The organism is Methylobacterium sp. AC832 (assembly GCF_979256025.1).
In genome coordinates this window covers 1-55,105 of sequence record NZ_CEEDMV010000009.1, presented here as the reverse complement: position 1 = coordinate 55,105, position 55,105 = coordinate 1, and the positions used below count along the sequence as shown (strand labels likewise).

Below are 55,105 nucleotides of genomic sequence, written 5' to 3'. Positions count from 1 at the left end.
GCGGAGCTCCTTGCGGGCCGCGCGCGATGATGCCGTATCGACGGGTTCGTGAACCAAAGCGGTTCGAGCCTGTTGACACGGGACGCAGTTCGGACATGGTGTCCGCAACCGGATTGCCGGAGCGATTGGTGGCCAGGTCTAGCCCTCGGGGCGATGTCCGCAGGCTGCCGTTTCGTCGTTCACGAGGAGATTGAAGCCATTCGTAGACCAATGAGAGCCATGCCGGCCCCGCAGAAGGACGGGCCGCGCGCCAACAGGGACATCCGTGGCGTCCGCGAAGTGCAGCTCATCGATGATACCGGGCAGAACCGCGGTGTCGTCGCCTTCTTCGACGCGTTGGCCCTCGCCGAAGAGGCGGGCCTCGATCTCGTGGAGATCGCGCCGAACTCCGTTCCTCCCGTCTGTAAGCTGCTCGATTACGGCCGCTTCCGCTTCAACGAACAGAAGAAGCAGAACGAGGCCCGTAAGAAGCAGAAGACGGTCGAGGTCAAGGAGATCAAGCTCCGCCCCGGCATCGACAAGCACGATTACGACACCAAGATGAAGGCCGTCATCCGGTTCTTCGAGGAAGGCGACAAGGTGAAGGTCACCCTGCGCTTCCGCGGCCGTGAGATGGCTCACCAGGATATCGGCCTGCGCCTGCTGGAGCGGGTGAAGAACGAGACCCAGGAAATCGCCAAGGTGGAAAGCGAGCCGATGCTCGAAGGCCGCCAGATGATCATGATCCTGGCGCCGCGCTGAGACGCTTTCCGTCCCTTCACTGGACTTGAGAACATTGAAAGCCGCTTCCCGATCCGGGAAGCGGCTTTTTTATCGCCTCGTGGCCACTCACGGTATCCCGTGATTCGGCACGGCTTTGCATCCGCGGAGAGGGGAGGGGCGGCGTGTGAACCGCCCCCGAGGGTTACTTCACCACCGACACCTGCGCGTCGCCGACACGCCTGAGCACGTTGACCGTGACATCGCTTCCGTAGCGCTGGACACGCAGGTCGATCCGCGATTCGCCCAGCTTGAGGTTGAAGATCGAGACGCCTTCGAGGAAGTCCGGCAGGGTGGGGTTGCGGAGCCGGATGCGGTTGCGGTCGTGCTGGATCTCCAGGCCGATACAGGCGGAGAGGAAGGCGAACGGTGCCGCCGCCGCCCAGGCCTGCGGCGAACAGGCGACCGGATAGGAGACCGGTCCGCGCTGGTTGCGCCGCATGAAGCCGCAGAACAGCTCCGGCAGGCGCTTCTGGTCCTGGTAGAGCGCAGTATCGAACATGCCCTGGAAGATGCGCGACGCTTCGGGCTTCAAGTCGTAGCGAGCGAGGCCCATCGCCACCATGGCGTTGTCGTGCGGCCAGATCGAGCCGTTATGATACGACATCGGATTATAGCGGGCCTCGCCACGCGCGATGGTCCGCACGCCCCAACCGTTGAACCCGTCCTTCGACAGGAGATTGGCAGCGACGCTCGCGGCCCGCTCCGGCAGGGCGATGCCGGTGAAGAGGGCGTGGCCGGCATTGGACGAGCGCACGGCGCATTGCTTCTTCGCCCCGTCGAGGGCCAGCGCGTAGGTGCCGATCTCCTCGCACCAGAATGCTTTGTCGAAATTCTCACGCAGGTGCCGGGCCTCGTCTCCGAGGCGGGTGGCGAGAGCGTCATGGCCGAGCAAGGTCGCGAGTTTGGCCATGCCGTTCTTGGCGGCATAGACGTAACCCTGGACCTCACACAGAGCGATCGGCCCCTTTGCGAGCTGTCCGTCGGTGTGGAAGATCGAATCGTGGCTGTCTTTCCAGCCCTGGTTCTCCAGGCCCTTGTCGGTGTCGCGGGCGTATTCGACGAAACCGTCGCCGTCCCGGTCGCCGTACTTGTTCATCCATTCGACGGCGAGTTCGAGGGCCGGCCAGATCCGCGCAATGGTCTCCCGGTCGCCGGTGACGGCATAATACTCATAGGCCAGCATGACGAAGAGCGGCGTGCCGTCGATCGTGCCGTAATAGTGGCGGAACGGCACTTCGCCGAGCATCGCCATCTCGCCGCGCCGGGTCTCGTGTAGCACCTTGCCCGGCTGGGCATCGGCGGCGGGGTCCACGGCCTTCGCCTGGGTCGAAGCCAAGTAGCGCAGGACGCCCTTGGCGAAATTCGGGTCGATCCAGAGGGCCATCATCGCGGTGATGATGCCGTCGCGGCCGAACACGGTGGAGTACCAGGGGATGCCGGCGAAGGGGTAGATGCCCTCGGGCGTGCGGCTCGCCAGCATGTAGAGGTCGGCGGTGGCGCGGCAGGCCGCTTCGTTGAACTGGTCGTTCGACGAGATGATGGTGGTGATCCCGGCGGTGAGTTGGCGCAAGTCCCGGCGCGCGTCGCGATAGGCGCGGGCGAAGATCACGCCTTCGCCGAGGCCCTTCGGGTGACGTGCTCCGGCCCCGCTGCCCGCCGCCTGCGACAGACCGGCGGCTGCATCCTCGCCCACCTTTTCGGCGGCCGGGGCACTGGTGAAGGCGCGGTGCGATTCGCAGACCACGCGGATGAACAGCGACGTCCGGCCGCCAGGGGGCAGCGAGACTTCGAACTCGGCCCGGCCCGGCTCGATATGTTTCGGCTTCGGCCCGAAATGCAGGCTCGTGGTGCGGACCACCTCGTCGAGACCGACATAGCGGAACTGGACCTCGGTCTCGCTCGCCACCTGGACGCTACGCTTGCCCCGAATGGGACGGTCCATTCCGCGCACCTCGAACAGGTCACGGTAATCGGCGTCGAAGGTGATGCCGATCTTCAGCTTCCAATGCCGAGAATCGTAATTGCGCAGGCCGATCCGGTCGTAGCAGGCCCCCTTGAACAGGAACTTGGTACGCTCGATCGCGATCAATTCGCGCGGAATCGTGGTCTCGTCGTGAGCGTCGATGCGGATGTCGGGCGTCGTCATGTCGACGCTCAGCGCACCGTTATCATCCTGCATCACCGAGGACAGGAGCAGCGGCCGCTGCTCCTCGATGGTGAAACCGAGGCGCGAGAGGTAGCGCGTATCCTGGAAATACAGGCCTTCCGGCCCAGGCAGCACGCCGATATCGCCGTAACTGTCGAGGACGGCGAAGGCCTCACCGTACTTCAGCGAGCGCAAGGGACGCTCCACCAGCGAGGTCTGCGCCTCGATATGATATTGCGGCAGCACCGCGTCGGCATCCTGGAAGCCTTGCCCCAGGCCATTCGCGCTGGAACCGTCCTGTGTCGTCGCCGTGGAAGTGTTCGCCGCCATGCCTGAACGTCTCCGGGAAGTGGGCTGCCGGACCTGCAGCATCGAGGCGAAGCCATACCCGGCCCGATGCCGCAGATCATTGTTTAAGTTCGGACTCGCATGAAACGCGGCCATGCGTTTCGGCCCGATGCGCTCGATCGTAGCCCGCGAATCAAAAGGCCGCCGATCGCGACCAGGCGACTCGGCGGCCTTCTGGAACCGGTCTCGGCGTATCCGCTCGAAGCGGCACCGATACGCGGAAGGTTAGCAAGGCTGATGCCCGATGGCATCAGCCTTTCGCTAGAGATTTTCAGGCGGGCATCGCCGCGGCTGAGAGCGAGGGGCGGGCCGAACCGTTCAAGTCGCCATAATGCGGGGTGAAGGCGCCCGCATGCGGCATCGTGATCACGTTGGGCTGACCCGCGATCAACTGCTCGTAGACCGCCACGTACTTCCTCACCATGCACTCGGCGGTGAACTGGGTCTCGAAGTGGCGACGGACACCGGCGCGGCTCATGGTCTTCACCTTGTGCACGGCCGCGATGGCATCATCCATCGTGTCGCAAAGGACACCGCTGACGCCGTCGGCGATGACTTCGGGCACCGAGCCGTTGCGGAACGCGATGACCGGAGTGCCGGCCGACATCGCCTCGATCATGACGAGGCCGAAAGGCTCCGGCCAGTCGATCGGGAAGGCCAGCGCCAGCGCGTTGCCGAGGAAGTCCTTCTTCTGTTCTTCGTTGATCTCGCCGATGAACTCGACGAGCGGGTGATGGATCATCGGCTCGATGACCTCATCCCAGTAATCCTGGTCTGCCTTATCGACTTTCGCGGCGATCTTGAGCTTCACGCCGGACTGGATCGCCATCTGTATCGCGCGGTCGGGGCGCTTTTCCGGAGAGATGCGACCGAGGAAGGCGAGATAGCCACCTTTGGCGTCCGGGTAATACGGGCAGTTCTCGGCCGGCAGGCCGTGATGGATCGTCGACTGCCAGTTCGAGTTGGAGGGCATCGGTTCACGCTGATTGTCGGAAATCGACACCAGCGGCATGCCCGTGAAGGTACGGTAGACCGGCATGAAATCAGGCACGTCGAGGCGACCATGCATGGTCGTCACGCACTTATGGTAAAGATCTTCGAACATCGGATACTGAAGCAGATCGATGTGAAAGTGCAGCACGTCGAATTCGTGGGCCCGCTTGTGCACGTTGTGCAGCATGGCGAGATGGCTTGCGGTATGGTCCCGATAGCCGAGAAGGCGAAGGCCCTCCGGAGTGCAGGCCGCCAGCTTGGCCGACGTCTCGGAATCACCGCTGGCGAACAGCGTGACGTCATGGCCCTGGCGGACGAGTTCTTCCGTGATCCACGATACGACGCGCTCGGTGCCGCCATAGAACTTGGGAGGCACGGCCTCCGAGAGCGGAGCAATCTGGGCAATGCGCACGAAACGTCTCCTGTAAGGTCGAATGTTGCGACGACCTAACGCCAACCGGCCTGAGTGGGACATGAACGGAACTCACGGCCAAGGTTATGGTTCCGAGCGCTTGCCGAGCGCCATGTTTACCTTTGCGTTAACCTTGGATGTCCCCGGTATCCTCGTTTCCACCCGGCCCATCGTCCCGGTCCGGCGAGGCGCGGTGACATGCAGGAAGCCGGCCAGAATTGCCGGTCAGTGGGCCCGGTGAGGCCCATCTTGGAGGGGCCTGCGCGGATCGGTCGTGTTGAAGGATGCGATCCTTGGCATACCTCCGTGTCATGCCTGGATTTGTGCGACGCAGGACGCCCTTGTTTCGCTCAAGGGGGTCGTCTAAGCCTCGCGCCTGCGCAGTCTGGCATTGGAGCAATTCCATACCATCCCGGCGCTCGCGAGGCGTTTCGCTCGCCACGAACACGAGAGGTGTCGCATGACAGGCCTGTTGGCGGATTATCTGCCCCTCATCGTCTTCATCGGCGTGTCGCTCTTCATTGCGGTGGCGTTGCTCGTGGCTCCCTTTCTCGTGGCCTATAACAGCCCTGATCCGGAGAAGCTTTCGGCCTACGAGTGTGGCTTCAATGCCTTCGATGACGCCCGCATGAAGTTCGACGTGCGGTTCTACCTCGTTGCTATTCTTTTCATCATCTTCGACCTGGAAGTGGCATTCTTGTTCCCCTGGGCGATCACCTTCGGTGAGCTCGGCTGGTTCGGGATGTGGTCGATGATGGCCTTCCTCGGCGTGCTCACGGTCGGGTTCGTCTACGAGTGGCGCAAGGGCGCCCTCGAATGGGACTAACTATCCCGTCGACCTGACAATCGCATTGCCCGAAGCCTGATCCCGAGAAACCGATGGCCTTCAGCCCCGATATCACCCGGATCCCCGCCGTTGCACCGGCACCGAAAGGGATCATCGACCCGAATACCGGTCGCCCTATCGGCGCCGACGATCCGACCTTCCTGTCGATCAACAGCGAACTCGCCGACAGGGGTTTCCTGATCACCTCGACGGACGACCTCATCAATTGGGCCCGCACCGGGTCGCTGATGTGGATGACATTCGGCCTCGCCTGTTGCGCCGTCGAGATGATGCAGATGTCGATGCCGCGCTATGATTGTGAGCGCTTCGGCTTCGCTCCGCGCGGTTCGCCCCGGCAATCCGACGTGATGATCGTCGCCGGCACGCTGACCAACAAGATGGCTCCGGCCCTGCGCAAGGTCTACGACCAGATGCCCGAGCCGCGCTACGTGATCTCCATGGGCTCCTGCGCCAATGGCGGCGGCTACTATCACTATTCCTACTCGGTGGTGCGCGGCTGCGACCGGGTGGTGCCAGTGGACATCTACGTGCCGGGCTGCCCGCCCACGGCGGAGGCGCTGCTCTACGGCGTGCTTCTGCTCCAGAAGAAGATTCGCCGTACCGGCACGATCGAGCGCTGAGGATTCGCGATGAGCAACGGCATCTCGATCCTCGCGCATACGGCCGCCCCCGCCGACGGTTCGCTCCAGGCGCTCAGCGACCATGTGGGCGCGGCCCTCGGGCCGGCCATCGTCTCGCGCGCCATCGCCTTCGGTGAGCTGACGTTGAACGTTCAGGCGAGCGATATCGTCTATGCGCTCACCTATCTGCGCGATGACCCGACCTGCGCGTTCCGCTGCTTCATCGATATCTGCGGCGTTGATTATCCCAACCGGGCCAAGCGCTTCGACGTGGTCTACCACCTGCTCTCACTGCGCCATAACAGCCGCATCCGGGTGAAGGTGCAGACCGACGACCAGACCGCCGTACCCTCCGTCATCGAGGTGTTCCCGGCGGCGAACTGGTTCGAGCGCGAAGCCTACGACCTGTATGGAATCCTGTTTTCGGGGCACCCGGATCTGCGCCGGTTGCTCACCGATTACGGTTTCGAGGGCCACCCCCTGCGCAAGGACTTCCCGCTCACCGGCTTCGTCGAGGTTCGATACGACCAGGACGAGGCCCGTGTCGTGTACGAGCCGGTGAAGCTGACACAGGAATTCCGGAACTTCGACTTCCTCTCGCCGTGGGAGGGCACCGAATACGTGCTCCCGGGCGATGAGAAAAAGTCGGCTTGAGCAGCGGAGCGAGGCCATGACCGAGCACAATATCCGCAATTTCGCGATCAATTTCGGGCCGCAGCACCCGGCGGCACACGGCGTTCTGCGTCTCGTGCTGGAACTCGACGGCGAAATCGTCGAACGCGTCGACCCGCATATCGGCCTGCTCCATCGCGGCACCGAGAAGCTGATCGAGCACAAGACCTACCTGCAGGCGACGCCGTATTTCGACCGGCTCGACTACGTCTCGCCGATGAACCAGGAGCATGCCTTCTGTCTCGGCATTGAGAAGTTGCTCGGGCTCCAGGTGCCGCGCCGGGCTCAGCTGATCCGCACGCTGTTCTGCGAGATCGGCCGCATCCTGTCTCATCTCCTCAACGTCACCACGCAGGCCATGGATGTGGGCGCGCTGACGCCTCCGCTCTGGGGCTTCGAGGAGCGTGAGAAGCTGATGATCTTCTATGAGCGCGCGTCGGGCGCTCGTCTCCATGCCAATTACTTCCGGCCCGGAGGCGTGCACCAGGACCTGCCGCCCGCGCTCATCGACGATATCGAAGCCTTCATCGACCCGTTCCTGCAGGTGGTCGACGATCTCGACGACCTCGTCATGTCGAACCGCATCTTCAAGCAGCGCAACGTCGATATCGGCATCGTCACCGTGGACGAGGCCATGGCCTGGGGTTTCTCGGGCGTGATGGTGCGCGGCTCCGGCATCCCGTGGGACCTGCGCAAGTCGCAACCCTATGAATGCTACGAGGAGATGGAATTCGACGTCCCCGTGGGAAGGAACGGCGACACCTACGATCGGCAGGTCATCCGCATGGAAGAAATGCGCGAATCGGCCAAGATCATGCGCCAGTGCTGCATCAAGCTGCGCGAGCCGGCGGGAATGGGGGCGATCGCCGCCACGGACGGCAAATTCGCACCGCCGCCGCGCCGGGAAATGAAGCGCTCGATGGAAGCGCTGATTCATCATTTCAAGCTCTACACCGAGGGCTTCCACGTGCCGGCCGGCGAAGTCTACGCCGCCGTCGAAGCGCCCAAGGGCGAGTTCGGCGTCTATCTCGTGGCCGACGGCACCAACAAGCCCTACCGCTGCAAGATCCGCGCTCCGGGTTTCGCCCATCTCCAGGCCATGGACTGGATGTGCCGCGGCCACATGCTGGCCGACGTGTCCTGCGTGCTCGGCACGCTCGACATCGTGTTCGGCGAGGTGGACCGGTGACGGTATTCGAGGTTTCGCACTGATGGCCAATCGCAGACTCGCCCCCGCTTCCGAGCAGCCGGCCAGCTTCGCTTTCTCGCCTGAGAACGCCGAATGGGCCAAAGGGCAGATCGAGAAGTATCCCGAAGGCCGTCAGGCCTCCGCGGTGATCCCGCTGCTGTGGAAGGCGCAGGAGCAGAATGGCGGCTGGCTTCCGCAGAAGGCCATCGAGGCGGTGGCCGCCGAACTTGGCATGCCGCATATCCGCGTGCTCGAAGTTGCGACCTTCTACACCATGTTCGCCCTTGAGCCGGTGGGCCGGTTCTGGATCCAGCTCTGCGGCACGGTGCCGTGCGATTCCTGCGGTGCGCGCGAATTGAAGGGCTATCTGCAGGAGCGCCTCGGCGCACCCGGCCACGTCAGCGCAGACGGGAATTTCTCCTGGCTCGAAGTCGAGTGTCTCGGCGCCTGCTGCAACGCGCCCATGGCCCAGATCAATCAGGATTACTACGAAGACCTGACGCCCGAGCTCCTCGGCAAACTGATGGACGACCTCGCGGCTGGACGCCCGGTCAAGATCGGTTCGCAGGTCGGGCGCACGTCATCCGAGCCGATGGGCGGGGCCGACACGCTGAGCGACGAGACCTTGTTCGACGGGTCGCGCGTGGGCGCATGGCGGAAGCGGTTCGAAGATCAGGCCGCGAAATCCGACGATGCAGTTGGCAAGTCCGAAGCTGTCTCGTCCGAGCAGCGCGCGGCGTCGGACCCGAAGCCGGCCAAGCCCGATTCGGGCCGCGCCGTGGAGGAGCCGCCGACGGACGCCCCAGCTCAGCGTAACGCATCCGGCGAGACGCCGGTGAAGCCGGGCGACAAGGCCGATGCGGCCGACCCGAAGGAATCGACGGCCCAGCCGAACAAGCCGGCTCCGTCCGCGCCCGAGACGATCGCCGAGGCCGAGGCCGCTGGAGCCGAGGCGGGGACGCAATCCGATCTGCCACGCGATGAACCGCCGCCGCAGCCGGTCGCCTCCGGCGCGAGCGCGGACGAATCGTCACCGAAACCGACCGAACCGAAGACGCCGTCCGCCAACGCGAAGGAGATCTGACATGCTCTCCGATCAGGATCGCATCTTCACCAATCTGTACGGTCTGCATTCGCCCGGTCTGGAAGAGGCCAGGAAGCGCGGCGCGTGGGACGGCACCAAGTTCCTGCTGGAAATGGGCCGCGACTGGATCATCGACGAGATGAAGGCGTCCGGGCTGCGCGGGCGCGGCGGTGCCGGCTTCCCGACGGGCCTGAAATGGTCCTTCATGCCCAAGAAGTCGGATGGGCGTCCGCACTACCTCGTGGTCAATGCCGACGAATCCGAGCCGGGGACCTGCAAGGACCGGGAGATCATGCGGCACGATCCGCATCTCCTGATCGAGGGCTGCATGCTGGCCTCGTTCTCGATGGCCGCCCATGCCTGCTACATCTACATCCGTGGCGAGTACGTTGCCGAGAAGCACGCCTTGCAGAAGGCGGTCGACGAAGCTTACGCGGCTCGTCTCGTCGGCAAGGACAATGTCCACGGCTACCCGTTCGACATCTACGTCCATCACGGTGCCGGCGCCTACATTTGCGGCGAGGAAACCGCCCTGCTGGAAAGCCTCGAAGGCAAGAAGGGCATGCCGCGGCTGAAGCCGCCTTTCCCCGCCAATATGGGCCTCTACGGCTGTCCCACCACGGTGAACAACGTCGAGTCGATCGCGGTGGCGGGGACTATCCTGCGCCGTGGCGGGGCTTGGTTCGCCGGTCTCGGCGGTAAGAACAACACCGGCACCAAGCTGTTCTGCGTATCGGGCCACGTCAACAAGCCGTGCAACGTCGAGGAAGAACTCGGCATCACCTTCCGCGATCTGATTGACAAGCATTGCGGTGGCATGCGCGGCGGCTGGGACAACCTGCTCTGCTCCATCCCCGGCGGCTCTTCAGTGCCCCTGGTGCCGGCTGAGCAGATCATCGACGCCAAGATGGACTTCGACACCCTGAAGAATCTCGGCTCCGGTCTCGGCACGGCGGCGGTCATCGTCCTCGACCGTTCCACCGACATCGTGTCGGCGATTGCCCGCATCGCCTATTTCTACAAGCACGAATCCTGCGGCCAGTGCACGCCTTGCCGCGAGGGCACGGGCTGGATGTGGCGTGTGATGCTGCGCATGGCCGAAGGCCGCGCCCAGCGCCGCGAGATCGACATGCTCCTCGACGTGACGAAGCAGATCGAGGGGCACACGATCTGCGCGCTCGGCGACGCGGCGGCCTGGCCGATCCAGGGCCTCATCCGCCATTTTCGTCCCGAGATCGAGAAGCGCATCGACCGCTACAGCGCCAACCCGCACAGCGATCCTGTGCGGATCGCCGCGGAGTGATCGCCATGTCGTTCGGACCGAAATTCGTTACCGAGAAGCACGCATGACAAAGCTCATCGTCGACGGCACCGAGGTCGATGTTCCGGCCGAGTACACCCTCCTGCAAGCTTGCGAAGTCGCGGGCGCGGAGATCCCGCGCTTCTGCTTCCACGAACGGCTGTCCATCGCGGGCAATTGCCGGATGTGTCTCGTCGAGCTGAAGGGGGCGCCTAAGCCCGTCGCCTCATGCGCCTATGCGGTGAAGGACTGCCGCCCCGGACCCAATGGTGAGCCGCCGGAGATCCTGACGCGGTCCGGAACCACGAAAAAGGCCCGAGAGGGGGTGATGGAGTTTCTACTCATCAATCACCCGCTCGATTGTCCGATCTGCGACCAGGGCGGCCATTGTGACCTGCAGGATCAGGCGATGGCCTACGGCGTGGATTCGACCCGTTACGGCGAGAACAAGCGCGCCGTCGAAGAGAAATATATCGGCCCGCTGGTGCGGACCGCCATGAACCGCTGCATCCATTGCACCCGCTGCGTCCGCTTTCTCGCGGAAGTGGCCGGCGTGCCGGATCTCGGCGCCATCGGCCGCGGCGAGGACATGGAGATCACGAGCTATCTCGAGAGTGCCATGGGCTCCGAGCTTCAGGGCAACGTCGCCGATCTCTGCCCCGTGGGCGCCCTCGTCCACAAGCCACAGAGCTACGAGGTGCGGCCCTGGGAGCTGTCGAAGACCGAATCCATCGACGTGATGGACGCAGTCGGCTGCGCCATCCGTGTGGACGCCCGTGGCCGTGAGGTCATGCAGATCGAGCCTCGGGTGAACGAAGACATCAACGAGGAGTGGATCTCCGACAAGACCCGCCATGCGGTGGACGGGCTTCGGGCGCAGCGTCTCGACCGGCCGTACCTGCGTGAGAACGGCCGCCTGCGCCCCGCCTCCTGGGGCGAGGCGTTCGCCGCCATCGCCGCCCGGATGAAGAGCGCCGACCCGAAGCGAGTTGGCGCCATCGTCGGTGACCTTGCCGCCGTCGAGGAGATCTACGCCCTAAAGACCCTGATGGGGTCGCTCGGCGTGACCAATCTCGATTGCCGTCAGGCCGGCGAGGCGATCGACCCGGCTTGGGGGCGCGCCGCCTACACGTTCAATCCCACCATTCCGGGTATTGAGGAGGCGGATGCGATCCTGCTCGTCGGGACGAACCCGCGCCTGGAAGCCTCGCTTCTCAACGTTCGTATCCGCAAGCGCTGGCGCATGGCGCCTCTCGCTGTGGGCCTGATCGGCGAGGCGGCGGATCTTACCTATCCCCATACCTATCTCGGCGCCGGCTCCGAAACCCTGGCCGATATCGCCGCCGGAAAGCATAGCTTCGCCGAGGTGCTGAAAAGCGCCAGTCGACCCCTCGTGATCGTGGGAACCGGCGCGCTGACCCGGCCCGACGGCGCTGCCATCCTCTCGTCGGTGGCGGCGCTCGCCAAGGATATCGGTGCGGTCACCGCCGAGTGGAACGGCTTTGCCGTGCTCCAGACCGCTGCAGCCCGCGTCGGCGCGCTCGATCTCGGCTTCGTGCCGGGGGAGGGGAGCCTCGGATTCGGGCGGATGGCGGAGCCGGGCGCCCTCGATGTGCTGTTCAACCTCGGTGCCGACGAGGTCGAGATCGGCGCAGGCGCGTTCGTGATCTACCAGGGCACCCATGGCGATCGCGGCGCGACCCGCGCGGACGTGATCCTGCCGGGCGCGGCCTATACCGAGAAGAACGCCACTTTCGTCAATCTCGAAGGCCGTGTTCAGACGACCAACCGCGCCGGTTTCCCGCCGGGTGACGCTCGCGAGGATTGGGCGATCCTGCGGGCGCTCTCTGATGTCCTCGGAAAGCGCCTTCCCTTCGATTCGCTCGGGGCTCTGCGTCGCGACCTCTATGCGGCGTACCCGCATTTCGCTGCCCTCGACGCGATAGCCACGAGCGACGTGGCCGCCACCGTCGACACGCTTGCGGGGCTCGGAGGCGAGCCGGGCCGTCCGGCCTTTGTGTCCGCGGTTCCGGATTTCTACCTCACCAACGCTATCGCCCGCGCTTCGCGGGTCTTGGCCGAATGTTCGAGCCTCGCGCAGACGCGCGGTCTCGAAGCGGCGGAATAAGGGCTGCCGACCATGCTGGAAATCGTCGGCACCGTCCTACTGCTGATCCTGAAGAGCTTCGTGCTCCTCGCCTTGCTGCTGGTGTTCATTGCCTATGCGCTGCTGGCCGATCGTAAGATCTGGGCGGCGGTGCAGCTGCGGCGCGGCCCCAACGTCGTCGGGCCATGGGGCCTGTTCCAGTCCTTCGCCGATCTGCTGAAGTTCGTGCTGAAAGAGCCGGTGATTCCGGCAGGCGCCAATAAGGGCCTGTTCTTGCTGGCACCGCTTGTCTTCGCCACCTTGGCTCTCGCCGCCTGGGCGGTGATCCCTCTGGCGGAAGGCTGGGCCATCGCCGACCTCAATGTCGGCATCACCTACATTTTCGCGATCTCGTCGCTCGGCGTCTACGGCGTGCTGATGGGCGGCTGGGCCTCGAACTCGAAATACGCCTTCCTCGGCGCGCTCCGCTCTGCAGCGCAGATGATCTCGTACGAGGTCTCCCTCGGATTCGTCATCATTTGCGTCCTCCTTTGCGCCGGGTCGCTCAACCTCTCGCGCATCGTGATGGCGCAGGACACCTCGCTGGGCATCCTCGGCTGGTACTGGCTCTGGCTGTTTCCGATGTTCGTGGTGTTCTTCGTCTCGGCGCTCGCCGAGACCAACCGCCCGCCCTTCGATCTGCCGGAGGCCGAATCGGAGCTCGTGGCGGGCTACATGGTCGAGTATTCCTCGACGCCCTACCTGCTGTTCATGCTCGGCGAGTACGTGGCGATCATGACCATGTGCGCGTTGGGAACGGTGCTGTTCCTCGGCGGCTGGCTCTCGCCCATTCCGTTCGCGCCGTTCACCTGGGTGCCGGGCCTGATCTGGTTCGCTTTGAAGGCGAGCTTCCTCTTCTTCATGATCGCCATGGTGAAGGCCATGGTGCCACGCTACCGCTACGACCAGCTCATGCGGCTGGGCTGGAAGGTGTTCCTTCCGCTTTCCCTCGTCTCGGTCGTGGTCGTCGCCTTCGTCCTCAAGCTGACCGGCCTTGCGCCGGGCGTCTGACAACCCCTCACGGAGATCCGAGCCATGAAGCTCGATCAGGTCGCAAAGGGTCTGCTGCTGAAGGAGTTCGTGTCGGGGTTCGCCCTCGCCATGCGCTACTTCTTCAAGCCCAAGGCCACGATCAACTACCCCTTCGAGATGGGGCATCGCGGGCCGCGCTTTCGCGGCGAGCACGCGCTGCGCCGCTATCCGAACGGTGAGGAACGCTGCATCGCCTGCAAGCTGTGCGAGGCGATCTGTCCCGCGCAGGCCATCACCATCGAGGCTGGCCCGCGCCGCAACGACGGCACGCGCCGCACCACACGCTACGACCTCGACATGGTGAAATGCATCTATTGCGGCATGTGCCAGGAGGCCTGTCCGGTGGATGCCATCGTGGAGGGGCCGAACTTCGAGTTCTCCGTGGAGACCCGCGAGGAGCTTCTCTACGACAAGGAGAAGCTTCTCCTGAATGGTGACCGCTGGGAGCGTGAGATCGCGCGCAATCTCGCAGTGGACGCACCATACCGGTGATGACACGGCGCTCCGGCGGTTGTGCGCCGCAGGGGTGGGTTCTATAGACGGGCGGCCTGCACGGGCTGGTTTGAATTTAGGCAGAAGGGGCCGTCCTCGGGACGGCTGATCTCCATAATCGCATGAGTGCAGCCGCAGCCTTCTTCTACCTGTTCGCCGGTGTCGCGATCGCGTCCGCGTTCATGGTCATCACCTCGCGCAACCCTGTCGCGTCGGTGCTCTTCCTCATCCTCGCCTTCGTCAACGCGGCCGGCTTGTTCGTGCTGATGGGGGCCGAGTTCCTGGCGATGATCCTGGTGGTCGTCTATGTCGGCGCCGTCGCCGTGCTGTTCCTCTTCGTCGTGATGATGCTCGACGTCGATTTCGCGCAGCTGCGCCAGGGCTTCCAGCAGTACCTGCCGATTGGCGCGCTAATCGGCGCGATCTTCCTCATCGAGCTCCTGCTGGTGGTCGGCTCCTGGACGATCGATCCCGGCCTGATGCAGGCGCCGCTCGGTCCTCTCGCCAGTGTCGAGGGTGTCACCAACACCCAAATGCTTGGGCGCGTGCTGTACACCGATTACGTTTTCTTCTTCCAGCTGGCCGGTCTGATTCTGCTGGTGGCGATGATCGGGGCCATCGTGCTCACTTTGCGTGACCGGCCCGGCGTGAAGCGCCAGAACATCGCCGTGCAGAATGCGCGGACGCAAGGGATGGCGGTGGAAACCCGCAAGGTGCCGTCTCGCCAGGGCGTCGAGGTCTGATGTCGGCTCAACACAAGGATCAGCGCTCATGATCGGCTTGAGCCATTACCTGACGGTGGCGGCGATCCTGTTCACGCTCGGCGTGCTCGGCATCTTCGTGAACCGAAAGAACATCATCGTCATCCTGATGTCGGTCGAGCTCATCCTACTTGCGGTGAACATCAACCTCGTCGCGTTCTCCACCCATCTGAACGACATCACTGGCCAGATCTTCGCCCTGTTCGTGCTCACGGTGGCGGCGGCGGAGGCAGCTATCGGGCTCGCCATCCTCGTCGTGTTCTTCCGAAACCGCGGCTCCATCGCGGTGGAGGACGTGAACATGATGAAGGGCTGAGCTTCACCCAAGCCGAGCCGCGCGGCTTCCCGCGCGATCCCATTGACGAGAATGGAGCGAGGCCGGGTATCCGGCACGCTTCCGGAGGCCGGGCCAGCCAGCGATGTATCACGCGATCGTCTTCTTCCCGCTCATCGGCGCCCTGCTCGCCGGCCTGTTCGGCCGGCAGCTCGGCCCTCGCGTGTGCGAGTACATCACCACTGGCTTCCTGGCCTTCTCAGCGCTCCTGTCCTGGGGCGCGTTCTTCGAGGTTCCGGGCTCCGATCATGCCACCCGCGTGCAGGTAGCGACTTGGTTCACCGCCGGTGACCTCGTGGTCGATTGGGCCTTCCGCATCGACACGCTGACCGTTGTGATGCTGGTGGTGGTGACGACGATCTCAACTCTCGTCCACCTCTACTCCGTGGGCTACATGGCGGAGGATCCGCACCGGCCGCGCTTCTTCGCCTATCTGTCGCTGTTCACCTTCGCCATGCTGATGCTGGTGACGTCGGACAACCTCGTTCAGATGTTCTTCGGTTGGGAGGGCGTCGGTCTCGCCTCCTACCTGCTGATCGGGTTCTGGTATGAGAAGCCTTCAGCCAATGCGGCGGCGATGAAGGCCTTCATCGTCAACCGGGTCGGCGATTTCGGCTTTTCGCTCGGCATCTTCCTCGTCTTCGTCCTGTTCGGTTCGGTGGCCTTCGACGGCATCCTGCCGCGCGCCGCGGAGCTCAAGGACGCCACGTTCCACTTCCTCGGCTATGACTGGAACGCCATGACCCTGGCGTGCCTGCTCCTGTTCATGGGCGCCATGGGCAAGTCGGCGCAGTTCCTGCTCCATACCTGGCTGCCGGATGCCATGGAGGGACCGACACCGGTCTCCGCCCTGATCCACGCCGCCACCATGGTGACGGCGGGCGTCTTCATGGTGGCGCGCCTGTCGCCTTTGTTCGAAGTGGCGCCAAACGCTCTCATCGTCGTGACGATCATCGGCGGTATCACCGCGTTCTTCGCGGCCACGATCGGCATGGTGCAGAACGACATCAAGCGGGTCATCGCCTACTCGACCTGCTCGCAGCTCGGCTACATGTTCGTGGCGCTGGGCGTCGGCGCCTATTCGGCCGCCGTGTTCCACCTCTTCACCCACGCTTTCTTCAAGGCGCTTCTGTTCCTCGGCGCCGGCTCGGTCATCCACGCGATGCATCACGAGCAGGACATGCGGAACATGGGGGCACTCCGCCGCTACATCCCCTTCACCTCCGCGATGATGACCATTGGCACCCTGGCGCTGATCGGCTTCCCCTTCACTGCCGGCTTCTATTCGAAGGACGCGATCATCGAAGCGGCCTATGCCTCGACGCGGCCCGGCCACACGCTCGCCTTCCTGTGCACGGTCGTCGCTGCATTGATGACCTCGTTCTATTCCTGGCGCCTGTTCTTCATGACGTTCGAGGGGCCGGCCCGCTGGGCGGGCCACGGCGCCGCGCACCATGACGATCATCACGCTGCACCTGCTTTGGCTCACGCCGCCTCTGCTGCCGCCGACGGCGCACCGGGACACCACGAGGGTGTCGCGCACGACGACAAGGGCCATGACGTTGAGCCGGCGTCTCATAGCGCCATCGAGCATCACGACCATGCGCACACGCCGCATGAGAGCCCGCTGGTGATGACAATTCCCCTGGCGATCTTGGCCTTTGGCGCTTTGTTCGCCGGTCTGCTGTTCAAGAACCGCTTCATCGGCGAGGGCATGGAATCGTTCTGGGGGCACGCCCTCGGTCATGGCCCCGACAACCACATCATGCACGACATCCATTCGGTGCCGGCTCTTGTGGCCTACTCGCCCTTCATCATGCTGGTGATCGGCTTCCTGTTGGCCTTCTGGATGTATATCCGTCGGCCCGAACTGCCGGGCCGGCTCGCCGCCCAGCAACCGAGCCTGTACCAGTTCCTGCTCAACAAGTGGTATTTCGACGAACTCTACGACCGGATCTTCGTGCGCCCGGCCAAGAACTTCGGCAAGTTCCTCTGGAAGGAGGGCGACGGCCGGGTCATCGACGGACTAGGCCCCGACGGCATCGCCACCCGCGTGCTCGACGTCACCCGCGGGGTCGTCCGACTGCAGACCGGTTACGTCTATCACTACGCCTTCGTCATGCTCATCGGCGTCGCTGCCATCGTCAGCTGGTACATGCTCACCGGCCTACCCAAGGTCGGGCACTGATGTCGCGCGCAATGACGGCCGCCAACCCGTATCGGAGTGCCCGCTAGATGTTCGGCCTCGGCATTCTCTCCGGCCTGCTGATCGTGCCGCTATGCGGCGCGGCCTTCATCCTGACCCTCGGCAACGAATCCCAGAGCGTGAAGCGCAACGCCCGCTGGGCGGCGCTCGCGACCACCATCGTCACCTTCCTCCTCAGCCTCGTCGCCTGGGGCCGGTTCGACCCATCGACATCGAGCTTCCAGCTTGTCGAGACCCATGGCTGGCTCGCCGAGACGATCAAATTCAAACTCGGTGTCGACGGATTCTCGATGCCGCTGATCCTGCTCACCACGTTCCTGATGCCGTTCTGCATCGGTGCGTCGTGGCTCTCGGTGAACACGCGCGTGAAGGAGTATTTCGTCGCGTTCCTCGTCCTCGAGACGACGATGATCGGCGTGTTCTGCTCTCTCGACCTCGTGCTGTTCTACCTGTTCTTCGAAGCTGGCCTGATCCCGATGTTCCTCATCATCGGTATCTGGGGCGGCAAGCGCCGGATCTACGCGAGCTTCAAGTTCTTCCTCTACACCCTGCTCGGCTCGGTGCTGATGCTCCTCGCCATCATGGCGATGTACTGGCACGCCGGCACCACCGACATCCCGACCCTGCTGCAAACCCGCTTCCCCGTCGGCATGCAATACTGGTTGTGGCTCGCCTTCTTCGCCTCCTTCGCGGTGAAGATGCCGATGTGGCCGGTCCATACCTGGCTGCCCGACGCCCACGTGGAAGCGCCCACCGCCGGCTCGGTGATCCTCGCCGGCATCCTGCTCAAGATGGGCGGCTACGGCTTCATCCGGATCTCGCTGCCGATGTTCCCGGATGCCAGCGCCTATTTCGCGCCGATGGTCTTCGCCCTATCGGTCATCGCGATCATCTTCACGTCGCTGATCGCGCTGATGCAGACCGACATCAAGAAGCTCATCGCCTATTCGTCTGTGGCGCATATGGGCTTCGTGACGCTGGGCCTGTTCACCCTCAATGAGCAGGGCATCCAGGGCGCCCTGTTCCTGATGATCTCGCACGGCATCGTCTCGGGCGCGCTCTTCGTCTGCGTCGGCGTGGTCTACGACCGGATGCACACCCGCGAGATCGCGGCCTATGGCGGCCTTGTGAAGCGGATGCCGCTCTATGCTGCAGCGATGATGGTGTTCACCATGGCCAATGTCGGCCTGCCCGGCACGTCGGGCTTCGTCGGCGAGTTCCTGGCCATGATGGGGGCCTTCAAGGCCAACCCGACGGTCGCGTTCTTCTCGGTCTTCGGCATCATTCTTTCGGCCGGCTATGCCCTCTGGCTCTATTCCAGGGTGATCTATGGCAAGCTCGAGAAGCCCAACCTGCAGGGCATCCTCGATCTCGACCTGCGGGAGAAGCTCATCCTCGCGCCTCTCGTCGCCCTGACGATCTATTACGGCGTGCATCCCGCGCCCATCCTCGACACCTTCGCCCCCTCCACGGAGGCGCTGATGCAGAGCATGAAATCCGCGCTCTCGAACACGCAGACCGCGGCGGTTCTTCCGCCCGTGGCGCGCTGAAGGTCGACGTAAGATGACCGCTATCCAGGCCGTCCTGCCCTCGCTCTCGCCGGTGATGCCCGAGCTGATCCTCGCGATCGGCGTGCTAGGACTGATCCTCTACGGCGCCTTCCGGGGCGAGCGCTCGGTCGAGACCATCAATGTCGGCGCGCTCATCCTGTTGATTCTCGCCTTCTTCGTGGTCGTGTCGCAGTCGGGTGCCAAGGTCACGACCCTCAACGGGTCGTTCATCATCGACAACTTCTCGAAGGTGATGAAGGCGCTGATCCTGCTCGGCTCGGCCGCCACGATCCTACTCTCGCGCGACTATTTCCAGCGCGAACGCATCGACCGGTTCGAGTTCCCGATCCTGATCGTGCTCTGCACCATCGGCATGATGGTGATGGCCTCCGCCAACGATTTGATCGCCCTCTATCTCGGCCTCGAATTGCAGTCGCTTGCTGCTTACGTGATCGCCGCCTTCCACCGGGACAACCTGAAATCCACCGAGGCCGGGCTGAAGTATTTCGTCCTCGGAGCCTTGTCTTCCGGCATGCTGCTCTATGGCTCGTCACTGGTCTACGGCTTCACCGGCACCGTCTCCTTCCCCGGCATCGTCTCGGCACTGAACGACAATGCCGGTTTCGGCATCGTGCTGGGCATCGTGTTCGTCGCTGCGGGCGTCGCCTTCAAGATGTCTGCCGTGCCGTTCCACATGTGGACACCGGACGTCTATGAAGGGTCGCCCACACCGGTGACGGCGTTCTTCGCCTCGGCGCCGAAGATGGCCGCCGTCGCCATGACCGTGCGGGTTTTCATCGGCGCCTTCCCGGACGTGACCGCGATCTGGCAGCAGATCATCGTCTTCGTCGCCATCGCTTCGATGACGCTCGGTTCTTTTGCGGCCATCGGCCAGCGCTCGATCAAGCGTCTGATGGCCTATTCCTCCATCGGCAATATCGGTTACGCCCTCATCGGTCTCGCCGCTGCCTCGGAGGAGGGGATCCGAGGCGTGGTGATCTACATGATCATCTATCTCGCCATGACGCTCGGCGCCTTCGCCGTGCTTCTCTCGCTGCGTCGCGGCGGCCAGATGTACGAGACGGTCGACGATCTTTCCGGTCTTTCCCGGACACATCCGGTCATGGCCTTCTGCCTCGCCGCGATGATGTTCTCACTCGCCGGTATTCCGCCGCTCGCCGGCTTCTTCGGCAAGTTCTATGTCTTCGCCGCCGCCATCAAGGCCGATCTCGTGGGCCTCGCGGTGATCGGTGTCGTGACCTCGGTGGTCGGCGCGTTCTATTACCTGCGTCTGGTCAAGGTGATGTATTTTGACGAGCCGCAAGCTCCCTACGAAGTGATGCCGCCCGGCCTGCGCATCGTGCTCGGTCTCTCGAGCGCCGTCGTGGTCCTGTTCTTCCTTGTGCCCTCTCCCCTTGTCAGCGCGGCAGGTGCCGCGGCCAAGTCGCTGTTCTAGGATTTTGTCTCTCGAAAGGCCGGATTATCGGCTCGGCCCGGCTGCGAGAGCGGCCGGGCATCGGCTTCACGTTTACGAGAGCCTCGGCTCCACCAACACTCGGGCGATGGAGCTGTCACACGAGGGTGAAAGGGGCCCCCTGTGGGTTGTCGCGCTCCGGCAGGAAGCGGGGCGTGGCCGCAGGGGGAGCGCATGGACGTCGTTGCCGGGCAACCTCAGTGCCAGCTTGCTCTGGCCGGTTTCGGACGTCGATCCGGAACAGGTTCCGAGCTTGGGCTTCGTAGCGGGCGTCGCGTTGATTTCCGCCTTGAAGAGAACGATCGGGCCACGCCACCTCGAGGCGGCCGGCATGGCGCCTCAGGATGGGATCGAGGATCGGAAGTCCGGTCGGGCAAGCCCCTTCCGCCTCAAATGGCCCAATGACGTGCTGGCATCGGGTGCCAAGCTCGCGGGCCTTCTCCTGGAGGCGGAAACTCATCCGGGCGGGCGTCGCTCCGCGGTGATCGGGTTCGGCGTCAACGTCGCCGCGTCACCGCAGGACTTGCCTTATCCCGCGACAAGCCTCAGTCAGATAAAGCACGAACCGCGCGCCGAGGATCTGTTCGACCATCTGTCGGATGAGATCGTCGTTGCAGCGCGACGCTGGAATCGAGGCCGCGGGTTTTCATCGATCCGTGAGCTTTGGCTCGATGACGCCGCCGGGATCGGCGCACCGGTCTCGGTGCGAACGGGCGGCGAGATCGTGCAAGGAATTTTCGAGACGATCGACGAGGCGGGGCGGCTCGTCGTCCGATCGGATGATGGGACGCGACGGACCGTGACGGCGGGCGAGGTGCATTTGGGTTCGGCCGCGACGGCGGCTTGAGGTTTGACAGTGATGACGACAGGGCAAGACGAACTCGTCTTCGTGCCGCTCGGCGGCGTGGGCGAGATCGGCATGAATGCGGCACTCTACGGCTTCGGGCCGGAAAAGCGCCGGAAATGGATCATGGTCGATTGCGGAATGGGCTTTGCCGGGGAAGAGGGCTTCCCGGGCATCGACTTGATGTTTCCCGATCTCAGCTTCATCGAGGAGCGCAAGGACGATCTCCTCGCCATCTTCATCACCCATGCGCACGAGGATCATATCGGCGCGATCGGTGAATTGTGGCCCAAGCTTAAGGCTCCGGTCTACGCCACCCGCTTCGCCAAGAACCTGCTCGAGGCACGCCGCCTGAGTGAGCCGGGCGCCCCGAAGGTGATCCTGCGCGAGATCGCGGCGCACAAGCCGGTAACGGTCGGACCGTTCGAGATCGAATACGTTCCGGTTTCGCATTCGATCCCGGAATCGAACGCTGTCGCGATCCGCACCGCCCATGGCCTCGTCCTGCATACGGGCGACTGGAAGCTCGACGCCACGCCGATCCTCGGTGACGTCACCTCGGAAGCCTCGTTCCGCAAGCTGGGCGACGAGGGCATCATCGCCATGATCAGCGATTCGACCAACGTCGTGCGCGAGGGCCGCAGCCCGAGCGAGGCCGAGGTCGCCGCCACCCTGCGTGAGCTCATCGCAGAAGCGCCTCACCGGGTCGCCGTCACCACCTTCGCCTCCAACGTCGCCCGCATGCGGGCGGTGGCGGAAGCCGCGCGTGATTGCGGCCGCGAGGTCGTCGCCGTCGGCAGGGCCATGGACCGGGTGATCGGTGTCGCCCGCGAATGCGGCTTCCTCGACGGCCTGCCGGATTTCCGCTCGGCCGACAGCTACGGCTACCTGCCGCGCGACAAGGTGGTCTGCCTGCTCACCGGGTCGCAGGGCGAGGAGCGCGCTGCGCTCGCCCGCGTCTCCCGCGACGACCATCCCGACGTGACGCTGGCCGCCGGCGACCGCGTGATCTTCTCGTCTCGCGCCATTCCGGGCAACGAGCGGGCGGTGGGCGCAATCATCAACGATCTGGTCAATGCCGGCATCGAGGTGGTGACCGACCGGACGAAGCTCGTCCACGTCTCGGGCCATCCCCGCCGCGACGAAATGGCCGAGATGTATGCGTGGACCCGGCCGAGGACGGCGATTCCCGTCCACGGCGAGGCGCTCCATCTCGACGAGCATGCCCGCTTCGCCCTGGCCCAGGGTGTCGGCAACGTGGTCAAGGCCCGCAACGGCAGCGTCGTGCGCCTCGCCCCCGGCACGCCGGAGATCACCGACCACGTGAAGGCCGGGCGTCTGTTCAAGGATGGCAACATCCTGATCGATGCGAAGGATCGCGCGATCCCCGAGCGGCGCAAGCTGTCTCAGGCCGGTGTCGTCTCGGTCGCCATCGCCATCGACGTCCAGGGTGAAGTCCTCGGTGAGCCGGCCATCGACATCATGGGCCTGCCCAATCGCGGCAAGAACGGCCAGCCGATGCTCGACGTCGCCGCCGAAGCCGTGTCGCGGACCCTCAGCGGCCTGTCGAAGCAGAAGCGTAAGGATGCCGAAGCGGTCGAGAAGGCTGTCGATCGTGCGATCCGCTCGGCCGTGAACGAAGCCTGGGGCAAGAAGCCCGCCTGCCACGTGCAGGTCGTGGAGGTGTGATGCTGCCTCCCTCCCCCTTGTGGGGAGGGAATGAGGGTGGGGGGGTTCAGGACAGGGCGCAACCTCTTCGGAGCCACCCCCACCCCTAACCCCACCCCGCAAGGGGGAGGGGAATGCGCGCGCAGATGACGCAGAGAAGGGAGCAGACCATGATCGGACGCCTGAACCACGTGGCCATCGCCGTGCGCGACCTCGACGCGGCCTGTGCCATCTATCGTGACACCCTCGGCGCCATGCTCACCGAGCCCCTGCCGCAGCCGGAGCACGGCGTCACGGTGGTTTTCGTGAACCTGCCCAACAGCAAGGTCGAGTTGATGTCGCCGTTGGGCGAGGGTTCGCCCATCGAGAGCTTCGTGGAACGCAACCCCAATGGCGGCGTGCACCATGTCTGCTACGAGGTCGACGACATCATCGCCGCCCGTGACAAACTGAAGGCTCAGGGCGCTCGCGTCCTCGGTACCGGCGAACCGAAGATCGGCGCTCACGGCAAGCCGGTGCTGTTCCTCCACCCAAAGGATTTCCTCGGCACCCTGGTTGAACTGGAGCAGGTGTGAGCGGCGTGAGCGCCCTCGTTCAGACCGTCTCGGCCACGATCTGGCGGACGCTGGCCACCATGATCGTCATCGTCTCGGCGGTGGCGATCCTGTCCGTCGTGTTGTTCAAGCTGACGGTGTTCGGAGCCTTTGCCCTCTATTTCGTGGTCTGGTGGACGCTGCTCTTCGTCATTCTGCCCATCCGCAATCAGGTCGAGACGGACCCGTCGCTGATCGTGCCGGGACAGGACCCAGGTGCGCCCGCGGCGCCGCGGCTGCGCGAGAAGGCGATTTGGACGACGCTCCTCGCCAGCGTCGTGTTTCTCGTCGTCATCCCGATCTTCGAGTTGTCGGGGCTCTAGCGCCGCGATCCGGCAAGGTGTCGGATCGTCCTGCGCCCACATCCGGAGAGCCACGTCGGCCATAAAAAAAGCAAGGCTCGCGCCTTGCTTTTTGAGACGACAGATGACGTGTCAGCCTATTTTATCTCACGCATTTCTGACGGCGTGGCGGCTGAAATTTCCTCCCGAGACTCGGACCTCGCGCTGCCTCTCCGGGCGTCGCGACCATCACGGTGGCGCTTATAGGAACTGGATTGCGCATTGTCACGTCTCCGGAGATGGTTCCTGGCGTTTTTTTGCAAGAGTTGAGCGTTTTTCGCTCTCGTTTCGCGGAATGCCCGAGTTTCGGACCACCCGGCGTTTTTCTCGACGCCGCAGGACGCTTGTATTTTCCCAACGCAATGTGTTGTGTGCCCCGCAACGATGCGCGGTACGATCGCGCTCCAAAACGATCCAGGGCCCCCGATGCGTCTCTCCCGCTATTTCCTGCCGACCCTGCGCGAGACGCCCAAGGAGGCGGAGATCGTCTCCCACCGCCTGATGCTGCGGGCCGGCCTGATCCGTCAGGAAGCGGCGGGCATCTATGCCTGGCTGCCCTTGGGGCTGCGCGTGCTCAACAGGGTCTGCGCGGTGGTCCGCGAGGAGCAGGATCGGTCCGGCGCCATCGAACTGCTGATGCCGTCGATCCAGTCGGCGGAGTTGTGGAAGGAATCCGGCCGTTACGAAGCCTACGGCAAGGAGATGCTGCGCATTTCCGACCGACATGACCGCGAGATGCTGTTTGGCCCTACGGCCGAGGAGGTCATCACCGAGATCTTCCGCGGCAGCGTTCGCTCCTACAAGGACCTGCCGAAGAACCTCTACCAGATCTCGTGGAAGTTCCGGGACGAAGTACGCCCGCGCTTCGGCACCATGCGCTCGCGCGAATTCCTTATGAAGGACGCCTATTCGTTCGATGTCGATCAGGCCAACGCCCGGCACGCCTACAACAAGATGTTCGTCGCCTACCTGCGCACTTTCGCCGGCCTGGGCCTCAAGGCGATCCCCATGCGCGCCGATACCGGACCGATCGGCGGCGATCTCAGCCACGAATTCATCATCCTGGCCCAGACCGGCGAGAGCGAGGTGTTCTGCGACCGGCAGTATCTCGATTTCGACGTTCCGCCGGTGACCACGGATTTCGATGATGTCGCCGGCCTCCAGGGCACTGTCGACCGCTGGACCTCGCTCTACGCCGCCACCTCCGAGATGCATGAGCCGGCGGCCTTCGCCGAGGTCAGCGAGGACAAGCAGATGGCCGCGCGCGGCATCGAGGTCGGGCACATCTTCTATTTCGGCACCAAGTATTCCGAGGCCATGGGCGCGAAGGTGACCGGACCGGACGGAGTCGATCGCCCCGTTCATATGGGTTCCTACGGCATCGGCCCGAGCCGGCTGGTGGCTGCGATCATCGAAGCCTCGCATGACGAGGCCGGCATCATCTGGCCGGATTCCGTGGCGCCCTTCGACGTCGCTCTCATCAATCTGAAATCCGGAGACGCGGCGACCGATGCCGCTTGCGCCGAAATCCAGACCAACCTCGAGGCCAGCGGCCTGACGGTGCTCTATGACGACCGTGACGAGCGTCCGGGCGCGAAATTCGCCACCGCCGATCTGATCGGCCTGCCCTGGCAGGTCGTGGTGGGCCCGCGCGGCCTTGCCGAGGGCAAGGTCGAGATCAAGCGCCGCGCCGGGGGCGAGCGTGAGAGCGTGGCACCGATCGACCTGATTTCGCGCCTGAAGCGGAACTGAGGCCGGCATGGCTCTGGCAGAGACGGTGAAGGAACGGCTGGCGGGTCTCTCCGGCCTGTTCAAGCGCGGCAGCACGCCGCCCTTCGCGGCCTTCGAATGGATCATTGCCGGGCGCTACATGCGGGCCCGGCGGCGCGGCGGCGGCGTCTCCGTCGTGGCCTTCTTCTCGGTCCTGGGCATTGCCCTCGGCGTCGCCACCCTCATCATCGTCCTCTCGGTGATGAATGGGTTCCGCACCGAACTGCTCTCCAAGATCGTCGGTATCAACGGCCACGTCTTCGTCACGCCCATCGACAAGCTGTTCACCGATTACGTCGACCTTTCCGACAGGCTCTCCAAGGTGGCCGGCGTCCGCTCTGCGATCCCGCTGGTGGAAGGGCAGGCCTTCGCGTCCTCGCCTTATGGCGGCAGTGGCGTGCTGGTCCGGGGTATCCGCGGCGAGGACATCGGGTCCATCGGGTCCATCGCCAAGACCATCCGGGGCGGCACCCTCGACGGATTCGACGACGGAACCGGGGTCGCCATCGGCCGAAGGCTCGCCGAGTCCCTCGGCGTCCAGGCCGGCGACCAGATCACCCTATCCACCCCGAAGGGGGCGACGACACCGTTCGGCACCGCGCCGCGCACCAAGGCCTATACGGTGAAGGCGATCTTCGAGATCGGCATGACCGAGTTCGACGCCACCTTCGTGTTCATGCCGCTGGCCGAATCCCAGGCCTTCTTCAACCGTGACAGCGATGTCAGCCTCATCGAGGTCTATCTCGACAACGCCGATGCGGTGGCGCAATTGCGGCCCGACCTCGAAATGGCGGCCGAGCGGCCCGTGCTTCTCACCGACTGGCGCCAACGCAACCGAACCTTCTTCGGGGCGCTGGAGGTGGAGCGGAACGTGATGTTCCTCATCCTCAGCCTGATCGTTGTGGTGGCGACCCTCAACATCGTCTCCGGCCTGATCCTGCTGGTGCGTGACAAGTCCAGCGATATCGCGATCCTGCGGACGATGGGCGCCACGCCCGGCACGGTGATGCGGGTCTTCCTCATCAACGGGGCGCTGATCGGCGTCGTCGGGACGCTGAGCGGCCTCGCACTCGGTGTCCTCATCACCATCAACATCAAGCCGATCCAGCGGGTCCTGTTTCCCTCCGCCTGGGATCCGACCGTGCGGTTCCTCGCGGAGATTCCGGCCGAGATGAATTCCAGTGAGATCACCGTGGTGGTCCTCACCTCCATCGCCCTGTCGCTCGTGGCGACGCTCTATCCCTCCTGGCGCGCCGCCCGGCTCGATCCGGTCCAGGCCCTGCGTTACGGCTGAGGGGAGATTCAACCATCATGACCACCTCTGCCGACGAGGCCGGCGCGCCGCCGGTCCCGGCCCTGTTCTTCGCCAAAGTCGAACGCCGCTACGCGCAAGGAACGGGAGCCCTCGACATCCTGCGGGGGGCCGATCTCGCGATCTGGCCGGGCGAACTCGTGGCTCTGGTGGCACCCTCAGGGGCCGGAAAATCGACGCTTCTGCATCTCGCGGGCCTGCTGGAGCGACCCGATGGCGGCGAGGTCTATATCGGCGGCCAGCCCACGGCGGCGATGCCCGATGCCGAGCGCACGCGGTTCCGCCGCGAAGAGATGGGCTTCATCTATCAGTTCCACCATCTCCTGCCGGAATTCTCGGCCCTGGAGAACGTGGTGATGCCCCAGCTCATCCGTGGCCTCGGCGCCAAGGAGGCCAAGGCGCGCGCCACCGAACTTCTGAGCTTCCTCGGCCTGAAGGAGCGCCTTGTTCACCGCCCGGCCGAATTATCGGGCGGCGAGCAGCAGCGCGTCGCCATCGCTCGTGCGGTCGCCAACGGCCCGCGGCTGCTGTTGGCCGATGAGCCCACCGGTAATCTCGACCCGCACACGGCGGCGCATGTGTTCGGCATTCTTGTCTCGCTGGTGCGTGCCTCCGGCCTCGCGGCCCTCGTCGCCACCCACAACATGGAACTCGCCGCCCGCATGGACCGGCGCGTCACCATCCGCGATGGCATGATCGAGCAGTTGGCCTGAAGCCCAATCTGCAGCTGCATTTGTATAATGGAGCTGCCGCTTCAGCGACGGCGGGGCGCCATTTGTTCGATCGCGTCGCAGGCGACCGACACGCCGTCCTGCCCGTTGAAGCGCAACCTCAGCTCCTGGCAGGCCTGGGCCACCTCTGGCGATGCGAGGAGGCGGCGGAGCCGGCGCGCGCCGCGCCCGGGCGTGAAACGCCGCCGGCTGAGGCTCGTGCCGGCACGAAGGTGTTTCACCCGCGCCGCCTCGTCGAAATGGTCGAACGCCACCGGGACGATCATCTGCGGCGTTCCGGCGGCCAAAGCCTGCGCCACGGTGCCGATGCCGCCATGATGGATCAGCGCCGCCGCGTGCGGCAGCAAAGCGCTGAGCGGCGCGTAGGGGACATGGATCACGGTTTCCGGGAGGATCTCGGGCACCTGTCCCTGTTCCGGTGCGAGGAACACCCCGCGCCGTCCCAGGCGCTGGCAGATCGCGAGGGCAATGCGGAAGAAGGCGGTCGCCTGGCGCATCGCCGATCCATAGGTGAAGACGAGCGGGGGATCACCCGCCTTCAAGAACCGTGAGAGATGGAGCCCGAGGCGATCCGTGTCGCCGAACCGGTCCGCGATGGGAAAGCCCACATGCACGGCCTGCTGCGGCCAATCCGGCTGAGCACGGGCGAACCAATCGGGAAACAGGAGCAGGATACGGGAGGGGCTATTCCACCAGTATCGCAGCCGTCGCACCGGGTTGAGGCCCAGTTCCTGCCGGAACGCGTTGATGTAGGGCAAAGCGGCCGGGCCGATCACGTATCTGTCTGCGCCCCGGCCGATCCAGTGCCGAAGCCGGGATGGCGCCCAAGAGGGGAGCGGTACGCCCGGTAGGATCGGGGAGGCGTAGCGGCTCTCCATCAACATGGGCATCGCGTGGATCGTGATGACGGGGAGGCGCAGCTTCTCCTGTGCTACCCGCGCCCCGAAGGCCAGTGTCGATGCGACGACGATCGAACGGCCCTTGCGCGCATTCTCGGCGATCCAGCGATAGGTCTGCTCCGTCGCTGCCGCCATGCTGCCGAACAACGCGGCCGCCCCCTGCCTCGGATGCCAGAGCCGGGGATCGGATACAATCCGACGGTAATCGTCAGAATCGCCAAGGGAGTGGAACGGCAGACCGATGCGCGTTGCGTGGTCGGCAAAGGGGGCAGGGGCCGCGAGGATGACATCGTGCCCGCGACGCAGGCATTCGGCGCCGATGGCGAGAAACGGAAGAACGTCGCCATAAGAACCAAGGGCGATGAGATGTATTCGCATCCGGCCATTCACATTTGACAGAAAAATCAGCCGAAGATGAAGTAGTGCCAGAGATTTTTCGCGCTGATTGTTCTGTCAATTGCTTCGCCGGCCACGGAGTTGCCGTGCGATCGCTCTTGGTAAGATTTCGGACAGACCCGGAATCGTTCGCCAAGACTGCGCGGTCGAAACGATATCGGCGTCTGAGAGCGTGGTTCGACGACGCCGTTGGCCGAGCGAATCGCGTTAGGGAAGACGTCCGAGCTTTGTTAAGGGTCCGGTAACCCTGTTTCGAACCGCCTTGAATGCCCGCTTTACACAGAACAAAACAAGAACAAAGATCGTCGCGTCAACGAGAGGCGATCACAATGCTCAAGCGGATGATCCTGACCGGCGCGGTGGAATTCATGGCCTTCGGGTTGCTCTCCGGCGCATTCGTCGTGTGGGCAGTGGCGCTGGCACCTCTGCGGTAGGGGCCCTGCCTTAACGTTCGGTGAGCTTCAGCTCGATGCGGCGGTTGCGGGCGTAGACATCGTCGCTGGTGCCGGCCTCGATGGGTTGGAATTCACCGAAGGCGGCGGCAAGCAGACGTTGGGGCGGAATGCCCTTGCCGGCCATGTACTGCACCACCGCGATGGCGCGCGCCGCCGAGAGCGACCAGTTCGATGGGAATTGCGAACTGGCGATGGGACGGGCATCGGTATGCCCGTCGATACGCAGGACCCAGGGAATGTCCGCCGGGATCTGCTTCGACAGATCGAGGATGGCCGTGGCGATCCGGTCGAGTTCGGGCGCCGCCTCGGGCTTCAGGCTCGCCGAGCCCGCCGGGAACAGCACCTCCGATTGCAGGACGAAACGGTCGCCGACCACGCGGATATCGCTGCGGTTGCCGAGAATCTGGCGCAGGCGGCCGAAGAAGTCCGAGCGATAGCGTGCGAGTTCCTGCACCTTCTGGGCGAGCGCCACGTTCAGCCGGCTGCCGAGATCGGCGATGCGGGCCTGGCTCTCGCGGTCGCGGCTCTCGCTCGCGGCGAGCGCGTCCTCGAGGGCGGCGAGCTGGCGGCGCATGGCGCCGATCTGTTCGTTGAGGAGATCGATCTGCGATGCGGCGCGTGCATTGGTGGCACGTTCGGCCACCAGCTGCTTGTCGACTTCGCCCTGGCGGCCGTCACTGCTCGCAGCAGCGCCCGCCTGTTCCTTCAGCTTGTCGCGCTCGGCCTCGGTGCCGAGAAGCGTCGTGCGCAGGTTCGAGGCCTTCTCCTCCTGCGCCCGCCGATTGGAGCGTTCCAGGGCGAGAAGATCGGTGAGATCCGCGATCTGCCGGTTGAGCCGGTTCAGCACCGAATCGCGGCCGGTGATCTCCTGGGACAGGAAGAACTGTCCGACCACGAAGATCGTCAGCAGGAAGACGACGGCGAGCAGCAGCGTCGCCAGGGCGTCGACATAGCCCGGCCAGACGTTGAGGCTCCGGTCCCGGCGCGTGCGCAGCGAAGCCATCAAGCCTTCTCGCGGCCGAGCCGGTCGAGCACCTGCTTGAGTTCACGTTCCCGCGTCGCCTGCGCCTCGACCCAGTCGCGGATCATCTGCTGCTCGGCCCGCATGTGCTGGACGAGACCCTGGATACCCTCGGCGAGGTTGGTCATCGCCTGAGTCGCCACGCGGCCGTTGGCGCCCTCCGAGATGATGGCCGACAGCCTGTCCACAGCCTCGGTCAGTTCGCGGGCCGAGGCCGGCTCTTGCGCTGTCACGGGACGCGCCACCGCGGCCTGCTCCTCGCCGGAGACCAGCCAATCCTCCAGCTCGTTGTGGAAGCGGGCATGGGCCTGGCCTGCCTGTAGGTCGAGGAAGCCGGTGATGAGCGAGCTCGCGAGACCGAACAGCGAGGCCGAAAAGGCGAGGCCGATGCCGGAAAGCGGTTTGGCGAGGCCGCTCTTCAATTCGTCGAACATCGCGCTGGCTTCGCCGCCGCCGCGCATGCTCTGGATCACGCCGCCCACCGCGCCCAGCGTGTCGATGAGCCCCCAGAATGTGCCGAGCAGTCCGAGTAGGATGAGAAGCCCGGCGACGTAGCGCAGGATCTCGCGCCCCTCGTCGAGGCGGGCGGCCACGGTGTCGAGATAGGAGCGGACGCCGGCCTGAGTCGTCCCCTCACGGCGCGCCAGGATCGCCGGGGAGAGCGGCGCCAGCAGCGAGGGCGGCTTGGCCGATCCCTCACCGGCTGCGACCGCGTTGACGTAGGCGACCTCGCGGAAGAGGCGGATCACCTGGCCGAAGGCGAGCAGAATGGCGATGAGGAGGACGCCGAGGATCAGCCCGTTCAACCCGGCATTGGCCAGGAAAGCCGGCGTGATCTGCCGGAACAAGACGAAGGCGAGGAACCCGACAAGGGTCAGGAAGACCAGCATCCGGACCAAGTAGATGCCCGGGCGGCTCAGGGGGGCAGTCGCGGAGCGGGTCGCCATGGGTTGTCTGGGACTCTGAGGACGCCGGTCTCAGACCATGCGTCGAGCTGCGGAAACGGAAAGCACTGCGCGTACGCTCGAGCTGAAGTGGACACACATTCGATGCATAGCCGTCCGCGATCAAGCGGCACGACTTCCTCGGATCGATCAAACGGCGTCTATGCACGGAATAGCGTGTGCGGCACGCGGGGGCGATCATTGCGGATCGCGACAGGCGTCCCATGGCCCATACCGATTGGAAGGCCGGCTGCTACGCACACCGAATCGGTACCTCAATGATGCGGTACGGGGTCGAATCCCAGGGTCGTTTTTGGACGAGGCGGACAGTCGTGTCCCCGGGCTGCTCCAGGCGAACGCGAAAGACCTTGTCTCGCGTAGCCCCGACTCCTTCAGCCGCCGGACCCAGGGCCTCGCTCACGATCGTGGCGGCTTGGTGTGCGACCTCGGCATACCAGAGGAACCCCCCGATTCCTTCGCCCGGAGCGGATACCTCGATCGTCTCGCCAGAACAGGCCTTTATGGGGCCGCGACGCTCAAGCTCCATTGAGGTTCACTCCAGTACGATCCTTTATCGCGTACCGGCGCGCCCACAGACAAGTCCTTCGGTCGAGCCGGAGGCCTCATCCCCCGGTCTTCATGCTGAGACTTTCGAACGGCGCCGAGGGGGTGTCGATGCCAGAATGTCAGTTTTGAGAAGAGCAATCTCCGGATCATAGAATAGCACTTCGGAATCGATGCCGCATTCACCAAAACCAATACGGAAGAATCCCTGTTCGCCCCAGCCAGTTCCCCAGCTGTTCTTCGCGATCCAGCATTGGTGAATGTCATCGTAGCCGATGATGCAGACGGCATGCCATCCGAGGAAGTCGCCGGTGACATGGGTATAGATGCCGCTGCGATAGGTGTAGAAATCCTGGTAGACGCGGAAACCTCCGATGACAGGTCCCTTCTGCAGCGCTTGCTTGCGAGCGATCTGAGATGCCGCTGTCTGATAGCGCGGCACGGTCACAACGGGTCGAATGTTGCGGCACGGCTGGTCGCCCGCCACGTAGGGAAAATCGACTTCCAGACCGATCCCGGGCTTCTTCGCGAAGGCGAGGGCCTTGGTGTAGAACCATCCCACGCCACAGGAGTTCGGCGCGCCGCAATAGAACAAGTGTGCTTCGGACAGATCAATGGCACCGTCGGGACGACCGGTTCCAATCAGCATTCGGCTCTCGACGGAGGCGCATGTCGCGAAGGCGACGCAGGAGCCGCAGTGCGACTGGTCCCTAATGGGCGTGACGTAATTCTTCCCGCTTACGTTCCGCCAGTCGAGATGCGCCGGGGGAGGGGCGACAACTTTGAACAGCGCCGATTCGGCATTTCTCGTTTCGAGGACGTCTTGCTTCGCGCGCTCTGGATCGAAGGACAGGCCGAACCGTTCGGTCGCCGGGCCACTTGCGTCGTAGTACTCGCTGAGAGCTGTGGGACCCGAATCCCACTGGGCACCTGCCCGCTGGATCGCTGCATTGATGCGGAAAAAATCGGGTTCGGCCAAGTCTACAACCTCCAGGGGAGATCCGACGAATCTCTCCTTTAGGTTGTGTTTGGGGATGAGGTGATAGTCAAGGTTGTCTTTCAGGCGCAGGCCCTATCAGCGGGGCCGAGTTGCGCCTGCGCGCGTGGCTTAATCCCAGGCGCGAGGCCAGGTTTCTTCCAGATGAGGGCCCAGGCGTACTGCCGAGACCATGGTGGCGAGCCCCGTGGCATTGTCGGTCTCGACGGCGATCCCGCTTAATGTGCCCTTACCCTGCGCCGCTTCCAGGCGCGCGCCGGGGGTCTTCTGCAGGAAGCGCCGCAGGGGCTCATCCTTCTGCATGCCGAGGATCGAATCGTAATCGCCGCACATGCCCGCATCGGACAGGTAGGCGGTGCCGCCGGGGAGAATGCGGTGGTCGGCGGTGGGCGTGTGCGTATGGGTGCCGACGACGAGGCTGGCGCGGCCATCGAGGAAGTGGCCGAAAGCCTGCTTCTCGCTGGTGGCCTCGGCATGGACATCGACGATGACGGCGTCCGCCACCTCGCCGAGGGGGCAGGCCGAGAGTTCTCGCTCGGCGGAGGCGAAGGGATCGTCCAGCGCATCCATGTAGATGCGGCCCATGACGTTGAGAACGAGGACGCGGGCGCCGCCCCGCGTCTCCACCACGGTAGCGCCGCGTCCCGGCGTGCCAGGCGGATAGTTCGCCGGGCGGACGAGGCGCGTCTGCCGCTGGATGAAGACGAGGGCTTCGCGCTGGTCGAAGGAATGGTTGCCCAGCGTCACCGCATCGGCGCCCGCCTGGAGGAGTTCGTCGCAGATCGCCTCGGTGATGCCGAAGCCGCCGGCCGCGTTCTCGCCGTTGATGACCACACAATCGAGGCGCCAGCGCTCACGCAGCTTCGGCAGCCGGTCCATCACCGCATTGCGGCCGGGGCGGCCCACCACATCGCCGAGGAAGAGAAGTCGCATGCGTCGCTGTCAGTCCCGGACGAGCGGGACCGGTCCCGCTTCCGTAATGAGGTGGTCGAGGGGTTGATCGTGCGGCTCGGAGGGCACGGTCTCCACCTCCTGCACGGAAAAGGCGATGCCGATCGTCAGGACGGGGCCGTTGCGGGAGAGCCGATCGATGGCCTGATCGTAATAGCCGCGTCCGTAGCCGATGCGGTGCCCGCGCCGGTCGAAGGCGGCGAGCGGAACGATGAGGGCGGTAGGATCGAGGGGGGGCAGGTCGTCGCGCGGTTCGCTGAGACCGAAGGAACCCGGAACCAGCGCCTCACCGGCGCGCCATTCGCGGAAGACGAGGCCCTCCGGCGTCACCTTCGGCAGGGCGACTCGCTGGCCGCGCGCGAACAGCATCCCGATGAGAGGTAGGGGATCGACTTCGCTGCGGATCGCCCAGAAGGCACCGACGATGGGAGCCTGGGCGAGGGGCTCGACCTGCATCACACTCTCGGCGATCCGTAATCCGCCGACCCGGCGGGTCTCGGGGGCGAGGCCATCGCGGCGGGCGAGGGCATCCTTGCGAAGGGCGGCCTTCAGGGCGGGGAAATCAGAGTGCGGAGCCACGTGAGCCGTTGGAGTTGCGATCCCGGGAAACCTACAGTGTAGGTGGGCGCCGTGTTGGCCAAGTCCAGGGACAGGGCCAGGGACAGCTCCCTGGGGAGTCGATAAGGCCCCGGGGAAAAGTACTCCTGACGAACCCCGCAGCACCGCATCACTCATGTAGCGTCGGCCGGCCGTGGGCGCCAGGGGGGAGCGCGCGCAATCATGCGCCAGAGGCCCTCATCCCGCCGCCAGCGCGTGAGCCAGACGCTCGATCCGGTCCGCCGCACGGCCGAGCCCGTCCGCGATACGGGCCTCTTCTTCGGCACGGAGGGAATCCGCACTCTCGACGCGGTCTCGGAGGGCCGCCGTCTCTGTCTCGAGGTCTGCGAGACGGCGCTTCAGTTCCGCCAATTCGTCCGCCTGAGTCAGGGCGGCCATGACGTGAAGACGCATGTCGCCGATCTCGCCGAAGGATTTCCGCATCCCGGTCACGCGGGTGTCGAGTTCCGCGGCCAGCGCCGAGAGATGCGCCTCTTCGCCTTCGGCGCAGGCCATCCGGTAGCTCTTGCCGTCGATGGTGACGCTGATCTGAGGCATGTCCGATAGGGTTGGTGTGAGAGAGGCGGGTTTAACGCGCGGCGCGGGGATGGGCCAGTACGCCCTCCACCGCTTCGATCGCCCGGCCGAGGCGGTGGCCGACATCGCTGGTCGTCGCCTCCACCGTGGCGAGGCGGGCGCTGGCAGCGTCGAGCTCCGCCGCGAGGCGCGCCCGGTCCTCCGCCATGATCGCGAGTTCCGTCTCCAGGTCGCCGGGCTCGCGCTCGGCTTCGAGGCGGTGGGTCACCGACGCTTCCAGCCGGGTCAGGGCCGTCTCCAGCCGGGCGAGGGCGTGGTCGACGTTCGGCCGCTCGGGCGTCGGGATCATCGTTGTACCTTCCGCCGGGTCATGGATCTGCCCGTCCACTTGTTTCGGAAAATCGGATTTGTAGCCAAATCGCTACCGATACGCGCGCGAAATCGCTGCTTTGCCATCATATGCGGGGAAGGAGAACGAATCGATCAGGCAAAACCTTTGCCAGCGGTTTCCCTCATGTTAGAGACCGCGCGCTCCTCGAACCGACCGTCAGATTGGGAATTCGAGCCCGTGACCCGTTCAATACTCGTTCCCGCATCGGTCCATTCATGGGCGCATGAGGGGGCGAGGACGGGCGATGCGGTTCATCTGACGTTCAACGGTGCACATGACACAGCGACGCCGAATGGCGGCTCCGCCCCTCCGGCCCGCTGTCTCGCTCTTGCTGCTTACGGGTTCCGCGAGGTCGGCGCCCGGTACATAGAAGGATTCACGCCGTGTCGGTGAAGGTTGCCATCAACGGGTTCGGACGCATCGGCCGCAACATCCTGCGCGCCATCCACGAGGCCGGCCGCAAGGATATCGAAGTCGTCGCGATCAACGATCTCGGCCCCGTCGAGACCAATGCCCACCTGCTGCGCTTCGACTCCATCCACGGCCGTTTCAACGCCAAGGTCGAAGTGGATGGCGAGTTCATCGTCGTCGACGGTCAGCGCATCAAGGTCACGGCCGTGCGCAACCCGGCCGAGCTGCCGCACCGCGAGCTCGGCGTCGACATCGCGCTGGAATGCACCGGCATCTTCACCTCGAAGGACAAGGCCAAGGCCCATCTCGATGCCGGCGCCAAGCGCGTCATCGTCTCGGCCCCCGCCGACGGTGCCGACCTGACCGTGGTCTACGGCGTCAACCACGACAAGCTGACAGCCGACCACCTCGTCATCTCGAACGCCTCCTGCACCACCAACTGCCTCGTGCCGGTGGCGAAGGTGCTCAACGATCTCGTCGGGATCGAGCGCGGCTTCATGACGACGATCCATTCCTACACCAACGATCAGCCCTCCCTCGACCAGATGCACAAGGACCTGTACCGGGCCCGTGCCGCCGCGCTGTCGATGATCCCGACCTCCACGGGGGCCGCCAAGGCGGTCGGCCTCGTCCTGCCGGAGCTGAAGGGCAAGCTCGACGGAACCTCGATCCGCGTGCCGACCCCCAACGTCTCGGCCGTCGACCTCGTGTTCACGGCCAAGCGCCAGACCACGGTCGAAGAGATCAACAACGCGATCCGCGCCGCAGCCGATGGTCCGTTGAAGGGCGTGCTGGCCTATACCGACCAGCCCAACGTCTCCATCGACTTCAACCACGATCCTCACTCGTCCACCTTCCACCTCGACCAGACCAAGGTGATGGACGGCACGTTCGTGCGTATCCTGTCCTGGTACGACAACGAGTGGGGCTTCTCGAACCGCATGGCCGACACGGCCGTGGCGATGGGCAAGCTGCTCTGAGAGCGGTGCTCCGGGGCGGCCTTCGGGCCGCCCGACAAGCCTCGCCAACGATATCCTGTGATCGACCAGCAACGGTGCGTCTGAAATGACCGAGCCTTCGCCGACCCCGTCCACCGGAAACACCTTCATCCCGGGCGCCAAGCCGCCCGAGAATAATCCGCCCCCGTCGACGGCTGTCGTGCCCGAGACCCAGGCCATCGCCAACCAGAAGGCGACGCCGCCCGCCATCGTCGGCAACGCCGAGCCTGTGTCCTCCTCGCCCGGCAGCGATCAACTCGCGCGGATCGAGGACAAGTGCGCGCGGATCGAAGACAAGTATGCCCGCTCGGAGGCTCTGCTCTCCCGCGTGGAGGAGAAGATCGAAGGTGCGACCACTCGCATGAGCGAGGCGGCGCGCCAATCCGATTTGGCCGCCCTGCGAAGCGAAGTCCGCGCCGTCGCCGACAGGACCCGCCGGCTGCCCGGTTCCGGCGCGCTGGTGCTGACTGCGGTCATCACGGCCGTGCTCACCGTGGCGTTGACCATCGCCGCACAGCGCTTCCATCTCGACGGGCTTCTCCCTCCGCGCTGATAGTTTCCTCAACGACATTGAAGGCCAGGATGACCGCTTTCCGCACCCTCGACGATGCCGGCTCTCTTCAGGGCAAGCGCGTACTGCTCCGCGTCGACCTGAACGTGCCGATGGAGGGGGAGCGCGTCACCGACGCGACCCGCATCGAAAGGATCGTCCCGACGATCCGGGAGATCGCCGATGGCGGCGGGCGCGTGGTGCTCCTGGCGCATTTCGGTCGCCCCAAGGGCAAGCCGGTGGTGGCCGATTCGCTGAAGCAGGTGGTCTCCGCGCTATCCCAGCATCTCGGCCGCCCGGTCGCCTTCGCGGAGGATTGCATCGGGGAGACAGCGTCGTCGGCCGTGTCGGCACTGAAGGATGGCGACGTCCTCCTCCTGGAGAACACCCGCTTCCACACCGGCGAAGAGAAGAACGAGGACGGTTTCGTGGCGGCGCTCGCTGCCAACGGCGACGTCTTCGTCAACGAGGCCTTCTCGGCCGCGCATCGCGCCCATGCCTCGACCGAGGGCCTCGCCCATGTACTGCCGGCCTATGCCGGCCGGCTGATGCAGGCGGAGCTCGACGCCCTGACCAAGGGGCTCGAGTCGCCGACACGGCCGGTCATCGCTCTGGTCGGCGGCGCCAAGGTGTCGTCGAAGATCGATCTCCTGCAGAACCTCGTCGCCAAGGTGGACATGCTCGTCATCGGTGGCGGCATGGCCAACACCTTCCTGCACGCCCAAGGGAAAGCCGTCGGCAAGTCCTTGTGTGAAAAGGATCTCGCCGAGACGGCGCTCCGCATCCTCGACGCCGCTGCGGCCGCCAAGTGCCGCATCATCCTGCCCGTCGACGCGGTGGTCGCGACCGAGTTCAAAGCCAACGCGGCGCATGAGACCGTGGGTGTCGACGCCGTGTCGGAGACCGGCATGATCCTCGATGCCGGCCCGGCCTCGGTCGCCGAGATCGACGCCGCCATCGACGAGGCTGCGACCCTGGTCTGGAACGGCCCTCTCGGCGCCTTCGAACTGACGCCCTTCGACGCCGCGACGGTGGCGGCGGCGCGCCACGCGGCCGAACGCACCAAGGCCGGCAAACTCGTCTCGGTGGCGGGCGGCGGCGACACGGTGGCCGCCCTCAACCATGCCGGCGTCGCCGACGATTTCTCCTACGTATCCACCGCCGGTGGCGCGTTCCTCGAATGGCTGGAAGGCAAGGTCCTGCCTGGCGTCGAGGCACTGCGCGTCAAGGGGTGATCGGTTCCATCTCAGGTCCCATCACCTCGCGCTGAGGCGCCCGCGGCATCGGGCTTCGAAGGAGGGCTCCGGCATCCTCCGGGCGAACCAGAGGGTTACTTCGAGGCCTGCGCTCCGCTTCGGCACCTGAGGATGAGGTGTTTAGGGTGCGAATTTGGGATGACGACACAGCGCTCTGTCGCCGAAGGCTTCGGGATGGAGTTGCGACGGACCCGGTAAGGTCCGACAAGGCAGACATATTTCAGTGGATGGCGGCCCATTGCGTCGGCCCCATCGTTTGAGGAGACACCAATGGCACGCATCACCCTGAGGCAGCTCCTGGATCACGCCGCCGAATACGAATACGGCGTGCCGGCCTTCAATTTGAACAACATGGAGCAGGGGCTGGCCATCATGGCGGCAGCCGATGCCACCGATTCGCCGGTGATCCTGCAGGCGAGCAGGGGCGCGCGCGCCTATGCCAACGACGTGGTTCTCGCCAAGCTCATCGACGGCCTCGTGGAGATCTATCCCCACATCCCCGTCTGCATGCATCTCGACCACGGCAACAACGAAGCCACCTGCGCCACCGCCATCCAGTACGGCTTCACCTCGGTGATGATGGACGGCTCCCTGAAGGCCGACGGCAAGACCCCCGCCGACTACGCCTACAATGTCGAGATCACCGGCAACGTCACCCGCATGGCCCATTGGGCCGGCGTCTCGGTGGAGGGCGAGCTCGGCGTGCTAGGTTCGCTGGAGAGCGGCCAGGGCGAGGCCGAGGACGGCCACGGCGCCGAGGGCGTGCTGAGCCACGACCAGCTCCTCACCGACCCGGAAGAGGCGGTGAAGTTCGTCTCCGCCACCAAGGTCGACGCGCTCGCCGTCGCCATGGGCACGAGCCACGGTGCCTACAAGTTCACCCGCCAGCCCGATGGCGACGTGCTGGCCATGAACGTGATCGAGGAGATCCACCGCCGCCTGCCGACGACCCACCTCGTCATGCACGGCTCTTCCTCGGTGCCGCAGGACCTGCAGGACATCATCAATTCCTACGGCGGCCAGATGAAGCCGACCTGGGGCGTGCCGGTGGCCGAGATCCAGCGCGGCATCAAGCACGGCGTGCGCAAGATCAACATCGACACCGATAACCGCATGGCCATGACCGGCCAGATCCGGAAAGTGCTCACCGAGAACCCGGCCGAGTTCGACCCGCGCAAGTATCTGAAGCCCGCCATGGACGCGATGACGAAGCTCTGCCGCCAGCGTTTCGAGGAGTTCGGCACCGCCGGCCAGGGCTCGAAGATCCGCCCGATCTCGGTCTCCGAGATGGCCAAGCGTTATGCCAACGGCTCGCTCGACCCGAAGATCGGCGCCGCCTGAGTCCCTGTTTCATGCTTTCGGATCGCATCCGGAACCATGCCGTGACGCGGTGATCTCGCATCGCCTGTACCCGAGACGCGGAGCCCGCGTCTCGGGATGATGCTGTTAGGACGAGAAGAATGGCCGAACCCCGCACCCGCCTCGCCCTGCTGTCTCCCCATCGGGTGGATTCCGACCGGGCCGATGCCCTCGCCGAAGCGCTGACCGCCGCCTGTGCGGCCGGAGACGTGGCGGCGGTGCTCCTGCGGCTCGCCCCGGCCGACGAGCGCAGCCTCGTGAACCTCGTCAAGCGGCTCGCTCCGGCGGCGCAGTCGACTGGCGCCGCCCTGGTCATCACGGTCTCCGACTTCGCCGGCGATGTCGTCAGCGTGGCCGCGCGGGGCGGGGCGGACGGCGTTCACCTCGACAAGGCGCGGGATGGTGCCCTGCAGGATCTGCGCGAACGCCTCAGCGACGGTCGCATCCTCGGGGCCGGCGGGCATGAGCAGAAGCATGCGGCCATGGAGGCTGGCGAGGCCGGTGTCGATTACGTGATGTTCGGGGGGATCTACTCGGACGGGATCGCGCCCGATGCCGATACCGTGCGTGAGCGCGCGCAATGGTGGGTCGAGATCTTCGAGACACCGTGCATCGCCGTTGCCCATGACCTCGCACAGGTGGAGGGGCTGCTGGCGACGGGAGCGGAATTCCTCGGGCTCGAGAGCCATCTGTGGATGGGAGAAGGGACCGATATCCGTGCCATACAGGCACAGGTCGCAGCTTCGGAGGCCGATACGTGAGGGCGCTTCGCAAGCTCGCCCTCGCTCTCACCCTGGCCGAGGCTTGGTCGTCCGCCGCCTTGGCAGAAGCGCCGAAGGTGATGCCGACCGATCCGGCCGTGCCGCAATCCCTGACGTCTCGTCCCAAGGAAACTCTGAAGGGGCAGCTGCGGGACCTCCCGACCCCGTATTCCATCGGCGCGGCTGGCGCCGTGCCACCCCGCTCGAAGACGGAGCCGGATATCGCGTTCGGCGCTTACCAGCGCGGGCAATATACCACCGCCTTCCGCGAGGCGACGAAGCGGATCGCCGCCGACAATAAGGACGCCGCGGCGATGACGCTGCTCGGCGAGCTCTACAACCAGGGCCTCGGTGTGAAGCAGGACCCGGTGAAGGCGGCGGAATGGTATCGCCTCGCCGCCAACCAGGGCGACACCCACGCCATGGCCTCTCTCGGCCTGATGTCGATCGATGGCCGTGGCGGCACGAAAGATCCGAAAGCCGGGCGACGCTGGCTCGAACAGGCCTCTTTGAAGGGCGACACCACGGCCGCCTACAACCTCGCCTTGATCCTGATCGGGACGGGAACCGAGCCGGACGAGGCCAAGGCCGCCGACTTGTTCCGCAAGGCGGCCGAGGGCGAGATCGGTCCGGCGCAGCACGATCTCGGCGTGCTCTACCTCCAGGGGAGGGGAGTGCCGAAGGATCCCAAACAGGCGGCCGAGTGGTTCCGACGCGCCGCCGATAACGGCGATCTCGCCGGCGAGGTCGAGTTCGCAATCTTGCTGTTCAACGGCATCGGCGTCGAGAAGGACGAGGCCCGCGCGGCCCGCTACTTCCTCCACGCCGCGTCGCGCGGCAACGCCATCGCGCAGAATCGCGTGGCCATCCTCTATGCCCTGGGACGGGGTATCCAAAAGAACCCTGTCGAGGCGGCTGCCTGGAATCTCGCCGCCGCCGCCCAGGGGCGCTCCGACCCGAAGCTGGACGAGACCCTCGCCGGCCTCACCGCCGAGGAGCGCGGCCGGGCCGAGCGACTGGCCGAGGCGCGGATGAAGGTGGAGTAAGCCCGCGCAACGCGGGCAAGTGTCAATTCGGCATCCATGGGAGCCTGCGCGCGTTTCTCTTCTGCCCCGCATCGGCGAGGGGTGAGACGCGCCGCAAACATGCTATGGCCGCGCAAGACCGTTCTTTGAATCGACCCGGACCTTTGCATCGATGATCAGCTCACCCCTCATGACCGTCATGGTCGACGCCGTCCGCAAGGCCGCCCGCGGCCTCAAGCGTGACTATGGCGAGATCGAGAACCTCCAGGTTTCGCGCAAGGGCCCCGGCAACTTCGTCTCCGCCGCCGACCGCAAGGCTGAGGAGGTCCTGCGCGACGCCCTGATGAAGGCACGTCCCGGCTATGGCCTAATTCTCGAGGAATCGGGAAACATCGAAGGGCAGGACAAGAGCCACACCTGGCATGTCGACCCTCTCGATGGCACCACCAATTTCCTCCACGGCATCCCCCATTTCGCGATCTCTGTGGGTCTCGAACGCGAGGGCCAGATCGTCGCCGGCGTCATCTACGATCCGGCCAAGGACGAGCTGTTCGTGGCCGAACGCGGGAAGGGCGCCTATCTCAACAACCGCCGCCTGCGCGTCTCCGGCCGGACGGACATGGCCGACGCCCTCGTGGCCTATGGTTCGCCTTATCTCGGACGCGGCGACCACCCGAAGCTCCTGCGCGAGGTCGCGGCCGTGATGGCGGTGACCGGCGGCGCCCGCCGCTTCGGCTCGGCTGCTCTCGATCTCGCCTACGTCGCCTGCGGTCGCTCGGACCTTTACTGGGAGCGTGACCTGCAGACCTGGGACATCGCCGCCGGCATCATCCTGGTGCGCGAGGCCGGTGGCTTCGTCACCAGCGCGGATGGCGGCGCAGAGCCTCTTGCCGCCCGCTCGGTGGCCGCCGGCAACGAGAGCCTGCACGGCGACCTCGTGAAGATCCTGCGTCGCGCCAACGCGTGAAGGTGCGAAGCCGGGCCTAGGTCATGTGCTCGGGCGCTGGGCTCCGTGTCTGACTGTCAGGATGACGACCGCGTCCGCGCGCTCGTCGACCGTGTAGTAGATAAGATAGGGCAAGCGAGGCACTGCGAACCGGCGCACGCGCTTCGGCAGACGCCGCCCCACCTCCGGATAGCGGCCGACGAGGTCGAACGCATCTTCGATGGCCCTACCGATGCTTCGCGCGGCAGCGGGATGCCGTTCATGGATATAATCCGCGATCTCTCGCAGCCTCCGCGTGGCCGTTGCGGAGACGAGGAGCTTCACCGTTCGAAGCTCCGAAAAGCCGCTGAGACTTCTTCGGCCGAGGCGTATTCACCGCGGCCGACCTCCGCCATGGCGTCCAGCACGTCTTGGAGATGGTCCGGGTCGATATCGTCCGCGCCGCCGATCTCCGTCATGCTGATGATGGCCTGTGCAATCGTGTCCTGATCTGCAGGCGGCATCCGCCGGACTGCTTCGACCGCCTTCTCCAGTAAATCCGTCATGTTTCACCTCGCTGGCGCATCATAATCAGTTCCAACTGTCCACGAGAAGGGGGCGAGGGCGGGGAACACTTTCCGCGATGGCGCCATGCGGCGCCGGGATCGGCGACCGGACGGGTATGCCCCTCTGGTCCCGGGGCACCGCATCTGATCTAAGCCGCGACAGAATTTGCTGAAGAGAGCCACCCGAATGGAAGCCCGCCGCCACTCCGCGCTGAAGGATTCGATCCGCTCGATCCCGGATTACCCGAAGCCCGGCATCGTCTTTCGCGACATCACCACGCTGCTGAGCGACCCGCGCGCATTCCGCCGGGCCGTGGATTCGCTCGTCCACCCTTTCGCGGGCGGGCGGATCGATCAGGTGGCGGGAATCGAGGCGCGGGGCTTCATCCTCGGCGGCGCGGTGGCGCATCAGCTCTCATCGGGCTTCGTGCCGATCCGCAAGAAGGGCAAGCTGCCCCACAAGACCGTCTCCATCGCCTACGCCCTGGAATACGGCACCGACGAGATGGAAATCCACGTGGACGCCATCAAGCCGGGCGACAAGGTGCTGCTGGTCGACGACCTCATCGCCACCGGCGGTACGGCCTGCGCGGCGGTGAACCTGCTGCGCCAGATCGGCGCCGAGGTGGTGGCTGCCTGCTTCGTCATCGACCTACCCGAGATCGGCGGAGCGCAGAAGCTGCGCGACCTCGACGTTCCGGTGCGGACGCTGATGGAATTCGACGGGCATTGAGTGCGCGCCGCTTCCTTCTCTCCTGTGCGGGAGAAGGTGGCCCGCGCCGGCGGGTCGGATCAGGGAAGTGCCATCTTCGGAAGAAGTCTTCCCCTCTCCTGCCTGCTTCGCAGGCACCCTCTCCCGCAAAGGGGAGAGGGGCTCTCGCACTAAGCCGCGAGGCTCTCGAACAACCCGCGCCCGTCGACCCCGCCGATGAGACCTTCGACGAAGTTCTCCGGGTGGGGCATCATCCCGAGCACGTTGAGCTTTTCGCTGTAGATGCCGGCGATGGAGTTCAGCGAGCCATTGCGGTTGGCATCCACGGTCAGCTCGCCGGCGGCATCGGCATAACGGAAGGCCACGCGGCCTTCGCCTTCGAGCCGGGAGATGGTCTCGGGATCCGCGAAGTAATTACCCTCGCCATGCGCCACGCAGACGTCGATCACCTGTCCCTTGGCATAGGCCGAGGTGAAGCGGGTATCGGCGCGCTCCACCCGCAGCATCTGGCGATGGCAGATGAAGCGCCGGTCGACGTTGCGCATGAGCACGCCGGGCAGCAGGCCCGATTCGCACAAGATTTGGAAGCCGTTGCAGATGCCGAGCACCAGTCCGCCGCGCGCGGCATGGTCACGAACGGCGTCCATGGCGGCTGCGCGGCCGGCGATGGCGCCACAGCGGAGATAATCGCCGTAAGAGAAGCCGCCGGGCAGGACCGCGAGATCGGTTCCGGCGGGAAGCGCCGTATCGGTGTGCCAGACCTTGACCACCTCCGCGCCGGCGAGGCGCAGGGCACGGGCGACGTCACCGTCGCGGTTGGAGCCGGGAAAGACGACGATCGCGGCGCGCATCAGACGATCTCGATCTCGTAATTCTCGACGACCGTGTTCGCCAGAAGCTTCTCGCAGGCGCTCTTCAAAATCGCTTCGGCGCTGGCAGGATCGGTGTCGGCGATCTCGACATCGAACACCTTGCCCTGGCGGACACCTTCGATCCCTGAAATGCCGAAGGACGAGAGCGCGGCTTCGATCGCCTTGCCCTGAGGGTCGAGCACGCCGGTCTTCAAGGTGACGATGATGCGGGCTTTCATGGGTTCGGACTCGATGCTGTGGCTCGGCCCGTCAGGCGATAGTCGGGAAATGCCGACCATGCAACGCGGCGGGGCCATCGTAGCGGTGGTGCGCAGTCCAGCGAGAGACGCAGAGCGGACCCGAGTGCGAGATACGACGCGTATCGCCCGATCAGCGGCGTGCCGCGGGCGCAGCGTTGCGAATCGGTTCGATGCTCACCGCCCGGCGCCAGAGCTGCAGCATGATCCAGGCGGCGATCGAACTGAACAGGACCATCAGCACATGGCCAACGGTGTCGCCGAGATCGAACAGACCGGCCAGCGCCCAGCCGGCAGCGATAGCCACTGCGAAAACTTCGGTGCCCACCAGCACCATCATGCTGACGATCGTGATCAGGTTGCGCGTGTTCACGGGGATACGTCTCCGTCGGCCCCGGTGCAGCGATTGCGGCGGGAGACCGATGCTTTACAGCGCCGGTCCGGTTCCACGCAACATCACGCCACCGAGCCCGTCGTCGGGGTTGGATCAGCGCGGCGCGCGCTTGGCGAGGATGCGCTGTAGCGTGCGCCGATGCATGTTGAGCCGGCGGGCGGTCTCGGAGACGTTCCGGCCGCACAACTCGTAGACGCGCTGGATATGCTCCCAGCGCACGCGATCGGCCGACATCGGGTTTTCCGGCGGGTCGGCCCGCTCGCCCGGCTGGGCCATCAGCGTACCATGGATTTCATCCGCATCGGCCGGCTTGGCGAGATAGTCGAACGCGCCGAGTTTCACCGCCGTTACGGCGGTGGCGATGTTGCCGTAGCCGGTCAGGATGACGCCCCGCGCTTCGGGGCGCTTCTCCTTCAGCCGCGCGATCACGTCGAGGCCGTTGCCGTCGCCGAGCCGCATGTCGATGACCGCGAATGCGGGTGCGCGGTTCTCGACGAGCGAGACGCCTTCGGCGACGCTTTCGGCCACCTGCACGTCGTAGCCCCGCGCTTCCATCGCCCGCGCCAAGCGGGTCGAGAACGGCCGATCGTCATCCACGATCAGCAGCGAACGGTCGGAAAAAGCCGCCAGCGGATCGGATTCCGAAGTCTGCAGCACATCGGCGGCAGGCGCCGGACTTCCACTCTGCGTCAGCATCTGACGCTCCTCCATTTTCCAAGATCGAATTGTTAGCAACTTATATAGGGGCCGTACTGCGTTCCGTCAGGGGCACCTGAGCGCTCATTTCGGTACCGCGCCTCGGAATCGTGTCACGCTCGAAGATGTGGCGCGCCCAGGATACGCGGACTACGGCTCCGGTTGCTTGGTGCCCAGATACGTTTGAGAGCGTAAGCTGTGCGCCGGAGCGTTCGATCAGTGTCTTTGCAATGAACAATCCAAGGCCGAGGCCGGCGCCGACGCTGTTCCCGCCACGCGTTTTGTCGGGGCTGCGGGTGGTGACATAGGGCTCGCCCGCCCTCAGCAGGATCTCGCTCGAGAAGCCCGGGCCGTCGTCGCTGATCTCCAGGGAGACCCTGTCGAGGGTCCAGCGCGCTTCGATGACGACGCGGCTGGTGGCGAAGTCCACGGCGTTGTCGACGATGTTGGCGAGCCCGAACAGGACCCCCGGATTACGCCGGCAGGCAGGTTCGACCCCGTCGCCCCGGCTGGTGACGTCGAGCGCGATGCCCATGGCGCGCTGGGGCGCCACCAGTTCCTCCACGAGATGGCTCAGCGTGACGGTCTGGAGGATGCCGGCTTCGTCGCCATCGAGGGATGTCAGTTTCGACAGGATACCGCGGCAGCGGTCCACCTGATCGCGCAGGAGGTTGAGGTCGTCCTTCACTGCGGGGGACGCCGTGGGGGCGAGCTGGCGCGTGAGTTCCTTGGTGACGAGCATGATCGTGCCGAGTGGCGTGCCGAGTTCATGCGCGGCCGCTGCCGCCAACCCGTCGAGCTGCGACAGGTGCTGTTCCCGCGCCAGCACGAGTTCCGTGGCCGCGAGGGCCTGCGCGAGCTGCCGCGTCTCGTCGGCGACCTTCCAGGCATAGACGCCGGTGAAGGCGGTGCCGAGGAGGATCGCCGTCCAAACCCCCGAGACGTAGAGGAAGGGGAGTTCGAGCCGCCCGTCCGCGAACCACGGCAATGGCCGGTGGATCAGCGCCAGCATGGTGGCGAGACCCACTGCGAGAAGTCCGAGCGCCAGCGTCCGTTCCGGCGGAAGTGCCGTCGCCGAGATCAGGACCGGGGCGAGGAAGAGCAGCGAGAACGGGTTCTGCAAGCCGCCGGTGAGGAAGAGGAGGGCGGCGAGCTGAATGATGTCGAAGGCGAGGAGCAGGGCCGCCGAATCGTCGCTCAGGCGGTAGCTCGCGGGAAACCGGATCCTCAGGGCGAGGTTCAGCCAGGACGACGCCGCGATGACGAGGAAGCACCAGCCGAAAGGCAGAGGCAGGCCAAGGCCGAATTGCGCCCCGACCACGGCCGCACTCTGCCCGGTGATCGCGAGCCAGCGCAGGCGCACGAAAGTGTCGAGACGGAGATGCCGGGCATCGCGAACGAAGCCGTTGGTGCTCATGTCGATCATGTCTGCTCAACGATAGTGCTCGGCTGGCGGGAATCCATGGCTCGCCCTCCGATTGCACCCGTCCCTGCGCAATCATGCCCCGCGCGGTCTCACCTCGCACACGCGTCGATCCGAACGTTTCCCGGCGCGCGGCGTTCTCTAGCGCGCCCGGTCGCGAGGGACGACGCGACGCGGGACGACGAGGAGGGGCGGATATGAGCTTGGCCTACACTTGGTATGAGTTCGGGCGGATGATGACGGCGCCGGCCCGTCTCACCGCGGACATGGTCAAGCACAGCCTGCAGAATCCCGCCAACCCGCTCGCCTACTCGCCCTACGCGAAGTCCATGGCCGCCGCTTGCGAGATGTTCGAGCGCGGAACCCGCCGTTATGCCAAGCCGGCCTTCGGCCTCACCGGAACCTGGATCGACGGCGCCAGCGTGCCGGTGAGCGAACGGGTGGTGTGGGAAAAGCCGTTCTGCCGGGTCCTGACCTTCGACCGCTCGTTCGCGCGCGGTCCCTCCGAGCCGCAGCCCAAGCTCCTGATCGTGGCACCGATGTCCGGGCACTACGCCACGCTCCTGCGCGGAACCGTGGAGGCGATGCTCCCCAACCATCAGGTCTTCATCACAGATTGGACGGATGCGCGCCTCGTGCCGATCACCAGCGGGCGGTTCGATCTCGACACGTATATCGACTACCTGAAGGAGATCTTCGTCGCTCTCGGGCCGGACCTTCACGTCATGGCCGTCTGTCAGCCGGCAGTGCCGGTGCTCGCTGCCGTGGCACTGATGGAGGCGCAGGGCATCACGCCGGTGCCGCGCTCAATGACCCTTATGGGCGGCCCCATCGATACCCGCCGGTCTCCCACCGCCGTCAATGGCCTGGCGCAGGAACGCGGCACGGAATGGTTCGAGCGCAACTGCATCACCATCGTGCCGCTGACCTATCCGGGCGCCTTGCGGAGCGTCTATCCCGGCTTCTTCCAGCTCGGCGGCTTCATGGCGATGAACCTCGATCGCCACGTCAACGCCCATACCGAGATGTTCGACCATCTCGTGACCGGCGACGGCGATTCCGCCGAGAAACATCGGGAATTCTACGACGAGTATCTCGCGGTGATGGATCTCACGGCCGAGTTCTACCTGCAGACGGTCAAGACCGTCTTCGTGGACCATGCCTTACCCAAGGGTGAGATGCTCCATCGCGGCGAGCGGGTGGACCTTGCTGCCATCCGGACCTGCGCGATCCTCGCCATCGAGGGCGAGAACGACGATATTTCCGGCGTCGGGCAGACCAAGGCCTCCCTCGACCTGACTCCGAACCTGCCGCCCGAGCGCAAGGCTTATCACCTGCAGGAACGCGTGGGGCATTACGGGGTGTTCAATGGCTCGCGCTATCGCACCATCATCGCGCCGAGGATCGCTTCCTTCATCCGCGACATGCAGGCCCTTCCGGCCATCGAAGAACGCCCGGCGGCGTGATGCGGGCGGGGCGCGCGAAAGTTCTGGACGTGAACCACGCACAGATGGCGGTGGCGGGAGGCTGCCGTTAAGCTGACCCGATGAGAGTCGCCCTGCTGCGCGGGTCCGATCCCGATCATATCGACATCCTCCACGAGGGCGTGAAGTTCCGTGTCGTCCTGCGCCGCCGCCCGACGGCGCGCAGGCTGACATTGCGCGTCTCGAGCGCCACCGGCGAGGTGGTGATGACTTTGCCGGCGCGGACCTCCCTGGCCGTGGCCCGTACCTTTGCGGTGAGCCATGGCGGCTGGATCGCCATGCGGCTCGCCAAGGTTCCGGATCGGGTGGCGTTCGAGGCGGGGGCCGAGCTCCCCTTGCGCGGCGTGCCTCATCGCATTCTCCATCGCAGCGAGCGCAGCGGGGTAACGCTCGTGACGGAGGCGGAGAACGGACCTGCGCTCTCCGTGGCGTGCGAAGCTCCTCACCTGCCGCGCCGTGTCAGGGATTTTCTCGAACGGGAGGTGCGCAAGGATCTAGCGCGGTCGGTCTCCCACTATACCGAAAAGCTCGGGCAGGGGCCGAAACGGATCACCGTCCGCGACACTCGCTCGCGCTGGGGATCCTGCACCGCGCGCGGCGAGCTGAACTTCTCATGGCGCCTGATCCTGGCGCCCCCCCTGGTGCTCGATTACCTCGTGGCGCACGAGATGGCCCACCTGCGCGAGATGAACCATTCCTCACGCTTCTGGTCCCTGGTGGGATCCCTGTGCCCGCATGTGGAAGAGGCCGAGCGCTGGCTCAAGCGCAACGGCGCCAGCCTCCATCGCTACGGCTGAGGCGCAACTCAGTTCGAAGCAGATCCGCATCCGCACGCCAACGCCTCGCCTCGCCGAGGCCCTGGGGGTGTCGCAGGTTCTCTTGAGCAGACCAAGACTTGAGCAGACCAGGAAACGATCTTTGCGAGACCCTCGGGAGCGCTCTTCGCCGACGTGGATGCCGGTTCGGCGAAAAGGTGTTCGGTACAACAAACGTCCCGCGATGTGTCCCGACCCAGCGTGATCGGGCGCCGCTCTACCCGCGAGCGCGCAAGATCCGGCGTCGCTCGACCTGCTCGACCGGCCAGGTCGGGCGGGCGTCGACATCGCCCGGTCGCATGGTGCGAGGGGCGACGCTGTCGCAGACCTCACGCTGGCGCAGGATCGTCGGGTTGCCGAACTCGTCGAGGCGGCGGACATATCCACCATCACGGCAGAAACCGGCGATCTCGGCCGAATTGCTGTTCACGCGGCCGCCCGGCATGCGCCGGATCGGCCGATGCTCGACTACGAGCGGACCGTCGCGGTTGAGGGACCGCTCGACATAGGTGGTCTCGTCCACCGGCAGCGACTGAGCCGCGGCGGAATTAATGCCGGCGAAAGAGCCGCCGGCAAGACAGGCACTGGAAAGGATCAGGAACGCGGCGGTAGCAGGATATCGCATGGGCTCGGTCCGTTGGAACTGGTGGCTTTACCCTCGGAACTAGGGCGTGTTCCCGCGAAACGATAGTCCGTGTTCGTAAACTAGTGGTCACGCTTGACACAGAATAGCCGCGCATGGTCGGAACACCGCTGGTTTCATCCGGTGCCCCTGGCCAGAAGGGGTGAGGCGAGAGGGATCGGCGCGTGGGTTTTCGAGGAATGCTGAGGCGCGCAAGGCGGGTCGCCAAGGGGCGGGCGACCGATGCGGGGCGTCTCGCACGGATCGGCCTCTTTTGCCTGGCTGGATTGGCCGGTGCGATGCTGGCGGGGAGCGACCGCGCCGAGGCGCAGGGCATGGTCCGCAACACATTCGGTGATTGGCAGCTTCGCTGCGAGACGCCGGCGGGGGCGAAGGCCGAGCAATGCGCCCTGGTCCAATATCTGGCGGCTGAGGACAGGCCGAACCTGACCCTCGTCGTCATCGTCCTCAAGACAGCGGACAATCGCGGGTACCTGCTGCGCGTGGTGGCACCGCTCGGCGTGCTGCTGCCCTCGGGCCTCGGGCTGAAGATCGACAAGACCGATGTCGGGCGGGCCGGGTTCGTGCGCTGCCTCACCACTGGCTGCGTCGCCGAGGTGGTCATGGACGAGAACCTCATCAAGCAGTTCAGCGCCGGGGTGCAGGCCACGTTCATCGTGTTCCAGACCCCGGAGGAGGGGGTCGGCATCCCCCTTTCGATGAAGGGCTTCGGCGACGGGTTCACCAGCTTGAAATAGGCCTGTTCCGGCGCCCCGCGCCGGCGATTCAGCGGGATCTGAGGATGCGGACACGCGCGAAAACGGTAGGCATTGCCCTGATGGTGGTCCTCCTGCCCTGGTCAGCCAAGGCCGAGGACGGCAACTGGTTCACCAATATGCTGAAATACGGCGGGACCACAGTCCCGCCGTCGCAGCCGGCCGACCTCGGCGAGGTCTATTGCCCGACGGTCGATGTCGCGGAAAACGGTGCCGCCCTGCGCAGCTATGGCGGCCGGGCCGACGACAATGCGGGCCTGCGCAGCCAGATCACCTTGGGGCGTCTCGCCCGCGAATGCGTGCGGCTGGCCGATGGCTCGGTGAGCGTGAAGGTCGGTGTCGAGGGGCAGGTCCTCCTCGGACCGGCGGGCCGACCGGGTCGGTTCGAGGCCCCGGTCTATTTCACCATCAAGGCCGGGGACCAGATCATAGCGACCAGGGCGCGCAAGGTGTCGGTGTCGATCGGGCCGAATGAGGCGCAGGGGCTGTTCACGGTGATAGAGGAAAATCTCGTGGTCCCGCGCCCCTTGAGCGAGAGCTACGACATCGGCGTCTCGCTTCACGGAGCACCGGGCAAGGCCACGGTAAAGCGCAAGCGCAAAGCCGCGCCGGCTGCCGCCCAGGCCGAGACCAGTCCCGAAGCGGCGCAGTAGCCTTCGGCCACGAGCTTCGATCGATCGCGCATGGAAAAAGGGGCCACCGCTCGCGCGGGGCCCCTTTTTCATACCGTTCCGGTAGAAGCTTCTACTGAACCAGGCGTGGACCGCCCGACTGAACCTTCTCGTTCTCGGACATGATGCCGAGACGCTTGGCCACTTCCGTGTAAGCCTCGATCAGGCCGCCGAGATCCTTGCGGAACCGGTCCTTGTCGAGCTTGTCCTGGCTCTTGATGTCCCACAGCCGGCACGAATCCGGGGAGATCTCGTCGGCCACGACGATGCGCATCAGGTCGCCTTCCCAGAGGCGGCCGGTCTCGATCTTGAAGTCCACGAGGCGGATGCCGACGCCGAGGAAGAGGCCCGACAGGAAGTCGTTGACGCGGATGGCCAGGGCCATGATGTCGTCGATCTCCTGGGGCGTCGCCCAGCCGAATGCGGTGATGTGTTCTTCCGACACCATCGGGTCGTTAAGCGCGTCGTTCTTGTAGTAGAACTCGATGATCGAACGCGGCAGCTGCGTCCCTTCCTCGAGGCCGAGGCGGGTGGCGAGCGAGCCGGCGGCGACGTTGCGCACCACGACTTCGAGCGGAATGATCTCGACTTCGCGGATCAGCTGCTCGCGCATGTTGAGCCGGCGGATGAAGTGGGTCGGCACGCCGATATCGTTGAGGTGCTGGAAAACGAACTCGGAAATCCGGTTGTTCAGCACGCCCTTGCCGTCGATGACCTCGTGCTTCTGCGCGTTGAAGGCGGTGGCATCATCCTTGAAATGCTGGATGAGCGTTCCCGGCTCGGGTCCTTCGTACAGGACCTTCGCCTTGCCCTCGTAGATGCGACGGCGGCGGTTCATAGGCGTATACCGTGGTTTGAGGAAGTCCATGGGCCGTGACTCCTTCGGACAGATGATGTGCGGAATCCGCGGCGTGGCGGCCTCGATGAGGCCGGGCCGCGAGAACACATCGTTGTCGAAAGCCTCGACGACCGTGGCGCAAACTACCCGAAGCGGGTTTGCAGTACAACGCACCCGCCCGCAGCCCGGCCCTGCAGGGCGAGCCGGATGTGTATGGCGGTGGGCGAGCACGCAGTCCCGCGCATCCCACGGCCGATGGATGGGCCAAACCCCTCAGGCGACGACGGTCTTGCTGGGATAGCGACAGAGGTCGGCGATGAGGCAGGTCGGGCATTCGGGGCGCCGCGCCTTGCAGACGTAACGTCCGAACAGGATCAGCCAATGATGCGCGTTCAGGCGGAACGGCTCCGGCACGATCGCTTCCAACCTTGCCTGGACCTTGTCGGTCGTCGGCGCGACGACGAGGGGAATGCGATTCGAGACCCGGAAGATGTGGGTGTCGACGGCGATGGTAGGCACTCCGAAGGCGACGTTCATCACCACGCTGGCGGTCTTGGTGCCGACACCCGGCAGGATTTCGAGATGCTCTCGCGAAGCCGGGACCTGCCCGTCATGCTGGTCCACCAGGATGCGGGACAGTGCGATGACGTTCTTCGCCTTGGTGTTGAACAGTCCGATCGTGCGGATGAACGCGCGGACGCGCTCTTCACCCAATTCCAGCATCGCAGCCGGCGTGTCGGCAATGGCGAAGAGGGGGGCGGTGGCGAGGTTCACGCTTTTGTCGGTGGCCTGGGCCGACAGCACCACCGCGACCAGAAGCGTGAACGGGTTGAGATATTCGAGCTCCGCCCTCGGTTCCGGATTGGCGGCGCGCAGCCGCGCGAAGATCTCGGTGACTGTCGCGGCATCGACAGGGGAGGGGGCCGTCTCAACTTTAGCGATGAGCGGCTCGGTGATGGTCGCGGCGATCTTCTTCCTTGTCCGAGGAGCTTTCGGAGCGGGTGATGTCGTCGCGGTCGCGGACTTCTTTGGGGGCTTCGACTGTCGGCTCTTCATCGGTGGGTTATATGTGTCCCATGGAGAGCGGCAACATGGTTCGCGACACGATCCCATCCCATCCCGACGGGCTCGACCCCAACAGCGTCGACGTCCCGGTTTTCCAGGCCACCATCCGTCCGCACCAATCGCTGAGCCATATCGGCTTCCGCAATGTGATGATCGGATGCGGGGCGGTGTCCCTCGTCACGTCCATCGCCTGCGTTCAAGCCGGATTCTGGCCGGTCGCCGGGTTCTTCGGTCTCGATATGATCGCGCTCTACATGGCGTTGAAGACGAGCCTGAAGCGCGGGCGCTCCTTCGAAGAGGTCATGATTTCGCCGATTGAGGTGATGCTGGCCCGGGTGACCCATCGCGGCGAGCGTCGCGAATGGCGCTTCAATCCCCTGTGGACCAAGCTGACCAAGGTCGAGGACGAGGAATACGGCCTCCAGACCCTGACGCTGGTGTCCCGCCGGGAATACGTGGTGGTGGCACGCGATGCCTCTCCGCCGGTCCGTGAGCGGATCGCCGAGGGACTGACGCGGGCATTGGCGGATGTGAAGAGGGGGTACTGAACCTTGCAAGCGGCGCTCGTTAAGCTCGCCCTGGTTCTGATCGGCTTTGCCGGCTCCGCGATCGCGGTACCCGGCGGATCGGTCGAGATACGTTTCATCGAGCCCGACCGTTTCGTCGATGCCAACAACCGGTTCAGTTCAGGGATTGGCCCCCAGGCGACGCTCACCGAGCTGCGCAGATTGATGGAGCAGTCGGTATCCCCCTACCTCGCTCCGGGCGAGAGGCTGGTCATCGATGTGTTGGACGTGGATCTCGCTGGCTTCCCCAATCCCGGAGCCAATTTCCCATACGGCCTGCGGGTCGTCACCGATGCGACTCCGCCCTCCTTTCGCCTGCGATATTCGCTGTTGAACCAACAGGGTCAGCGCATTGCGTCGAACGATGATCGCGTGAGCGATATCAATTTCCTGCTCAGTGCCCGAACCACGCAAGCAGGCAGCTTTCCCTATGAGCGCGAACTTCTCCGGGAATGGGCAAGGCGACGTTTCGCGAACCGCAGCCAGCGAACTCAATAGGGCGGAACGGAAAGAAGCGATCGGGTCAGTGAAAGGGCTCGGGAGAGCAGGTCCCGCATGAAGAGCCGGCTCGGAAAAATGCGACCGCTCGCTTTTTGCGGTTGACGTCTCCGTCTGTGGTCCGTATATCCCTGTTCATCGGCGGCGGCCAGCGGGGACTTCGGTTCGGCGGGCGGCTGTTGTGTCTTCTGGGCACTGATGGATGGA

At 65.1% G+C, this 55,105-nt stretch carries 59 protein-coding genes and 1 other RNA gene (1 of these 60 cut by a window edge); 37 read left to right on the top strand and 23 right to left on the bottom strand.

Features of this window, described 5'->3' with window-relative positions:
- Positions 1-30: the end of a glycosyltransferase family 4 protein gene (locus AC0IXR_RS22085; protein WP_471762192.1), read on the top strand. Its footprint begins 1,197 nt before the window's first position; the window shows 30 of its 1,227 coding nt (coding positions 1,198-1,227); its start codon lies off the left edge, out of view; its stop codon occupies positions 28-30.
- 189 nt (positions 31-219) lie between these two features.
- The gene (gene infC / locus AC0IXR_RS22080) at positions 220-741 is read left to right on the top strand and encodes a translation initiation factor IF-3 (protein ID WP_018042013.1); all 522 of its coding nucleotides are present in this window, start codon (positions 220-222) and stop codon (positions 739-741) included.
- Between the two features lie 163 nt (positions 742-904).
- On the opposite strand, the gene AC0IXR_RS22075 is transcribed toward infC, so the two are convergent.
- Positions 905-3,238 (bottom strand): amylo-alpha-1,6-glucosidase, encoded by a 2,334-nt coding sequence (locus AC0IXR_RS22075; RefSeq protein ID WP_461228359.1) that lies wholly within the window; start codon positions 3,236-3,238, stop codon positions 905-907.
- A gap of 289 nt (positions 3,239-3,527) precedes the next feature.
- Entirely contained in the window at positions 3,528-4,661 is a 1,134-nt protein-coding gene (locus AC0IXR_RS22070) for a glycosyltransferase family 4 protein (RefSeq protein ID WP_471762190.1), read from the bottom strand.
- Between the two features lie 460 nt (positions 4,662-5,121).
- On the opposite strand from AC0IXR_RS22070, the gene AC0IXR_RS22065 reads away from it, so the two are divergent.
- The 21 genes from AC0IXR_RS22065 to AC0IXR_RS21965 all read left to right on the top strand — a co-directional run bounded on the left by AC0IXR_RS22065 (position 5,122) and on the right by AC0IXR_RS21965 (position 27,609).
- Positions 5,122-5,487: an NADH-quinone oxidoreductase subunit A gene (locus tag AC0IXR_RS22065; RefSeq protein ID WP_056434386.1), complete on the top strand. Its 366-nt coding sequence runs from the start codon at positions 5,122-5,124 to the stop codon at positions 5,485-5,487.
- A 53-nt stretch (positions 5,488-5,540) separates the two neighbouring features.
- Positions 5,541-6,128: a NuoB/complex I 20 kDa subunit family protein gene (locus AC0IXR_RS22060; RefSeq protein WP_019906836.1), complete on the top strand. Its 588-nt coding sequence runs from the start codon at positions 5,541-5,543 to the stop codon at positions 6,126-6,128.
- A 9-nt stretch (positions 6,129-6,137) separates the two neighbouring features.
- A complete protein-coding gene (locus tag AC0IXR_RS22055; RefSeq protein WP_461222367.1) occupies positions 6,138-6,782 on the top strand; it encodes an NADH-quinone oxidoreductase subunit C in 645 nt (214 codons plus the stop codon).
- A gap of 16 nt (positions 6,783-6,798) precedes the next feature.
- On the top strand, positions 6,799-7,989 hold the full coding sequence (locus AC0IXR_RS22050; RefSeq protein WP_056434382.1) for an NADH-quinone oxidoreductase subunit D: 1,191 nt from the start codon (positions 6,799-6,801) through the stop codon (positions 7,987-7,989).
- Between the two features lie 22 nt (positions 7,990-8,011).
- Positions 8,012-9,073, top strand: a complete 1,062-nt coding sequence (gene nuoE, locus AC0IXR_RS22045) for an NADH-quinone oxidoreductase subunit NuoE (protein ID WP_311276259.1) — start codon at positions 8,012-8,014, stop codon at positions 9,071-9,073.
- A 1-nt stretch (position 9,074) separates the two neighbouring features.
- Positions 9,075-10,376 carry an NADH-quinone oxidoreductase subunit NuoF gene (gene nuoF, locus AC0IXR_RS22040; RefSeq protein WP_419951409.1) on the top strand — a complete coding sequence of 434 codons (1,302 nt, stop codon included), beginning with the start codon at positions 9,075-9,077 and terminating at the stop codon, positions 10,374-10,376.
- A 43-nt stretch (positions 10,377-10,419) separates the two neighbouring features.
- Positions 10,420-12,501, top strand: a complete 2,082-nt coding sequence (gene nuoG, locus AC0IXR_RS22035; RefSeq protein WP_471762188.1) for an NADH-quinone oxidoreductase subunit NuoG — start codon at positions 10,420-10,422, stop codon at positions 12,499-12,501.
- A gap of 12 nt (positions 12,502-12,513) precedes the next feature.
- Positions 12,514-13,530 (top strand): NADH-quinone oxidoreductase subunit NuoH, encoded by a 1,017-nt coding sequence (nuoH, locus tag AC0IXR_RS22030; protein ID WP_056434374.1) that lies wholly within the window; start codon positions 12,514-12,516, stop codon positions 13,528-13,530.
- Positions 13,531-13,554: 24 nt separating this feature from the next.
- On the top strand, positions 13,555-14,043 hold the full coding sequence (gene nuoI / locus AC0IXR_RS22025; RefSeq protein WP_056434372.1) for an NADH-quinone oxidoreductase subunit NuoI: 489 nt from the start codon (positions 13,555-13,557) through the stop codon (positions 14,041-14,043).
- A 122-nt stretch (positions 14,044-14,165) separates the two neighbouring features.
- Positions 14,166-14,786 (top strand): NADH-quinone oxidoreductase subunit J, encoded by a 621-nt coding sequence (locus AC0IXR_RS22020; protein WP_056434370.1) that lies wholly within the window; start codon positions 14,166-14,168, stop codon positions 14,784-14,786.
- Positions 14,787-14,814: 28 nt separating this feature from the next.
- Positions 14,815-15,120, top strand: a complete 306-nt coding sequence (gene nuoK, locus AC0IXR_RS22015; RefSeq protein ID WP_056434368.1) for an NADH-quinone oxidoreductase subunit NuoK — start codon at positions 14,815-14,817, stop codon at positions 15,118-15,120.
- A gap of 103 nt (positions 15,121-15,223) precedes the next feature.
- On the top strand, positions 15,224-17,326 hold the full coding sequence (gene nuoL, locus AC0IXR_RS22010; RefSeq protein ID WP_471762186.1) for an NADH-quinone oxidoreductase subunit L: 2,103 nt from the start codon (positions 15,224-15,226) through the stop codon (positions 17,324-17,326).
- Positions 17,327-17,373: 47 nt separating this feature from the next.
- Complete coding sequence (locus tag AC0IXR_RS22005; protein ID WP_471762184.1) at positions 17,374-18,894, top strand: NADH-quinone oxidoreductase subunit M; 1,521 nt, start codon at positions 17,374-17,376, stop codon at positions 18,892-18,894.
- 13 nt (positions 18,895-18,907) lie between these two features.
- The gene (gene nuoN, locus AC0IXR_RS22000; protein WP_419951413.1) at positions 18,908-20,350 is read left to right on the top strand and encodes an NADH-quinone oxidoreductase subunit NuoN; all 1,443 of its coding nucleotides are present in this window, start codon (positions 18,908-18,910) and stop codon (positions 20,348-20,350) included.
- Between the two features lie 106 nt (positions 20,351-20,456).
- Positions 20,457-21,215, top strand: coding sequence for a biotin--[acetyl-CoA-carboxylase] ligase (locus AC0IXR_RS21995; protein WP_471762182.1), 759 nt, complete (start codon positions 20,457-20,459; stop codon positions 21,213-21,215).
- A gap of 12 nt (positions 21,216-21,227) precedes the next feature.
- Positions 21,228-22,901 (top strand): ribonuclease J, encoded by a 1,674-nt coding sequence (locus AC0IXR_RS21990; RefSeq protein ID WP_471762180.1) that lies wholly within the window; start codon positions 21,228-21,230, stop codon positions 22,899-22,901.
- Between the two features lie 149 nt (positions 22,902-23,050).
- Positions 23,051-23,455 (top strand): methylmalonyl-CoA epimerase, encoded by a 405-nt coding sequence (gene mce, locus AC0IXR_RS21985; RefSeq protein WP_471762178.1) that lies wholly within the window; start codon positions 23,051-23,053, stop codon positions 23,453-23,455.
- Positions 23,452-23,796: a DUF1467 family protein gene (locus AC0IXR_RS21980; protein ID WP_056434354.1), complete on the top strand. Its 345-nt coding sequence runs from the start codon at positions 23,452-23,454 to the stop codon at positions 23,794-23,796. Before mce ends, AC0IXR_RS21980 begins: the two co-directional genes overlap by 4 nt.
- A 444-nt stretch (positions 23,797-24,240) precedes the next feature.
- Complete coding sequence (proS, locus tag AC0IXR_RS21975; protein WP_471762177.1) at positions 24,241-25,566, top strand: proline--tRNA ligase; 1,326 nt, start codon at positions 24,241-24,243, stop codon at positions 25,564-25,566.
- 7 nt (positions 25,567-25,573) lie between these two features.
- Positions 25,574-26,878: a lipoprotein-releasing ABC transporter permease subunit gene (locus AC0IXR_RS21970; protein WP_056434350.1), complete on the top strand. Its 1,305-nt coding sequence runs from the start codon at positions 25,574-25,576 to the stop codon at positions 26,876-26,878.
- A 17-nt stretch (positions 26,879-26,895) separates the two neighbouring features.
- Entirely contained in the window at positions 26,896-27,609 is a 714-nt protein-coding gene (locus AC0IXR_RS21965; RefSeq protein ID WP_056434349.1) for an ABC transporter ATP-binding protein, read from the top strand.
- Positions 27,610-27,650: 41 nt separating this feature from the next.
- On the opposite strand, the gene AC0IXR_RS21960 is transcribed toward AC0IXR_RS21965, so the two are convergent.
- From AC0IXR_RS21960 to AC0IXR_RS21915, 10 genes are all read right to left on the bottom strand, one after another.
- Positions 27,651-28,904: a glycosyltransferase gene (locus AC0IXR_RS21960; protein ID WP_471762176.1), complete on the bottom strand. Its 1,254-nt coding sequence runs from the start codon at positions 28,902-28,904 to the stop codon at positions 27,651-27,653.
- A 462-nt stretch (positions 28,905-29,366) separates the two neighbouring features.
- Positions 29,367-30,380, bottom strand: coding sequence for a peptidoglycan -binding protein (locus tag AC0IXR_RS21955; protein WP_056434347.1), 1,014 nt, complete (start codon positions 30,378-30,380; stop codon positions 29,367-29,369).
- A complete protein-coding gene (locus AC0IXR_RS21950) occupies positions 30,380-31,345 on the bottom strand; it encodes a MotA/TolQ/ExbB proton channel family protein (protein WP_056434345.1) in 966 nt (321 codons plus the stop codon). The genes AC0IXR_RS21955 and AC0IXR_RS21950 overlap by 1 nt, the downstream gene beginning before the upstream one ends.
- Before the next feature lie 250 nt (positions 31,346-31,595).
- On the bottom strand, positions 31,596-31,889 hold the full coding sequence (locus AC0IXR_RS21945; protein WP_056434343.1) for a protease inhibitor I42 family protein: 294 nt from the start codon (positions 31,887-31,889) through the stop codon (positions 31,596-31,598).
- A 90-nt stretch (positions 31,890-31,979) separates the two neighbouring features.
- A complete protein-coding gene (locus AC0IXR_RS21940; RefSeq protein ID WP_056434342.1) occupies positions 31,980-32,885 on the bottom strand; it encodes a C1 family peptidase in 906 nt (301 codons plus the stop codon).
- 129 nt (positions 32,886-33,014) lie between these two features.
- Complete coding sequence (locus AC0IXR_RS21935; RefSeq protein WP_056434340.1) at positions 33,015-33,836, bottom strand: TIGR00282 family metallophosphoesterase; 822 nt, start codon at positions 33,834-33,836, stop codon at positions 33,015-33,017.
- A 9-nt stretch (positions 33,837-33,845) separates the two neighbouring features.
- Positions 33,846-34,433: a 5-formyltetrahydrofolate cyclo-ligase gene (locus tag AC0IXR_RS21930; RefSeq protein WP_471762175.1), complete on the bottom strand. Its 588-nt coding sequence runs from the start codon at positions 34,431-34,433 to the stop codon at positions 33,846-33,848.
- Positions 34,423-34,580: non-coding RNA, 6S RNA (ssrS, locus tag AC0IXR_RS21925), on the bottom strand. The genes AC0IXR_RS21930 and ssrS overlap by 11 nt, the downstream gene beginning before the upstream one ends.
- 69 nt (positions 34,581-34,649) lie before the next feature.
- Positions 34,650-35,009 carry a cell division protein ZapA gene (locus tag AC0IXR_RS21920; protein ID WP_056434337.1) on the bottom strand — a complete coding sequence of 120 codons (360 nt, stop codon included), beginning with the start codon at positions 35,007-35,009 and terminating at the stop codon, positions 34,650-34,652.
- 31 nt (positions 35,010-35,040) lie between these two features.
- A complete protein-coding gene (locus tag AC0IXR_RS21915) occupies positions 35,041-35,337 on the bottom strand; it encodes a DUF4164 domain-containing protein (protein ID WP_056434715.1) in 297 nt (98 codons plus the stop codon).
- A 425-nt stretch (positions 35,338-35,762) separates the two neighbouring features.
- Here AC0IXR_RS21915 and gap point away from each other — a divergent pair, with 425 nt between their 5' ends.
- The 7 genes from gap (at position 35,763) to AC0IXR_RS21880 (ending at position 42,706) form a co-directional block, all read left to right on the top strand.
- On the top strand, positions 35,763-36,770 hold the full coding sequence (gap, locus tag AC0IXR_RS21910) for a type I glyceraldehyde-3-phosphate dehydrogenase (protein WP_471762174.1): 1,008 nt from the start codon (positions 35,763-35,765) through the stop codon (positions 36,768-36,770).
- 85 nt (positions 36,771-36,855) lie between these two features.
- Positions 36,856-37,341, top strand: a complete 486-nt coding sequence (locus AC0IXR_RS21905; RefSeq protein WP_056434333.1) for a hypothetical protein — start codon at positions 36,856-36,858, stop codon at positions 37,339-37,341.
- A gap of 29 nt (positions 37,342-37,370) precedes the next feature.
- Positions 37,371-38,573 (top strand): phosphoglycerate kinase, encoded by a 1,203-nt coding sequence (locus AC0IXR_RS21900; RefSeq protein WP_471762172.1) that lies wholly within the window; start codon positions 37,371-37,373, stop codon positions 38,571-38,573.
- Between the two features lie 291 nt (positions 38,574-38,864).
- The gene (gene fba / locus AC0IXR_RS21895) at positions 38,865-39,935 is read left to right on the top strand and encodes a class II fructose-bisphosphate aldolase (protein ID WP_471762170.1); all 1,071 of its coding nucleotides are present in this window, start codon (positions 38,865-38,867) and stop codon (positions 39,933-39,935) included.
- Positions 39,936-40,054: 119 nt separating this feature from the next.
- A complete protein-coding gene (locus tag AC0IXR_RS21890) occupies positions 40,055-40,714 on the top strand; it encodes a thiamine phosphate synthase (protein WP_471762168.1) in 660 nt (219 codons plus the stop codon).
- Positions 40,711-41,760 carry a tetratricopeptide repeat protein gene (locus tag AC0IXR_RS21885; protein ID WP_471762166.1) on the top strand — a complete coding sequence of 350 codons (1,050 nt, stop codon included), beginning with the start codon at positions 40,711-40,713 and terminating at the stop codon, positions 41,758-41,760. Before AC0IXR_RS21890 ends, AC0IXR_RS21885 begins: the two co-directional genes overlap by 4 nt.
- A 151-nt stretch (positions 41,761-41,911) precedes the next feature.
- On the top strand, positions 41,912-42,706 hold the full coding sequence (locus AC0IXR_RS21880) for an inositol monophosphatase family protein (protein ID WP_056434322.1): 795 nt from the start codon (positions 41,912-41,914) through the stop codon (positions 42,704-42,706).
- 21 nt (positions 42,707-42,727) lie between these two features.
- Here AC0IXR_RS21880 and AC0IXR_RS21875 read toward each other — a convergent pair whose 3' ends face one another.
- Both AC0IXR_RS21875 and AC0IXR_RS21870 read right to left on the bottom strand, forming a co-directional pair.
- Positions 42,728-43,009, bottom strand: a complete 282-nt coding sequence (locus AC0IXR_RS21875) for a type II toxin-antitoxin system RelE/ParE family toxin (protein WP_471762165.1) — start codon at positions 43,007-43,009, stop codon at positions 42,728-42,730.
- A complete protein-coding gene (locus AC0IXR_RS21870; protein WP_056434318.1) occupies positions 43,006-43,230 on the bottom strand; it encodes a hypothetical protein in 225 nt (74 codons plus the stop codon). Before AC0IXR_RS21870 ends, AC0IXR_RS21875 begins: the two co-directional genes overlap by 4 nt.
- Positions 43,231-43,417: 187 nt before the next feature.
- Here AC0IXR_RS21870 and AC0IXR_RS21865 point away from each other — a divergent pair, with 187 nt between their 5' ends.
- On the top strand, positions 43,418-43,963 hold the full coding sequence (locus AC0IXR_RS21865) for an adenine phosphoribosyltransferase (protein WP_027170828.1): 546 nt from the start codon (positions 43,418-43,420) through the stop codon (positions 43,961-43,963).
- 149 nt (positions 43,964-44,112) lie between these two features.
- Here the strand turns inward: AC0IXR_RS21865 and purQ are convergent, their stop codons facing one another.
- From purQ to AC0IXR_RS21840, 5 genes are all read right to left on the bottom strand, one after another.
- Complete coding sequence (gene purQ / locus AC0IXR_RS21860) at positions 44,113-44,793, bottom strand: phosphoribosylformylglycinamidine synthase subunit PurQ (RefSeq protein WP_056434317.1); 681 nt, start codon at positions 44,791-44,793, stop codon at positions 44,113-44,115.
- Positions 44,793-45,032: a phosphoribosylformylglycinamidine synthase subunit PurS gene (gene purS, locus AC0IXR_RS21855; RefSeq protein ID WP_056434316.1), complete on the bottom strand. Its 240-nt coding sequence runs from the start codon at positions 45,030-45,032 to the stop codon at positions 44,793-44,795. The genes purQ and purS overlap by 1 nt, the downstream gene beginning before the upstream one ends.
- Before the next feature lie 151 nt (positions 45,033-45,183).
- Positions 45,184-45,423: a hypothetical protein gene (locus AC0IXR_RS21850; RefSeq protein WP_056434314.1), complete on the bottom strand. Its 240-nt coding sequence runs from the start codon at positions 45,421-45,423 to the stop codon at positions 45,184-45,186.
- A gap of 114 nt (positions 45,424-45,537) precedes the next feature.
- Positions 45,538-46,140 (bottom strand): ActR/PrrA/RegA family redox response regulator transcription factor, encoded by a 603-nt coding sequence (locus AC0IXR_RS21845; protein ID WP_056434713.1) that lies wholly within the window; start codon positions 46,138-46,140, stop codon positions 45,538-45,540.
- Between the two features lie 40 nt (positions 46,141-46,180).
- Positions 46,181-47,566 (bottom strand): ActS/PrrB/RegB family redox-sensitive histidine kinase, encoded by a 1,386-nt coding sequence (locus AC0IXR_RS21840; protein WP_056434312.1) that lies wholly within the window; start codon positions 47,564-47,566, stop codon positions 46,181-46,183.
- A 194-nt stretch (positions 47,567-47,760) separates the two neighbouring features.
- Here AC0IXR_RS21840 and AC0IXR_RS21835 point away from each other — a divergent pair, with 194 nt between their 5' ends.
- Together AC0IXR_RS21835 and AC0IXR_RS21830 are read left to right on the top strand one after the other, a co-directional pair.
- Positions 47,761-49,029: a polyhydroxyalkanoate depolymerase gene (locus tag AC0IXR_RS21835; protein WP_056434310.1), complete on the top strand. Its 1,269-nt coding sequence runs from the start codon at positions 47,761-47,763 to the stop codon at positions 49,027-49,029.
- Between the two features lie 80 nt (positions 49,030-49,109).
- Entirely contained in the window at positions 49,110-49,844 is a 735-nt protein-coding gene (locus AC0IXR_RS21830; RefSeq protein WP_056434307.1) for a M48 family metallopeptidase, read from the top strand.
- Between the two features lie 235 nt (positions 49,845-50,079).
- Here the strand turns inward: AC0IXR_RS21830 and AC0IXR_RS21825 are convergent, their stop codons facing one another.
- Positions 50,080-50,487: a hypothetical protein gene (locus AC0IXR_RS21825; RefSeq protein WP_471762163.1), complete on the bottom strand. Its 408-nt coding sequence runs from the start codon at positions 50,485-50,487 to the stop codon at positions 50,080-50,082.
- 296 nt (positions 50,488-50,783) lie between these two features.
- Here AC0IXR_RS21825 and AC0IXR_RS21820 point away from each other — a divergent pair, with 296 nt between their 5' ends.
- Together AC0IXR_RS21820 and AC0IXR_RS21815 are read left to right on the top strand one after the other, a co-directional pair.
- Positions 50,784-51,242 carry an invasion associated locus B family protein gene (locus tag AC0IXR_RS21820; RefSeq protein WP_056434711.1) on the top strand — a complete coding sequence of 153 codons (459 nt, stop codon included), beginning with the start codon at positions 50,784-50,786 and terminating at the stop codon, positions 51,240-51,242.
- 44 nt (positions 51,243-51,286) lie between these two features.
- Entirely contained in the window at positions 51,287-51,913 is a 627-nt protein-coding gene (locus AC0IXR_RS21815; RefSeq protein ID WP_471762161.1) for a hypothetical protein, read from the top strand.
- A 91-nt stretch (positions 51,914-52,004) separates the two neighbouring features.
- Here the strand turns inward: AC0IXR_RS21815 and purC are convergent, their stop codons facing one another.
- Positions 52,005-52,799, bottom strand: a complete 795-nt coding sequence (purC, locus tag AC0IXR_RS21810; RefSeq protein ID WP_026175628.1) for a phosphoribosylaminoimidazolesuccinocarboxamide synthase — start codon at positions 52,797-52,799, stop codon at positions 52,005-52,007.
- Positions 52,800-53,042: 243 nt separating this feature from the next.
- Positions 53,043-53,825, bottom strand: coding sequence for an endonuclease III (nth, locus tag AC0IXR_RS21805; protein WP_471762159.1), 783 nt, complete (start codon positions 53,823-53,825; stop codon positions 53,043-53,045).
- 20 nt (positions 53,826-53,845) lie between these two features.
- On the opposite strand from nth, the gene AC0IXR_RS21800 reads away from it, so the two are divergent.
- On the top strand, positions 53,846-54,382 hold the full coding sequence (locus AC0IXR_RS21800) for a DUF2244 domain-containing protein (protein ID WP_207412286.1): 537 nt from the start codon (positions 53,846-53,848) through the stop codon (positions 54,380-54,382).
- A gap of 3 nt (positions 54,383-54,385) precedes the next feature.
- Entirely contained in the window at positions 54,386-54,898 is a 513-nt protein-coding gene (locus tag AC0IXR_RS21795; RefSeq protein ID WP_471762157.1) for a DUF3016 domain-containing protein, read from the top strand.
- Here AC0IXR_RS21795 and AC0IXR_RS21790 read toward each other — a convergent pair.
- A partial coding sequence (locus AC0IXR_RS21790) for a hypothetical protein (RefSeq protein ID WP_471762155.1) occupies positions 54,892-55,105 on the bottom strand: 214 nt, incomplete at its 5' end. The genes AC0IXR_RS21795 and AC0IXR_RS21790 overlap by 7 nt on opposite strands.

Bases quoted from the DNA above. Each gene is read 5' to 3' on its own strand.
- AC0IXR_RS21800 (WP_207412286.1), top strand. From the start codon at position 53,846: ATGGAGAGCGGCAACATGGTTCGCGACACGATCCCATCCCATCCCGAC.
- purC (WP_026175628.1), bottom strand. From the start codon at position 52,799: ATGGACTTCCTCAAACCACGGTATACGCCTATGAACCGCCGCCGTCGC.
- AC0IXR_RS21840 (WP_056434312.1), bottom strand. From the start codon at position 47,566: ATGATCGACATGAGCACCAACGGCTTCGTTCGCGATGCCCGGCATCTC.
- AC0IXR_RS21965 (WP_056434349.1), top strand. From the start codon at position 26,896: ATGACCACCTCTGCCGACGAGGCCGGCGCGCCGCCGGTCCCGGCCCTG.
- AC0IXR_RS22075 (WP_461228359.1), bottom strand. From the start codon at position 3,238: ATGGCGGCGAACACTTCCACGGCGACGACACAGGACGGTTCCAGCGCG.
- AC0IXR_RS21830 (WP_056434307.1), top strand. From the start codon at position 49,110: ATGAGAGTCGCCCTGCTGCGCGGGTCCGATCCCGATCATATCGACATC.
- AC0IXR_RS21870 (WP_056434318.1), bottom strand. From the start codon at position 43,230: ATGACGGATTTACTGGAGAAGGCGGTCGAAGCAGTCCGGCGGATGCCG.
- nuoI (WP_056434372.1), top strand. From the start codon at position 13,555: ATGAAGCTCGATCAGGTCGCAAAGGGTCTGCTGCTGAAGGAGTTCGTG.
- AC0IXR_RS21835 (WP_056434310.1), top strand. From the start codon at position 47,761: ATGAGCTTGGCCTACACTTGGTATGAGTTCGGGCGGATGATGACGGCG.
- fba (WP_471762170.1), top strand. From the start codon at position 38,865: ATGGCACGCATCACCCTGAGGCAGCTCCTGGATCACGCCGCCGAATAC.
- AC0IXR_RS22065 (WP_056434386.1), top strand. From the start codon at position 5,122: ATGACAGGCCTGTTGGCGGATTATCTGCCCCTCATCGTCTTCATCGGC.
- infC (WP_018042013.1), top strand. From the start codon at position 220: ATGCCGGCCCCGCAGAAGGACGGGCCGCGCGCCAACAGGGACATCCGT.
- mce (WP_471762178.1), top strand. From the start codon at position 23,051: ATGATCGGACGCCTGAACCACGTGGCCATCGCCGTGCGCGACCTCGAC.
- AC0IXR_RS22005 (WP_471762184.1), top strand. From the start codon at position 17,374: ATGTTCGGCCTCGGCATTCTCTCCGGCCTGCTGATCGTGCCGCTATGC.
- AC0IXR_RS21880 (WP_056434322.1), top strand. From the start codon at position 41,912: ATGATCAGCTCACCCCTCATGACCGTCATGGTCGACGCCGTCCGCAAG.
- AC0IXR_RS21890 (WP_471762168.1), top strand. From the start codon at position 40,055: ATGGCCGAACCCCGCACCCGCCTCGCCCTGCTGTCTCCCCATCGGGTG.
- AC0IXR_RS21900 (WP_471762172.1), top strand. From the start codon at position 37,371: ATGACCGCTTTCCGCACCCTCGACGATGCCGGCTCTCTTCAGGGCAAG.
- AC0IXR_RS21815 (WP_471762161.1), top strand. From the start codon at position 51,287: ATGCGGACACGCGCGAAAACGGTAGGCATTGCCCTGATGGTGGTCCTC.
- AC0IXR_RS22060 (WP_019906836.1), top strand. From the start codon at position 5,541: ATGGCCTTCAGCCCCGATATCACCCGGATCCCCGCCGTTGCACCGGCA.
- AC0IXR_RS21990 (WP_471762180.1), top strand. From the start codon at position 21,228: ATGACGACAGGGCAAGACGAACTCGTCTTCGTGCCGCTCGGCGGCGTG.
- AC0IXR_RS21920 (WP_056434337.1), bottom strand. From the start codon at position 35,009: ATGCCTCAGATCAGCGTCACCATCGACGGCAAGAGCTACCGGATGGCC.
- AC0IXR_RS21995 (WP_471762182.1), top strand. From the start codon at position 20,457: ATGGAGCTGTCACACGAGGGTGAAAGGGGCCCCCTGTGGGTTGTCGCG.
- AC0IXR_RS21905 (WP_056434333.1), top strand. From the start codon at position 36,856: ATGACCGAGCCTTCGCCGACCCCGTCCACCGGAAACACCTTCATCCCG.
- AC0IXR_RS21970 (WP_056434350.1), top strand. From the start codon at position 25,574: ATGGCTCTGGCAGAGACGGTGAAGGAACGGCTGGCGGGTCTCTCCGGC.
- AC0IXR_RS22055 (WP_461222367.1), top strand. From the start codon at position 6,138: ATGAGCAACGGCATCTCGATCCTCGCGCATACGGCCGCCCCCGCCGAC.
- nuoH (WP_056434374.1), top strand. From the start codon at position 12,514: ATGCTGGAAATCGTCGGCACCGTCCTACTGCTGATCCTGAAGAGCTTC.
- nuoL (WP_471762186.1), top strand. From the start codon at position 15,224: ATGTATCACGCGATCGTCTTCTTCCCGCTCATCGGCGCCCTGCTCGCC.
- AC0IXR_RS21950 (WP_056434345.1), bottom strand. From the start codon at position 31,345: ATGGCGACCCGCTCCGCGACTGCCCCCCTGAGCCGCCCGGGCATCTAC.
- purS (WP_056434316.1), bottom strand. From the start codon at position 45,032: ATGAAAGCCCGCATCATCGTCACCTTGAAGACCGGCGTGCTCGACCCT.
- AC0IXR_RS21865 (WP_027170828.1), top strand. From the start codon at position 43,418: ATGGAAGCCCGCCGCCACTCCGCGCTGAAGGATTCGATCCGCTCGATC.
- proS (WP_471762177.1), top strand. From the start codon at position 24,241: ATGCGTCTCTCCCGCTATTTCCTGCCGACCCTGCGCGAGACGCCCAAG.
- AC0IXR_RS21955 (WP_056434347.1), bottom strand. From the start codon at position 30,380: ATGGCTTCGCTGCGCACGCGCCGGGACCGGAGCCTCAACGTCTGGCCG.
- AC0IXR_RS21915 (WP_056434715.1), bottom strand. From the start codon at position 35,337: ATGATCCCGACGCCCGAGCGGCCGAACGTCGACCACGCCCTCGCCCGG.
- AC0IXR_RS21960 (WP_471762176.1), bottom strand. From the start codon at position 28,904: ATGCGAATACATCTCATCGCCCTTGGTTCTTATGGCGACGTTCTTCCG.
- AC0IXR_RS21945 (WP_056434343.1), bottom strand. From the start codon at position 31,889: ATGGAGCTTGAGCGTCGCGGCCCCATAAAGGCCTGTTCTGGCGAGACG.
- purQ (WP_056434317.1), bottom strand. From the start codon at position 44,793: ATGCGCGCCGCGATCGTCGTCTTTCCCGGCTCCAACCGCGACGGTGAC.
- AC0IXR_RS21825 (WP_471762163.1), bottom strand. From the start codon at position 50,487: ATGCGATATCCTGCTACCGCCGCGTTCCTGATCCTTTCCAGTGCCTGT.
- nuoG (WP_471762188.1), top strand. From the start codon at position 10,420: ATGACAAAGCTCATCGTCGACGGCACCGAGGTCGATGTTCCGGCCGAG.
- AC0IXR_RS21935 (WP_056434340.1), bottom strand. From the start codon at position 33,836: ATGCGACTTCTCTTCCTCGGCGATGTGGTGGGCCGCCCCGGCCGCAAT.
- AC0IXR_RS22020 (WP_056434370.1), top strand. From the start codon at position 14,166: ATGAGTGCAGCCGCAGCCTTCTTCTACCTGTTCGCCGGTGTCGCGATC.
- nuoE (WP_311276259.1), top strand. From the start codon at position 8,012: ATGGCCAATCGCAGACTCGCCCCCGCTTCCGAGCAGCCGGCCAGCTTC.
- AC0IXR_RS21845 (WP_056434713.1), bottom strand. From the start codon at position 46,140: ATGCTGACGCAGAGTGGAAGTCCGGCGCCTGCCGCCGATGTGCTGCAG.
- AC0IXR_RS22050 (WP_056434382.1), top strand. From the start codon at position 6,799: ATGACCGAGCACAATATCCGCAATTTCGCGATCAATTTCGGGCCGCAG.
- nuoN (WP_419951413.1), top strand. From the start codon at position 18,908: ATGACCGCTATCCAGGCCGTCCTGCCCTCGCTCTCGCCGGTGATGCCC.
- nuoK (WP_056434368.1), top strand. From the start codon at position 14,815: ATGATCGGCTTGAGCCATTACCTGACGGTGGCGGCGATCCTGTTCACG.
- AC0IXR_RS21820 (WP_056434711.1), top strand. From the start codon at position 50,784: ATGCTGGCGGGGAGCGACCGCGCCGAGGCGCAGGGCATGGTCCGCAAC.
- nth (WP_471762159.1), bottom strand. From the start codon at position 53,825: ATGAAGAGCCGACAGTCGAAGCCCCCAAAGAAGTCCGCGACCGCGACG.
- nuoF (WP_419951409.1), top strand. From the start codon at position 9,075: ATGCTCTCCGATCAGGATCGCATCTTCACCAATCTGTACGGTCTGCAT.